The following is a 57,671-nucleotide window of genomic DNA, read 5'->3' as shown; positions in this document are numbered from 1 at the left end:
GTCGACGCAGAGGTCGCCCACGGTGGCCTTCACCTTGAGCGGGCCCATCACGAAGCTGCCGCCCGGGACCCGGGCCATGCCGTCGGGGCAGCCCTCCGATGGCTTCGCCGCCTCGGCCGGTGCGGCGGTCGGCTCGGCGCCGGGCTGCCCGGCGCTCGCCGGCGCCGAAGCCACCGCCGGCTCGGACGGGGGCGGGGTCGCCGGGGCGAGCGCCGCCCCTGTCGAGGCGGGGCTCGCGGCCGTGGGCTGCGCAGCGGGCGCCTGACGTGCGGGCAGGCCGCCGGGAGCCGCGGGGGCGGCGCCGCACGCGGCGACGAGGACGCCGCTCGCAGCGGCAAGGAGGAACAGCGAGGGGATGGCGCGGAGCGTGGGGTGGGATCGCATGGTCTCTCAGGAGGCGGTCACGGTCGGCGCCGGCTCGTCTTCCAGCCATTGCTCCTGGATGACGATCGCCGGCAACAAGGTGAACGGCCCGTCGTAGCCCGGGCCGAAGGTCAGGATCTGGATCACCCGCCGATCGCCGCGGCGGATCGGGAACATCACCTCGCCCCCGCGCGGGAGCTCGCTGCCGGCGCGGGGCGGATCGATCCAGAAGGCCACGCCATCGGACTTCCCGCCGAGCAGCGAGATGGCCGAGACGGTGAGCTCCGGGCAGCGGATGCGCAGCCACTCCCTGGCCCTGTACGCGCGGCAGCCCGCGGCCGCGGGGCCGGCGTGGGAGAGGCGGACGCGAGGCGCCGCCTTCCACTCGGCGGCCGTGGGCTGCTTGGACGGCTCGGGCGGGAAGGGCGCGGCGTCGAGGGGCAGCTCGTCGCCGGCATCGGTCGCACCGGCATCGGTCGCGGTGGCGTTCTTCGCGCCGGCGTCGGTCGTGGCGCTCGCCGCGGCCTTCGCGGCGCCTTCCGCGGCCGTGGGCGCGCCGGCGTCGGTCGCGGCGCCTGCCGCGGCCTTTGCCGCGCCGCCGGGCTGCGCGCCGGGCGCCCCGGACGCGGCCGCCAGGACTGAGGCCACGCCAGCGCCCATCAGGGCGAGCAGCACGGAGCGCGGCCTCATAACGTCTCCAGGAACGCCACGAGCGACGCCCTGTCCTCGGGCGACAGGTGGCTGGTCTTGCCCATCCAGTCGGCGTTCTGCTCGATGAGCTCCGCCAGCGTGCCGGCGCGCCCGTCGTGAAGGTAGGGCGGCCGGCCTCCCACGAAGCGCAGCGACGGCGTCTTGTACTCGGGGCGCGGATCCTCGTCGTAGCCCGGCGGCGGCGGTCGCTTCGGCATCGGGTACGCCGTGCGATCGGTGTAATCGCTCATGGGCACGTGGCAGCGGGAGCACTTCGCCTCGTCGCTGTGGAAGATCTCCCGGCCGCGCTTCACGCGCTCGTCCGGCGCCCCCTCGGCGCGCGGCGGCGCCACGAGGCCCCGGCGGAGGAACATCGCGAGATAGGTCGCCCGCGCCGCGAGCCCGGCCGGCGTGTGGTCGATCGGCAGCCCGCCCCAGCGGTGCAGCCCCATGCCCGTCTGGAGCCTGCTGACGAGGTCCTCGCTCTCGCCGTGCCAGCCGTACGGCCCGGCCGCGCCCACGTTGCCGGCGAGCATCGGGGTGCGCCGCGGAAACCCTCGCTTCTTGGCGACCTCGGGGATGTTCTCCGGCCGCCCGACGAAGTTCGCGTGCTCGCCGTCGGCCGTGCTGAAGGTGGCCTCGCGCCAGACGTACCCGTCGTCGCGCCCGTCGGGGTGGCATCCCGCGCAGCCGAGGTTGCCGCTCACCGTGGCGTCGAGCGCGTCGTAGAAGAGCCGGCGGCCCTTCGCGACCTCCGGGCCGAGCGGATCCTCGGCGAGGTGCACGAGCGCCGACGGCCCTTCCGCCACGCCCGCCGCGGCGGACGCCGGCGCGGGGCCGGCCGCGCCCGTCGGGCCCGCCGCTCCAACGGGCGCCACGTCCGGGCCCGCTGCCGCGTCGTGCAGCCGGAGCGCCGCCATGTCGCCGGTCGAGCGGCAGAAGACCCACGCCGTCGCCTCGTCCGCGGAGAGCGCGAGGCCGGTCGGCGCGCCGCACGTGCCGGCCACGCGGAGGTGCGGATCGTAGCGGCCGCCGACCGGGTAGCTCTTCACGATCGCGAGCGTCGGATCCACAGCGGTCGCGTCCACCTCGAGCACGAGGTCGTCGCCCTCGCCCGCGACGAGCAGCGTGCGCGCGCGCTTGCGGTACGCCATGGCGCGCGGCTGGGTGACGGGCGTGACGCCCGCGCCCGGCAGGGTGATCACGCTCTCCGGGGTGATCACCTGCTCCGCGAACGCCGACCGGAGCACCGGCAGGTTGCCGTGGTGCGGCGGGGCGAGCGGCTCGTCCCGGCCGGTGATCAGCACGTCCACCGTCGCGGCGCCGAACCACGCGGCGTGGCCCATGGCGCCGAGCGCGTGCCGCGCCGCGAACAGGCGCCGCCCGTCCTCGGAGAGCGAGAGCGCATACCCCAGCGACGCGGCGAGGCGCTCGCCCGACGGGGCGCGCAGCGGCGAAGCGGGCAGGGCGACGCGCCGGACCTTCGGCGCCCCGCCGAGATCGTCGATCCTCGTGAGATCGGCGCCGACGAGGTGGCTCACGTACGCGGCGCTGCCGTCTGGCAGCACCGCCACGCCCCGCGGCTCGCGCGCCACGTCGACGGTCCACCGCGTCTGCCTGGTCTCGAGGTCGACGGCCGAGACCTTGTGGGTCCACGCCGAGGTCACGATCGCTGTCTTCTCGTCGGGCGTGACCGCGATGCCCCACGCGTCGGCGGGCAGCGGCACGCGGCCCACCTCCACGAGGCCGGCTGCGGGATCCGCCTGGAAGATCAGCAGCAGCCCCGGATCGCGGACGGTGGCGAGGACGCGCGCTTCGTGCTCGCCGCGCCCGCCGAGCGCGAGCACCTGCGCGGGCCTGCCTGGTGTGGGGACGCCTGCGCCGGGCCGGGCGGGGTCGAGCGGCAGCGGCACGACGCGGACCACGCCGTGGTCCTCGTCGGCCACATAGAGCGCGTCCTCGCGCGCGGCGCGGGACAGGGCGCCGCCCTCGCGGACCGGCGCGCGCAGCGGCGCGGCAGTGGACGGAGGCTGGGGAGCGGCCGGAGCGCCCGCGCCGCTGGCCGAGGCGCTCGCGCTGCCGGCCGGGCCAGGCCCGGCGTCCGTGCCGGGGGTGGACCCGCGGGAGCAGGCGCTCGCGGCAAGCGCGAGGAGCGCGGCGAGGTGGCGTGTCGCAGGGAGGGTCGGCAAGGGATCGCCGGATGTTCGCGCGCCCTCGCGCCCCGGGTCAACGGCCGCGCTGCGGGAGGGCGCGACGGCGCTGCTTCCTCATCCCTCTCCACCTCCGGTTCCAGTTCCGGTTCCGGTTCCGGTCATGGCGTCGTTCGCGGACATCCGGGTGACGCTCGCCGCGCCGAGATCATGCCGTGGCTCCGGCATCGGCGCGCGGCTCGGCGTCGCGCCACACGAGCGCGCGCCACGCGCCCCGCTCGAAGATCTCCGGTCGACGCCCGGCGAGGAGCGGCGCATAACGCGCCACGATCTCCGGAACATCGGTGGACACGAGCCCCGAGAGGATCAACGTCCCGCGGGGAGCCAGGCGAGCCACGATCCGAGGGGCGAGCGCCGTGAGGACGTCGCGGAGGATGTTGGCCACGACGATGTCGAACGTCCCGTCCGGCCACGTCGCCGAGAAGCTCACGCGCGCTTCCACCGCGCTCCGCCGTGCGTTGTCCGCCGCGATCGCGTTCGCGGCGACGTCGATGTCGACCCCGATCGCCTCGCCGCCGAGCTTCGCGGCGCCGATCGAGAGGATCCCGGTCCCGCTCCCCACGTCGAAGAGGCGGAAGCCGCTGCGCGGCGCGAACGACGCGAGCGCCTGGAGGCACATCCGCGTGCTCTCGTGCCGGCCGTCGCCGAACGCGTGGCTCGGGCCGAGGACGATGGTGCGCTCGTCGACCTCCGCGTCCCGCGGATCGGTGATCACGCGAAAGCGAGGCGGCACTTCGATGATGGTCGAACGGTCGCTCATGCGTCGCCGGAGTCTGCCACCGCGGGGCTCGAACATCACCCGGATCGGAGAGGGCAGGGGGCTGAGCGGCAGGCGGGCGTCGGGCAGCGTGAGGTCGTCGAGCCCGCCGCCGTCTCTTTTCGGCTCCAGTCACCCGGCGGCTACTTCGGATCGAGAAAATCGCACGCGGTGAGGTTGCGCCCGTTGGTCCAGCGGAAGCTGTCCATCCATCCGTCGAGCACGCTGCGCGCATAGGGATCGCCGTACGCCTGAACGAACACGATCGACCCCGTACCGGCGCAGATCGGGACGAGCACGAGCCGGAGCTCCATCGATGTGCCGGCGACCCGCCACGCCCGCTCGACGCCGGCGCCGAGCGCCGTCGCCACCGGGCCGCCGCCGAGCGCCTCGACCCGCATCGAGAGCTCGGCGACATCGCGGACGAACGACGCCTGCACTTCGCCGAAGGTCTTCTCGTTCTCGGCGTCGCTGGTGATGCGCGTGGACACCGACATGCCGCCGCGCACGAGCGCGTCGGGCCGCTCGACCACGAACTCGACGTCGCCGCCCACGTGGCCGAGCATGCCCTGCGGCACGCGGCCGACGACGTCGAGCCAGCCGTTGCGGTACACGTCGCCTTCGAGTCGGCCCGGCGTCGGCTCGGGGAGGCGGACGCGCGGCGGGATCGGTCGATCGGTGAGCGGCGTCGGCTTCGGCTCCGGCCCGGCGAGCGTGAAGAGGTGCGACGCGAGCGCAGCTCCGACGCCCTCGGGGAGGCCGCGCACGAACGCGACGAGCTTGCCCTGACGGCGGACGGCGATGTTGGCGCCGATCGTGTAGTCGCCTCGCTCGACCCCGAGCGCGTTCTCGTGCCAGCAGGCCGCGCTCTGGCCGAGCGCCGCCTCGAGCTCCTCCGCGTCCTTCTCGGTGTCCCACGCGCTGATCCACGCCGTCGCGAGGCGCCGATCCGGCCCGGCGAACACGCCGAAGCGATCGCCCGCCCAGCCGGCGGCCGCGCGCTCGGCGACCTCCGCGGCGACGCAGCGCTCGAGGAGGATGCGCGTGTCGAGCTCGCCGAGCGTGTCGGCGGCAGACAGCGCGTAGCCCGGCGGCGGCCGGGGATCGGCGAACGGCCGCGGGGGCTCGCCTGCCAGGTACTTCTCGGGGTGCAGCACCTGCTCGGTGCTGCGCGGGAGGCGCGTGTACATCCTGTCGACGAGCGGGAAGCCGCCGGCGCGGTACACGTCGGTGACCAGCAGCATCCCGTCGCGGTACGGGAACTCGAGGCGCTTCTTCGTCAGATCGAGCGCCTTGTCAAGCTTGGTGCTCGCCTCGCCGCGCGTGACGCTCGCGAGCGGGATGCGCCTCGTCACCTCGACGATCCGCCGCAGCGTGCGCCCCACCGGCGCACCGGCCTCGGCGCCGAGCCATGCCCCCATCGCGACCATGGCGTCGCCCTCGATGAGCGCGAGCTGCGCGATGGCCTCGTCCGAGCTCTTCGGCTCGGGCATGTCGGGGAAATGCTGCGCCTGGAGCGCGTGCTGCACCTCGTGCGCGAGCACGGCGCGCTGCTCGAGCAGGTCGTCTTCGGACGCGAGCGCCACGTCGGGGATGAAGACCTTGTCGGCCGCGCGGCTGTAGAAACCGACGACCTGCTCCTTCAGCACCTCGTCGACGGTGGAGAGCCCGCCGCGCTGCCCGGGCTGCGGCAGGAAGTTGAAGCCGAGCAGGAACGCGGCCTCCGAGCTGAGCGACCCCTCCGATGAAGGCTCCTCGTCTCGGCTGTCCAGCAGGCGCTCCACGAACCGCGCATGGTCGAGCCGCTCGACGGCGACCGGCCTCTGCGGCGACAGCTGCCGCGCGGCGCTCACGGCGCGCACGACCTCCTCGATGGCGCGATCGCCGAGCGTGAACGCCCTCCGTGGCGCCGACGCCGCGGGCTCTCCGGGGCTGCGCGGCGGGCCGGCGGGCGCCGCGCCGTGGCTGCAGCCCGCGGCGAGCCAGAGCGCGAGCAGCCCGTAGCGTCCGCGCCGGCGCATCAGAACTCGCCCAGCCAGTAGCGCGGCTTGACCTGCGCGGTCTTGCCAGCCGGCTTCTCACCGCGCTGCTCGACCGTGACCGACGTGCCCGACGTCGCGACCAGCACGATGCCGCCGACGAGCGCCGCGCCGCCGCCGATGAGCGAGACGAGGCCCGCGGTCATGAAACTCCCGCCCACGTCGCTCGAGGAGTCGTCGGCCCCCGAGCTCAGGCCGCTCAAGAGCATCAGGGTGCCGCCCGTGACCACGGCGGTGGCGCCCAGCACGTTCAGCCAGGCCCCGGCGGTGCGGCGCCCGTAGCTGCCGGGCTCCACGCGAAGGGTGACGTCGCCCGTCATCTGCGCGAACGTGAACGGATCCGGCGGCGGCACATCCTCCGGCGAGAGCGAGAACCGGCGCCCGTCGCTGCCGTCGATCACCTTGTCGCACGGCGAGGCGCAGACGTGCCGGATCTCCTGGATGGCGAAGCCGTAGCCTCGAACAGCGCCGTAGGTCGTGGCGCCTTCCGTGACCACCCGCACGGGCTGCGGGCTCTCGACATGCAGCCTCACCACGCCGGGCGCGCCGAGTGCGGGCTCGGGGGCCGGGATCGCCTTCGGAGGTGGTGCGGCGCCATAGCCCGGCCCCGCAGGCCCGGGCTGCGGGGCGCTCTTCGGCGCGAACTTCCCGCGCTCCACGTCCGACACCTGGGCCCACGGGACGACGCGCACCTCCTTCGCGCCCAGCTCGATGATCTTCACGCTCTCCCCGGGCTCGGAGGAGACGACGGTGCCCCGGATCGTGCCGCCGTTCTTGAGCGTGACCTCGTCCTCCCCGTCGTCGGCGCGGGCGCTCCCGCCGAGCAGGAGGGAAACAGCGGTCAACGTCGCGAGGATGGGAAAGCGATGGCGCATGAAGGCTCCTGTGGCGTAGGTCACGCAAAGGTCGCCGAATCCATGATTGAACGTCAAGGGCGAAGCCGCGTCATGAATCGTGCTCAACGCGGATGTCGCTCGCGAGCGCCGTCGGCGCGCTGAACCGGCGGGCCGCGATCACCAGCGCGTCCAGCGGGAGATCCGCTGCACGCGCGTATAACCGCTCCCGTCGTCGGAGAGCCCGTACGACGTCGCGTCCGGCGTGCTGACGTGCGGGCCCCAGCCCTCGTCCTCGATCGGATCATCGTCGTCCGCGCCGAGGTTGTAGACGAAGCAGTGCCCGTAGTGCTGCGTGACGCCCGCATAGGCGCCCGCGCAATTGCCGTCGTCCTTGGTGTCCGCGTCGAAATCCGGTGACGACCATCCGGTGGCGAATTGCCACGAGAAGAGGTGATCATCGCCGCCGACGCGTATCGGCGTGAGGAGGTGCATATCCCCGGTATCGATGCCCTCGGCGGTCGCGCGCATCACCTCGGCGACGGTCCCTGCGATGTCCTCGATCTCGTCGCGGTATTCCCGGCCGGCGATGTACAGCGACGGCTGGTAATGGTTGTCGTCGAGCGACGGCGTCCCCTTGGCGGCGAGCCGATCGGCGTACAGGATCTTCCAGAACGGGAGCGTCGCGCCGTCCTTTGATCCGACGCTGTTGTAGACGAGCGCCCAGCGATCGCCGTCCACCGGCTCACCGCAGTAGACCTCGATCTGCTCCTGTGGGCCGGGCCCGTCGGGATCGAGCGCGTAGACGCCGCTCGGGGCGCTCTCGGGGACGGCGCCGCACCGGTCGTAGACGCACCCTGCGCTCGCCTCCTCGGCGCAGTCTTGCCCGCCGGCGCCCCCGCCACCCCCACCACCGGCGCCCCCGCCCGCCTCCAGGTGATAGGGCCTATCGAGCCCGGCGAGGGCCGTACACCCGCACGCCAGAAGGCATGCCGCCGCTCCCGCCCACGTCGCGGACCCGCTCGTCATCCTCGCTCTCATGACCTGATGCCTGCCGCGTCGCACCCGCCGGAGCGGCGTGGCGCTCCTCCTGCGCCGCGCGGACGCTACAGCCTCACCCCGGGCCTGGCAAGCAACCGGTCCGTTCGCGACGCCCTCCGACCGCGCGCACGAGCGCGCCGCTGTCCCGCAGGCATTGAAATGGAAGACGAAGGCGACGTGACGAACGCAACCAACGTGAAGAACGTGAAGAACGTGACGAGCGTGACGAACGCAACAACGCGAAGTGAATGAAGAAAATATCCTACAGAAACTTCATAGAAACACGCGCCCATGCATCGTCGTTGGCAAATCATGGGCCCGTGGTTGGCTGAGGCCATCCAGGCAAAGGATCTTTGGAATGAAGAGACGAGAATCTTCGCGTGAGGCCCCGAGCGCCGCGCCCCCGGGCCGCCGGCGTTTCCTCGGCGGAGCGCTCGCGCTCGGGGGAGCCGCCCTCCTCCCTGCTTGCGAATCGCGGTCCGAAGCGTCGGCGAAGCCCGAGGCGAACGCCGCGCCTCTCGTACCGGACGCCGCCAGGCCGGAGGTGTCCGACCTGCGCTTCGGCATCATCGCGCTGACCGATTGCTCTCCTCTCGTGATCGCCCACGAGAAGGGGTTCTTCAAGAAGTACGGCATCAACGCGACCATCGTGAAGGGCGCGAGCTGGGCGGCGATCCGCGACTCGCTCACGAACGGGGATCTCCAGGCGACGCACATGCTCTTCGGGATGCCGCTCGCCTCGACGATGGGGCTCCTCGGATCGCCGAAGAAGCCCATGGTCATCCCGTGGCTGCTCAACCGCAACGGCCAGGCGATCACGATGAAGAGCGACCTCCGGGGAAAGGTGGCCGGGGATCCCAAGGCGCTCAAGCCGTTCATCGAGGAGGCGAAGGAGAAGGGGGCGCCCATGACCTTCGCGATGACGTTCCCGCCTGGAACGCACGCCATGTGGACCCGCTATTACCTGGGCGCGGGCGGCGTCCACCCGGACAAGGACGTCGCGCTCGTGACCATCCCGCCCGCCCAGATGGTCGCCAACATGAAGGTGGGCAAGATGGACGGCTTCTGCGTCGGCGAGCCGTGGGGCGCCAGGGCGATCTCCGACCAGATCGGCTACACGGCCGTCACCACGCAGGAGCTCTGGAGGGACCACCCCGAGAAGGTGTGCGCGTTCACCGCGGAGTTCGCCGACAAGAACCCGAAGACGGTGAAGGCGGTGATCAAGGCGCTCCACGAGGCGAGCGTCTGGCTGGACAAGCTCGACAACCGCCCCGAGCAGGCGGACATCGTGTCGAGGCCCACGTACATCAACTGCCCGCCGGAGCTCATCCTCGGCCGGCTGCAGGGGCACTACGACTACGGCGACGGGCGCAAGAAAGAGGACAAGGACTACATGATCTTCAGCGAGCGGGGCTGCAACTACCCGCAGCCCAAGTACGCTCTCTGGTGGCTCAGCCAGTTCCGCCGGTGGGGCATGGTCGAGGGGAAGCCGGACTACGAGGGCGTCGTCAAGCAGGTCATGCGCCCCGATCTCTACGAGGAGGCGATGAAGGAGCTCGGGGTCGCCCACGGCGGCCGGAGCGACGCGCCGGAGACGCTGTTCGACGGCGTGACGTTCGATCCGAAGGACCCGGAGAAGTACGCGAGGTCGTTCCCGGTCCATGCCCTGAAGGGATGAACCCGCATCGCCATCGCCGCGCCGGCGGGAGGCGCGGCGGCGGAAGCGGAAGCGGCAGAGGAGTGTTGCATGAGCGAGGCGAAGGCGATCTCTCCGAGGATTCGAGTCGACCACATGATCCTGCCCCTCTTCGGGGTGGCCTGCGTGATCGGGCTATGGGCCGCCGCGAGCAGCCTGTGGACCCAGGCGCTGCCCTCTCCGCTCAAGACATGGGAGGTGAGCAGGCCTTATATCTTCGAGCCGTTCGAGAAGCGGGGAGAGCTCGATCAGGGCATCCTCCGCTTCACCTGGTACTCGCTCCAGCGGGTCGCCAAGGGCTACACGCTGGCGATCCTCCTCGGGACGCCGATCGGGTTCTTCCTGGGCGCGTCGAGGCTGTTCAGGTCGAGCTTCGATCCCATCATCCAGATCCTCCGCCCGGTCTCGCCGCTCGCGTGGCTCCCGCTCGGCCTCGTGCTCTTCCAGAAGCCCGACCCCGCCGGCGTCTTCACCATCGCGATGTGCTCGATGTGGCCGACGGTCCTGAACACCGCGCTCGGGGTGCGATCGATCCCGCAGGACTACATGAACGTCGCCCGGGTGCTCCGGCTGTCGCGCATGAAGACGCTGTTCAAGGTGCAGCTCCCCGCGGCGCTGCCCTACATGTTCACGGGCTTCCGGCTCAGCCTCGGAATCGCCTGGCTGGTCATCGTCGCCGTGGAGATGCTGACCGGCTCGCCCGGGGTCGGCGGCTTCCTCTGGCAGGAGTACAACAGCCTCATCTACGAGCACATCATCCTGTGCATCATCACCATCGGGGTCGTCGGCTTCCTCCTGGACGCCCTGATGAGCCTCGTCGAGCGCCGGCTCAAGCTGGCGGGAGCGTGACGTCCATGCCGCTGGTCGAGCTCTGCAACGTCGGGAAGAGCTATGGCGGCGGGGACACCCGCACCGAGGTGCTCAGGGACATCCACCTGGAGATCGAGAAGGGCGAGTTCGTCGCCGTGGTCGGCTATTCGGGCGCTGGCAAGACGACGCTCATGTCCCTCATCGCCGGGCTCCTCAGGCCGGACACCGGGGAGGTCAAGCTGAACGGGAAGGCGATCGAGGGGCCGGGCCCCGACCGCGGCGTCATCTTCCAGAACTATTCACTCCTGCCCTGGCTCACCGTCTACGAGAACGTCTACCTGGCCGTCGACCAGATCTTCGGCGCGTGGTCCACAGAGAAGAAGCGGGAACATACCGAGCGCTACATCGCCATGGTGAAGCTCACCGAGGCCCGCGAGAAGAAGCCGGCGCAGCTCTCCGGCGGCATGCGCCAGCGGGTCTCGGTGGCGCGGGCGCTCGCCATGGATCCGGAGGTCCTCCTGATGGACGAGCCGTTCGGCGCGCTGGACGCGCTCACGCGCGCGACGCTCCAGGACGAGCTCGCGCGGATCTGGCGCGCCACCCGGAAGACCGTGCTCCTCATCACCAATGACGTCGACGAGGGCATCCTCCTCGCCGACCGGATCCTGCCGCTCAGCAAGGGCCCTCGCGCCACGCTGGGGCCCGGGATCACCGTCGATCTCGAGCGCCCTCGGGATCGCAAGGCCCTCAACCACGACCCGCGCTTCAAGGAGATCCGCGGCGCGGTGATCGGCTACCTGCTCGGCCCGGGCGCCGGGCCCAGGGCGGGCGAGAGCGCGCCCGGTGAAGCGCAGAGCGTGGAGGCGGTCGCATGAAGAAGTACCTCGAGATCTGGAATATCACGAAGACCTTTCCCACGCCGAAGGGCCCCTCGGTCGTCCTCCGGAACTTCGACCTGAACCTGAGGAAGGGAGAGTTCCTGTCCCTCATCGGCCACTCCGGGTGCGGGAAGTCCACCGTGCTGTCGATGGTCGCGGGCCTCTCCGAGATCACGAGCGGCGGTATCGTCCTCGCGGGCAGGCAGATCCAGGGTCCTGGCCCGGACCGCGGGGTCGTGTTCCAGTCGCCCTGCCTCCTGCACTGGATGACGGCGCTCGAGAACGTCCTGCTCGGGGTCGAGCAGGTCCACCGGCAGAAGAGCAAGAAGGACTGCATCGAGATCGCGACCCACTACCTCGAGCTCGTGGGGCTCGAGGAGTCCATGCACAAGAAGCCGCGCGAGCTGTCGTCGGGGATGCAGCAGCGGGTCGGGCTGGCGCGCGCCTTCGCCCTGTCGCCCAAGATGCTCCTCCTCGACGAGCCCTTCGGCATGCTCGACTCGCTCACCCGGTTCGAGCTCCAGGAGGTGCTCATGAACCTGTGGGCGGAGGACCACAAGACCGCGCTGATGGTCACGCACGACGTCGACGAGGCCCTGTTCCTGTCGGACCGCATCGCAATGATGACGAACGGACCGGGGGCGCGGGTCGGCGAGATCCTGGAGGTCCCGTTCCCGCACCCGCGGGACCGTCAGGAGGTGCTGGAGGACCCGATGTACTATCCCCTCCGAGAGCGGCTGATCACCTTCCTCGAGGGCCAGGCCTACAAGGAGAAGCCCGCCGCAGAGGGCGCCCGAGAGTCCGCCCCGGAAGGCGCCGTGAAGACGGGGCGGTTCTGGAACGCGCTCTGGAAGGGGACGAGAACATCGGCGTAGAGCGGGCAGCCGTCGCCGGGCTGCTCCCACGAACGAGCCTCTCCCAATCAGCCTGCATATCCTCTCCTCTCGAGGCCTGTACAGGTCGCTCCCTCGTACGAGGGCTCTCGGCGACTAACCTCACCAAAGCGTGGATTGCGGTCGCGCTGACCGTTCGGGGCAGAGCTCATCACGGCCAGGCGAGCGCGAGCTCTCCGCTGCGCGCACCTGTGCGCGCAGTGCTCACGAGGCTCACCACCTCCGACAAAAATGGAGGGAGACGGTCACGCCCTAGAACAAAAGCCATACGGACAAGCTGGAGTTGCGCCAATGTATCCTTTCTCCGACTGCGTCGGTTGCGGCAAGCGATCAAGCGAGGAAAGTCTATGCGCGTATCTCGAATCTTCGCGGCTGTCGGCATGGTATGGCTCTCCAGCGCCTGCGGCTCGTCCGATGGCACCGGCTCGGGAGGCGAAGGTGGCATCGCCACATCGTCAGGGCCCTCCAGCGGCGCGGCCGGGGGCAGCTCCTCCGCCAGTGGCTCCGGAGGGGCCAACGCTGGCGGCGGCGGGATGACCGGAACGGGCGGCGCCGGCGCGACGGGCGGCTCTGGAGAAGGCGGCGCGGGCACAGGCGTTGGCGGTGCGGGCGCCGGCGGTGCGGGCGCCGGCGGTGCGGGCGCCGGCGGTGCGGGCGGCGCGGGTGGTGCGCTCGCCAGCGGTGCGGGCGCTGGCGGTACGGGCGTCGGCGGCACGGACGGCGTCGGCGGCGCGGGCGGCTCTGACACGGGGGTCGAGGTGCCGACCTGCGAGCCTTACGGGTCCACGTGCGCGCGCTCCGGAGATTGCTGTTCCGGCATCTGCGACAGCGCGACGAGCACCTGCGCCTCGCCGCTCAGCGTCTGCCTCGGGACCGGCGCCGCTTGCGAGGAGTCCTCGGAGTGCTGTACCCTCAACTGCGCTTCGGGCAGGTGCAGCGCGACCGCCTGCCTCCCCGATGGATCCGACTGCACGGCAGGCGGCGCTGCGTGCTGCAGCGGCATGTGCGTCGGCGGGACGTGCAGCGACGTCAACGGCGCCACCGCATGCCAGACGGGCGGCAACCCGTGCACCGAGGACAGCCAATGTTGCTCCAAGCTCTGCGGGCGAGACAACCGCTGCGTCCTCTACTCCTCGTTCTGTGTGCAGCGCAATGACGTCTGCAAGGGCGACAGCGACTGCTGTACCGGCGTGTGCGTGAAGCGGAACGCATCCGACCCCGCGGGCTACTGCGGCGCCGAGCCGTCGACGGCGAGCCGCTGCAGCAGCGGCGGCATCGACGGCGCGGTCTGCGACAGCTGCGGCTTCTGCTGCAGCCGCGTCTGTGCGCCGTACGGCCCCACCGGGATCGCCGTCTGCCAGCCGCCGAGCGGCTGCCGCGTGAACGGCGCCCTGTGCCGGCGCAACGAGGACTGCTGCGGCGGCGATCCCACGGCCGATCTGCCGGGCGCGGGCAACGTCGTCTGCGACAAGTCGGGGGATCCGGACGGGGAGATCGGCCGCTGCCGCAACCCGAACGGCTGCACGCCCCAGGGCGGCGTCTGTCACTTCAAGGACAGCTATTGCGCGGATACGTCCACCAGCGCTCCCAACAACTGCTGCAGCTACCTGGGCCACGCCAGCAACTGCCGCCTCGACGCCCTCGGCGTGCCTCGGTGCAACGCGCTCACGGCCTGCCGCCAGGCAGGCGAGGACTGCGCCTCCGCCGACGACTGCTGCGACGGCGCTCCCTGCGTGCGGAATAGCGAAACTGGCAAGCTCCAGTGTTACGACACGCCCGGAGGGACGACGCCCCGCTGTGTCACGGCGGGCGGACCCTGCACGAACAACGGCGACTGCTGCGTCGGAACGACGTGCGAGTACGAGCCGGGCTCCGTTTCCGGCACGTGCACGACGGACTCCCCGTCAGGCGCGACCGGGAGCTCGGGCGCGACCGGGAGCTCGGGCGCGACCGGCGGAGCGGGCGGCGCTGGCGGCGGCGGTGGCTCGGACGGGGCGGGCGGCACCCCGCCGCGATGCGCCGAGTACGGGCAGCTCTGCGGCGCGACGTCCGACTGCTGCAACGCCGGAACCGTGCAGTGTTACAACGGCATCTGCCGCATTCCTCCGGGCTGACGCCGCGTGCGGGCGCGTTGACTCGTGTCGATTCACTCGTGTCGAGGAGAATGGATATGACCGGCAAGAACCGCGGGATCTACGCCCGCTCCTTGTTTCTGACATCGCTCTGGTGCCTGGGCTGGGCGCTCGCGTCGGGATGTTCGGAACCGGATGGCGGAAAGGGCGCGGGCGGCGATGGCTCCGGCAGCGGCAGCTCCGGAAACGGCGGCGCCGGTGGAACGGACTCCGGTGGAACGGGCGGGGAGCCCTCCCTCGGAGGCGGCTTCATCGCGTCCGGGCCGGGCGCCAGCTCGGGCGGGGGGGAGGGCGGCGGCGACTGCGGCGGCCAGCAGGTCGAAGCTCAGCCGCGGCAGGCTCACCTCGTGATCGTGCTCGATCGCTCCGACAGCATGACCAAAGCGTGGGAAGCGAGCGACCGCTGGACGATGATGAAGGGCGCCCTCGGCACCGCGCTCGACGTGATCCAGGACAGGATGTCCGTCGGGCTTCAGCTCTTTCCCTCCGACGACCACTGCGGCATGGAGGCGGGGGAGGACCTGAGCGTGGCAGTGGCCCCTGGCGAGACATCGGTCCCCGCCATCAAGACCCTCCTGGATGGCACCGACCCCGGCGGCGCGACGCCGACGGCGGACGCCCTCGCGCGCGCCCTCCGGTACCTCACCGTGGGAGCCGGCGGCGCCCTCGAAGGCGACAAGTACGTCCTCCTGGCGACCGACGGCGGCCCCAACTGCAACCAGGATCCGGCCATGACCTGCGAGGCCGCGACCTGCACAACGAACATGGATGGGGACTGCCCTTCGGGCGTGCCAAACTGCTGCGTCGCGGGCTTGACGGACGTGTGCCTGGACGACGCGCGCACGGTGCAGCGGGTGAAGGACCTGCGCGCGGCCGGTATCAAGACCTTCGTCGTCGGCATCCCCGGCGCGACGGCCTATGCTGCCGTGCTGGACCAGCTCGCCGTCGAGGGCGACACGGCCACGTCGGAGACCTCGCCCCGTTATTTCGAGGTGGTCGACGCGGCGAGCCTCGGCGATACGCTGACCAGCATCACGAGGGATCTCGTGAGGACCTGCGAGCTCTCGCTGGAGACCGAGCCGCCGGACCGCGCGAAGGTGAACGTCTTCATCGACGACGAGGTGCTGCCGAGGCCGGGCGATGACGGCTGGGATTACGACGATTCAACCACCCCGCCCACCATCGTGATCAAGGGGGCCACGTGCGAGCACGTGAAGTCCATGGGAGCGGAGAGCGTCCGTGTCGAGTTCGGCTGTCCCACCGTCGAGGTGCCGCAGTGACCTGCGCCCGTGACGCGCCCTCCCGGCGCGCCGCGTGATCGACCCCCTCCAGCCCTCCGAGAGCCAGCCCACATCGCATGGAGCGCCGCGCCAGCGCCGCACTGCCGCGCTCGGCGACGGGGCGCGAACGCCAGACTCCGTCCAAGTTGGATATCTAGCGCACAAATGCTGAAAAATATTACCGTGGACGAATCACTGTTCCGATTTCGGTGGTGACTCGGGGGCAGCGATCTAGACATAATCCGCCCATGGTGCGCTTGTGCGAGAACACCGTCCGTCCTGCCTGCTCGATGCGAGCAGCAGCGCCGGCGGGCCCGCCCAGCGCCCCGGCGAGGTGAGATGCTCTCCGCGACGTGTTCCGTGAGCCAGCCGATCTATGTCGACTCGAGCATCGAGGTGTTCGAAGGAACCTGGGGTGACGAGCGCAAGCCTGCTGTCTTCAAGGTCCTGAAGAGCGAGTTCCCGAGCGCGCGTGAGCTCGCGGCGCTCCGGCACGAGTACAACGTGCTCTGCGCGCTCGACGTCGAGGGCGTCGTCAAGGCCTACGGGCTCGAGAAGCACAGGAACGGCCTCGCGCTCGTGCTCGAGAGGCCGAGCAGGACGACGCTCCACGACCTCCTGCGCGCCGGCCGGCTGGAGCTCAAGGCGGCGTTGACGATCGCCCGCTCGGCGGCCCGGGTCCTCGACGAGTTCCACCGCCGCAAGGTGATTCACAAGGACATCAAGCCGCACAACCTCCTCGTCGACCCGGACACGCTCGAGGTCCACTTCGTCGGCTTCGGCATCGCGACGCTCCTCCCGCACGAGACGCAGCAGGCGATAAGCCCCGAGGCGCTCGAGGGGACGCTCGCGTACATGTCGCCGGAGCAGACCGGCCGGATGAACCGCGTGATCGACCGCCGCACCGACCTCTACTCGTTCGGCGTGACCCTCTATCAGATGCTCACCGGCGTCCTGCCGTTCACCGGCAGCGACCCGCTGGATCTCATCCATGGCCACATCGCGCGGACGCCGGTGCCGCCGCCCGAGCAGGTCCCGGGCGTGCCCGACGCGGTGTCCCGGATCGTGATGAAGCTCCTCGAGAAGAACGCGGAGGACCGGTACCAGAGCGCCTTCGGGCTCTTCGCCGACCTCGACGCGTGCCTCCGCCAGCTCTCGACGTCCGGCGCCGTGGCGCCCTTCGCGCTCGGCCTGCGCGACATCCCGGATACGCTGCGCATCCCGCAGAAGCTCTACGGCCGCGCCGAGGAGGAGCGCGCGCTGCTCGCCGCCTTCGAGCGCGCCGCCGGGGGGGAGGGCGAGCTCCTGCTCGTGTCGGGGTACGCGGGCATGGGCAAGTCGGCCCTGGTGAACGAGATGCACAGGGCCATCGCCCAGCGAGGCGGCTACTTCACCGCGGGCAAGTTCGAGCAGCTGAACCGCGGGGCGCCGTACGCCTCGCTCGCGCGCGCCTTCCGGGAGCTCCTCCGGCACATCCTCACCGAGCGACCGGAGCAGCTCGCGCGCTGGAGCGCGGCGCTCGCCCGCGCGCTCGGGAGCAGCGGCCAGCTCCTCGTCGACCTCATCCCGGAGCTCGAGTGGATCGTCGGCCAGCAGCCCCCGGTCCAGCAGCTCCCGCCGGCGGAGGCGCAGGGCCGCTTTCACGCGATCTTCAAGGCGTTCGTCCGCGTCTTCGCGACCGCCGAGCACCCCCTCGTCCTCTTCCTGGACGATCTGCAATGGGCCGATCCGGCCTCGCTCAAGCTGCTCCAGGTCCTGGCCGCCGATCCGGAGCGCGGCCACCTGCTCCTCCTCGGCGCCTTCCGCGACAACGAGGTCTACGCGGCTCACCCGCTCCGCGTCGCGCTCGGCGAGATCGAGAAGGCAGGCGCGCCGCTCCGCGAGCTCAAGCTGAGCCCGCTCGCCCTCGCCGACGTGATCGCGCTGCTCTCGGACGCGCTCTCCGCGGCCCGCGCCGACGTCGAGCCGCTCGCCCGCGTCGTGTTCGATCGGACCCAGAGCAACCCGTTCTTCGTGCGGCAGTTCCTGGGCTCGCTCCACACGGAGGGCCTGCTCCGCTTCGAGAAGGGCGCCTGGACATGGGATCTCGACGGCATCCGGCGGCGCACGGTCACCGACAACGTCGTCGACTTCATGGCGCGCAAGATCGGGGAGCTCGAGCCCGAGCTCGTGCGCGTCCTCCGCCTCGCGGCCTGCATCGGGCACGAGTTCGACCTGCGCACGCTCGCGGTCATCAGCGAGCGGCCCGCGCACGAGACCGTGGCCGCGCTGTGGAAGATCCTGCAAGAGGGCCTGATCGCGCCCGTGGACACCGACTACCGCCTCGCGCACGCGACCGACGACGAGGCGCAGACCGGCGTCGACTGGCGCGTCAACTACCGCTTCCTGCACGATCGCGTCCAGCAGGCGGCGTACTCGCTCATCAGCGAGGATCACAAGCGGGAGGTCCACCTCCGCATCGGGCGGCTCATGCTCGCCAGCTGCGAGGGCGCGGCTCGGGACGAGGCGCTCTTCGACATCGTCAACCACTTCAACATCGCGGCGCCCATCGTGACCTCGCCCGCGGAGCAGGCCACGGCCGCCGAGCTCAACCTCGCCGCCGGCAGGAGGGCCAAGGCCGCCACCGCCTACGAGGCGGCGGCCGGCTATCTCCGCGCGGGCATGGGGTTTCTGCCCCACGGCGGCTTCGACGACCATCATGAGCTCGCCCTCGCGCTCCACAGGGAGCGCGCCGAGGTCGAGTCGCTGTGCGGCGCCTTCGAGGAGGCCGAGCGGCTCTGCGCCGCGGCGCTCGCGCGCGCCCGGACGGCCATGGACAAGGTCTCCGTCCTCCTCGTCCAGGCGAACCAGTACCTGCTCCAGTGGCGCAATCACGAGGCGACCCTCGCCCAGAAGGCCGGCCTCCGGCTCCTCGGCTGTCCGATCCCCGAGGCCCGGGAGGAGGTCGCCGCGCTCCTCGAGCGGGAGCTCGAGGCGGTGCCCGTCCTCCTCGGCGCGCGCAGCATCGAGGAGCTCGCCCACGCCCCGAGGACGACGAACCCCGAGCACCCCGTGACGCTGGAGCTGCTCGTGAACCTGTTCTTCGGGGCCTACAACTCGAGCGACCAGACGCTCGCGAACCTCGCCATCGTGAAGATGGTGACGCTCTCGCTGCAACACGGAAACAGCGATATGTCCGCGTTCGGATACGTCGCGTACGGCATGGTGGTCGGCCCGCTGCTCGGCGAGTACGAGACGGCCTATCGGTTCGGCAAGATGGCCGTCGAGCTCGCAGACCAGCTCGACAACCTCGTGCTCCGGGCGAAGACCTACCACATCTTCTCCGCGGACGTGCACAGCTGGACGCAGCCGCTGCGGAGGGCAGATCCCTATTACGACCGGGTCTACGACCTCGGGCTCCAGGCCGGCGACTGGACGGCCATGGGGTACATGATCAGCCAGAGCGGCTCGGACCGGCTCACCTACGGGATGAACCTCGCGGAGCTCTCGCAGCTCACCGAGACGCACCTCGCGTTCCTGCGGCGCGCCCGCAGCCATGACATCATCGATATCCTCCTCGCGGGCGTGATCCAGCCCCTCCGGTGCCTGCAAGGGCTGACGAGGGGCCGGCTCAGCTTCGACGACGACGGGTTCGACGAGGCGGCCTACGCGGCGAAGCACGGCGGCTCGCCCTACCACATGGGGTGGCTGTACTACGCCAAGATCCGGAATGCCTACCTGTTCGGCGACAGGGCGAGCTTTGCCGATCTGATGCCGAAGCTCGCCGTGATCGAGGGCGCCTTGCCGACGCACGCCAAGGTGCCCGAGGCGACGTTCTACGCGGGCCTCATGCGGATCGCCGCGTGGGAGAGCGCCGAGGGCGCGGAGCGGCGAGAGCACGAGGAGCACCTGCTGCGGCTCCTCGGGCGGATGAAGCGCTGGGCCGACGCCGGGCCGGACAACGTGCTCCACAAGCACCTGCTGCTGCTCGCCGAGCAGGCCCGCGTCGAGGGGCGGAGGGCCGAGGCGATGGACCTCTACGAGCGGGGCATCGAGGCCGCGCGGCAGGCCGACTACATCAACAACCAGGCGCTCGGCAACGAGCTTTATGGCAGGTTCTGGCTCGCCCAGGGCAGGGTCGAGTTCGCGCACATCTTCCTGCGAAGGGCGGTTTACCTGTACGAGCGCTGGGGGGCGACCGAGAAGGCCAAGGCGCTGCGCGAGGAGCTCGCGCCGTCCGACCCCTCGGCCCTGGGCCAGCCTCTGCCGCTCTCGCCGACAGGCACCGCGCTCCAGGGCCTCGTCGCGGGGGAGAGCTTCGATCTCGCCACGGTCCTCAGCACCGCGCAGGCCATCTCGAGCGCGATCGTGCTCGACAAGGTGATCGAGCAGGTCCTGCGCAGCGTGATCAAGAGCGCCGGGGCGAGCCGGGGGTTCCTCATCCTCGCGCGCGGCGAGGTGCTGACGGTCGAGGCGATGATCGCGGTCGGCCCCGATACGGTGAGCCTGGGCCTCTCGATGCCCCTGGAGGCGCGCCTCGATCTGGCCCGCTCGGTCGTGCATTACGTGACGCGCTCGCGCGAGGCGCTCGTGATCGGCCGCGCGGAGGACGACCCGCGCCTCGCCGGCGATCCGCACGTGAGCGCGCGCCGGCCGAAATCGATCCTGGGCTTGCCGCTCCTGCACCAGGGCCGGCTGAGCGGGGTGCTGTACCTGGAGAACCACCTCGCGGAGCACGCGTTCACCGCCGATCGCATCGAGCTCTTGCGGCTCCTGTCCTCGCAGGCGGCCGTGGCGGTCGAGAACGCGCTGCTCTACGCGGACCTCACGGCCGTGAGCGCGGAGCTCCGGGAGGCCAACGAGCGGCTGGAGCAGGAGGTGAAGGAGCGGACGGAGGAGCTCTCTCTGGCCAACGTGCGCCTCTCCGCGCAGAGCGCCGAGCTCCGGGACGCCAACCTGCGCCTGTTGCACGAGCTCGGCGAGCGCGAGCGCGCCGAGGCGGCCCGGGCCGAGCTCCAAGAGGAGGTGATCCGATTCCAGCGGGCGAAGATCTCCGAGCTGTCGACCCCGCTCGTACCGATCACGAGCGACGTCATGGTCATGCCGCTCATCGGCACGCTGGACGAGGAGCGCGCGCACGACGTGCTCACGACCTTGCTCGACGGCGCGACGAGGAGCGGCACCCGCACCGTCATCATCGACGTCACGGGGATCAAGGGGGTCGATCAACGCGTCGCGAACGCCTTGCTCAACGCCGCGAACGCCCTCCGGCTGCTCGGGGTCCAGGCGGTGCTGACGGGCATCCGCGGCGAGGTCGCTCAGGCGCTCCTCCGGCTCGACATCGACATGTCGCGCATCGTGATCCGCGGGACGCTGCAGAGCGGGATCGCCTACGCCGTCGGCCGATCGGGCGGCATGAGCGCGCCGAGCACACGGCGCTAGGGGCGCGGGAGGCGCGGTAGGGATGTCCGCGTCGAATCGTGTAGACACGTCTGGAGCGGATCGCGCATCATGAGCTGGCCAGTTGGCTGGGGGTGCCTGCTCCGTCGTGCGCCGTGCGTCGGCACGAGGCGCCCAGATCCGCCGCGCGAGGCGGCTCTTGTCGGGTGGAGGGGAGAGCGCATGTTGAACAGCATCGGTCGGTTCATCGTCGGGGTCTGCGTGGCGGCGGGGCTCACCGCCCTGGGCTGCGACAACGGCGGCGCGCCGGCGGCGGGCGCGCCGGCAGCGGGGGGCAAACCCAAGCTCGCCTACATCACGAACGGCGTCGCCCCCTTCTGGACCATCGCCGAGAAGGGCGTCATCGACGGCGCGAAGGAGTACGACGCCGAGGTGAGCGTCGTGATGCCGAGCGACGTGAACGACCAGATGCATCGGGTCGAGGATCTCCTGATCCGCGGCGTCGACGGCATCGCGATCAGCCCGATCGACGCGGAGAACCAGGTCCCGCTGCTCAACAAGGCGGCCGCGAAGACAAAGCTCATCACGCAGGACTCGGACGCTCCGAAGAGCGAGCGCATCGTGTACATCGGCATCGACAACTACGTCGCTGGCCGGATGGCGGGGCAGCTCGTGAAGGAGGCGATCCCCGGCGGCGGCAAGGTGGCCATCCTGGTCGGGCGGCTCGAGGGGGACAACGCCCGCAAGCGCCGCCAGGGCGTGCTCGACGAGCTGCTCGATCGCCCGGACAGCAGCGCCGGGAGCGACCCGCTCAACCAGGAGATCAAGGGGGCGAAATACACCATCGTCGCGACCCTGACCGACCAGATCGACGCCGCCAAGGCGAAGAGCAACGCCGAAGACATGATGTCGGCGCACCCGGACCTCGTGGGCCTGATCGGCCTGAACGCGTACCACACGCCGGCCCTGCTCGAGGCGGTCAAGCAGGCGGGGAAGATGAGCTCGATCAAGGTCGTCGGCTTCGACGAGCAGGACGCGACGCTGCGCGCGATCCAGGACGGCGAGGTGGTCGGCACCGTGGTGCAGAATCCGTACATGTATGGCAAGGAGTCGGTGCGCGTGCTCGCGGCGCTCGTGCGAGGGGATAACTCCGTCGTGCCTCAGGACAAGTTCATCTCCCTGCCGGCCCGTCAGATCCGCAAGAGCAACCTGGACGAGTTCTGGGCTGATCTGAAGCAGAAGGCCGCCAAGCAACAGTGAACCCGGCGTCGGGCAGCGCGGCGCCGCGCGGCGCGCGCCCCGGGCCGGCGACGCTCGACGCGCCGACGCGAATGACAGCCTCCTCGCCCGAACTGGACGCGACGCCGCTGCTCGAGGCGCGCGGCCTGACCAAGCGCTTCCCCGGCGTGCTCGCGCTCAGCGGCGTGCACCTCGCGCTCGGCCGCGGCGAGGTGCTCGGCATCGTCGGCGAGAACGGCGCCGGCAAGAGCACCCTCATGAAGATCCTCGCCGGCGTCGAGGCGCCCGACGCCGGCGAGATGGTCTTCGACGGGCGGCCCGTCGCGCTCGGCTCCGTCAGGGAGGCGCTCTCCCGCGGGATCGCGCTCATCCACCAGGAGCTCAACCTGGCGGACAACCTCGATGTCGCGGCCAACATCTATCTCGGCCGGGAGCCGCGGCGGGGCGGCTTCATCGACGAGGGCAGGATGGAGCGGGAGGCGTGGGCGATCATGGCGCGGGTCGGCCTCGCGTGCTCGCCGCGCGCGGTCGTCGGCGGCCTGTCGCTCGGGCAGCGGCACCTCGTCGAGATCGCGAAGGCGCTCTCCGCGAACGCGCGGGTGCTCATCATGGATGAGCCCACGTCGTGCCTGTGCCCGCACGAGGCCGAGGCGCTCTTCCAGGTGGTGAGGGAGCTCCGCGCGGGCGGGATCAGCGTCGTGTACATCTCTCACCGCCTCGGCGAGGTGAGGGCGCTCTGCGATCGCGTGCTCGTGCTGCGCGACGGCGAGAACGCGGGCGAGCTCTCGCGCGGCGAGGAGATGAGCCACGATCGCATCGTGAGATTGATGGTGGGCCGCGATCTCTCGCAGTTCTATCCGCACGTCCCGAACCCGCCCGGCGAGCCGGTGCTCGAGGTCTCCGGCCTCCGGACGCCGAGGCACCCCGAGCGCGCGGTCTCCTTCACGGTGCGCGCCGGGGAGATCGTCGGCGTGGCGGGGCTCCTCGGCGCGGGGCGCACGTCGCTGCTCCGGACGCTGTTCGGCGTCACGCCGGCGGCCGGGGGCGCCGTCCGCGTGGCCGGGCGGGCGATCACGCCGCGCGCCCCGCGAGACGCCATCGCCGCCGGGATGGGCCTGGTCCCGGAGGACCGCCAGCAACAGGGCATCATCCTGGAGATGGCGATCCGGGCGAACGTGAGCCTGCCGAGCCTCGGCAGGGCGCAACGCTACGGCGTCCTCGACCGCGCGGGCGAGCGCCGGATGTCGGCGCAGATGATCCGGGAGCTCGGCGTGCGGACGCCGAGCGACGTGCAGCCGGTGCAGCACCTGTCGGGCGGCAATCAGCAGAAGGTCGTCATCGCAAAGTGGCTGTCGATGTCGCCGCGCGTGCTCCTCCTGGACGAGCCGACCCGCGGCATTGACGTCGGCGCCAAGCACGAGATATACCAGCTGATGGAGCGATTGGCAGCGAGCGGCATGGCCACCCTGTTCGTCTCCAGCGACATGGAAGAGGTGATGGGCATGTCCGATCGTGCGCTGGTGATGCACGAGGGGCGCATCGCCGGCGAGCTCGGCCGCGCCGAGCTGAGCGAGGAGGCGATCATGCAGCTCGCGACCGGCAGCGACGCCGCGGCGTGACGCGGCGTGACGCGGCGTGACGCGGTGTGACCACTAGCCATCGAGGCCAGAGAGCATGTCTGTGACGACGACACAGGATCTCCGGGCGCGCGGCGCCGCGCCGGCCGCGCCGCTCGCGCACGGCACGCGGCGGAAGGTGCTCGGCGTCTTCTGGCTTCTCCTCGCGGTGTCGCTCGGCACCGCGCTCCTGAACGGGAGGTTCCTCCTCGCGGAGAACCTCGAGAACCTGATCCGGAGGACGGCGCTGTTCGGCATCCTCAGCATCGGGGCGGGCTTCGTGATCATCACGGGCGGCATCGACCTGTCGATCGGCTCGGTCGTGGCGCTCGCCGGGTGCATGCTGCCGTGGCTCCTCTCGGTGCACCACTGGCCGCCCTCGCTGGCGGTGCCCGTGCTGCTCGGCATCTCCCTCTGCATCGGGCTCGCGCACGGGCTGCTCATCACGAAGCTCCGGCTCCAGCCGTTCGTCGTGACGCTCTGCGGACTCTTGCTCTACCGGGGCACCGCGCGCGGGATCTCCGGCGATCAGACGCAGGGGTTCGGCGTCGGGTTCGAGTCGCTGCGCTACCTGTCGGTCGGCAGCCCGCTCTCGATCCCCGTGCCGTTCCTGTCGTGGATTTCCGAGGGGCGCTTCAGCCCCTACGCGGTGCACCCGTTCACCGGCGTGAAGACGCGGCTCGATCTGATCACGTGGCTCGACATCCCGATGCCGTTCCTCTTGTTCCTCGCGATCGCGGTGGCGGCGTCGATCTTCCTGAACCGCACCGTCTATGGCCGCTATCTGATGGCGCTGGGCCGCAACGAGCAGGCGGCCCGCTACAGCGGGGTCGATACCGACAGGATGACGATCCTCGCGTATGTCCTCTGCTCGGTGCTCGCCTGCTTCGGGGGCATGCTGTTCGCTCTCGAGGTCAACTCGGCGCAGCCGGTCGATTTCGGCAATTTCTACGAGCTCTACGCGATCGCCGCGGCCGTGCTGGGCGGCTTCAGCCTGCGCGGCGGCGAGGGCGCGGTGCTGGGCGTCATCCTGGGCACCGCGCTCATGCAGGTGCTGCGCAACGCCATCAACATGCTGGGCGTCCCGACCCAGATCGAGTTCGCTGTCATCGGCGCCGTCATCCTGACCGGCGTCATCGCGGACGAGCTGGTCAGGCGCTACGCGGCGGCGCGGCGCAAGGTGGTTGGCTCGTGAGGTCGTGAGCTCGCGGCGGCGAGGTCGACGCCGCGCTCCGTCGAGCCCGCGATGGGCGCGGCGTCGTTTGCGTCGATCGCCGACCCGCGGATGATGGCCTCGGTGCTCGTGGATCCGCGCCGACACGGCGCGTGAAGCGCAGCGTCGCTGTCCTCGCCAGGAGCTCGGCATAGCGGCGCGCGCAAGCGCGCGAAGATCGCGTGCTACGCTACAGCATTGCTGGCGTCCCACGCGGAGCCGGAGCGAAGTGAGCGCAGGGGGCCCGGGCCGCGATCCGCTAGCACCACGTAAAAACATCAACCAAGTCGCTGACTTACGGTAGCCGTGGAGCGGTCTTCACGCGACGGCCACCCGATGGAAAGGGAGTGGCGTGATGCTGGAGCGCATTTCTTGTGGCACTACAATTCTTTGCCTGACGCTCGGGCTCGCGGGCTGCGCGCTCGAACCAGATGCAGAGGAGGCGACGGCCGGGGAGTCCGCTGTCCCGTTCGGCACTGCCGGCAGGGCCCCGCCAAAGGGGGAGGCCCTGAAGGCCATCGGCGCTGGCATTGCCGCCAAGGGAGGCGGGGTACCCTCTGTGTGGGGACCTGCTGAGAAGTCGTTCCTCGGCACCTCGACGACCGCGGCCTCGAGGGTCTACTTCACCGGTCATCGTGGCATCGTGTCCGAGGTGTTCTATCCGGTGCTCGACACCGTGAACACCGTCGATCTGCAGTTCCTGGTGGGGGACACGGCAAAGACGTTCGTCGACGAGGAGAAGCAGCAGAGCTTCTCCGTGACCCAGCCGGACAAGCGGTCCATGCGCTGGCAGGCGACGACCACGAACAGCGCCCACAACTGGCGGATCACCAAGACGATCTTCTCCGATCCGGGGCGCAACGCGCTGATCCAGCGCGTCCAGTTCGACGCCCTGGGCGGCAGGAACGTCACCCAGTTCGACCTCTACCTGCTCCACAACCCGGCGATGGACAACTCCGGGGCCGGCGACACGTCGAGGACCGTGGCGGCAGGGGGGCGCACGCTGCTCGTCGCCTCGGAGAACAGCCGCGCCTCGGCGCTCGCCGCGTCGCGCCCGTGGAAGGTGGTGAGCGGCGCGCCGATGGTGTCGAGCGGCTTCGTCGGCGAGTCGGACGGCTGGACAGACATCCTCGGCGGGAACGTCGACAGGACCATGACCTGGCGAAACGACCTGGCGAGCGGCGGCAACGTGGCGCAGATGGGCTGGATCGACCTCGGCGCGAGCGCCGTCACCAGCGTGTCGTTCGACGTCGTGCTCGGCTTCGGCGCGACCGAGACCGAGGCGGCCTCCACCGCGAACGCGACGCTCGGCAGCAGCCTGAGCACCCTGCAAACCACCTACGACAACGGGTGGAAGACCTACGCCGCCGGGCTCAGCAGCCAGAGCGCCACCGCCGACGACCAGTATTACCTCGCGGCGATGTCGCTCAAGGCGATCCAGGACAAGTCGAACGGCGCCATGATCGCGGGCATGGGAACGCCCTGGGGCGAGACCAACGGCGATGGGAACAACGGCGGCTACCACCTGGTCTGGGCGCGCGATCTGTTCAAGTTCGCCAGCGCGCTGGTGACGGCCGGCGACACCGCGACCGGGGCCTCGGTGGTCAACTACCTGTTCAACACCCTGCAGCAGTCGAGCGACTGCGGCGTCGCCGAGTACGACGCGCCGAGCTGCCCGCAGGGCTACAGCCGCGTCGGCCGCTTCCCGCAGAACGCCTGGGTCAGCGGCTGGCAGTACTGGCAAGGCACGCAGATGGATGAGCAGGCGATGCCGATCATCCTCGCCTGGCGGCTCGGACCTTCCGTCTACAACCCGCTGTGGAAGAAGATCAAGAGGACCGCCGACTACATCGTCAACACGGGCCCATGGACGCAGCAGGAGCGCTGGGAGGAGAACGCCGGGTACTCGCCGTCGACCATCGCGGCGGAGATCGCGGGCCTCGTCTGCGCCGCCACGATCGCCCGCGCGAACGGCGACACCACCAGCGCGGCGCGCTACATGGCCGCCGCCGACACCTGGCAGCAGAGCGTCGACCGCTGGACGTTCACGACCACGGGGTACCATGGTGACGGCCGGTATTACATCCGCATCAACCCCTCCGCGCGGGGCAACACCGGCAGCGGACCGCAGGTGTACAACCCGGTGTCCGGGCCGGACGCGGCGGCCACCTTCACGATCGGCAATGGCGGCGGCACGCACGACCAGCGTTACATCGTCGACGGCGGCTTCCTCGAGCTCGTGCGGATGGGGGTGAAGCGGCCCGACGATCCCTCGATCGTCGCGACGCTGCCCGAGTACGACGCCATCCTGAAGCGGACCATCGCCGGCAAGGGCGACGCCTGGTTCCGCTACAACTACGATGGATATGGCGAGAAGAACGAAGGCGGCAACTTCGACGGCAACGGCGGCCGGGGCCGGCTGTGGCCCATCTTCACGGCCGAGCGCGGCATGTTCAAGATCGCCAGCACGGGTGTCGGCGCCGACGGCAGCCCCTTCCTGACCGCGGTGAAGGCGTTCTCGACGCCTCAGGGCTTCATCCCCGAGCAGGTGTGGAGCGAGACGACGGACGTCACCGGCTGGTCCGTCCAGAAGCCGGGCAACGTCTCGGCGGGCACCGCGACGCGGTCCATGAGCCCCCTGAACTGGGCCATGGGCGAGTACATCAGCCTGGTGGCGTCGATCCGGGCGGGCAGGATCGTCGATATCCCCTCGGTGGTCTGCGGCCGCTACAACGCGTGTGTGGTGCCGCCCGCGTCCGGCGAGGCCGGCGTCGCGGTCAACGTCACCGCGACCACGGTGGTCGGCCAGCAGATGTACGTCACTGGCAACACCGCGGCGCTCGGCAACTGGAACACCGATCTCGGCATCCCGGTCGATCCGCGCAGTTACCCCGTGTGGACGAACCGCGTCAACGTGCCGGCCAGCAGCGCGCTCCAGTACAAGTACTATCGCAAGAACGCCGACGGCAGCGTGACCTGGGAGAACCTCCCGGGCGGCGGCAATCGCACGATGAGCACGCCCGCGTCCGGCGGCACGCTCACGCTCAACGACACCGTGAGCTGGTAACTCGGGCACGGCGCGCGCGGCGAGCCTACGCCGCGGAGCGCTCCGGCTCGCAGGAGCACCCAGCCTTCATCGGCAGCGTGAAGAACACCCGCGTTCCCCGGCCGAGCTCGCTTTCCACGCGGATCGTGCCGCCGTGGCGCTCGACGAGGTTCTTGCAGATCGACAGGCCGAGCCCCGTGCTCTTCTCGCCGCCTGTCGATCGGGTGCTCGTCCTCCGGAACTTGTCGAACAGGCCGCTGATCTCGTCCGGGCGGATGCCCAGGCCCTGATCCTCGATCATCACCTCGACCGCCTGGCCGATCCTCCACGCGCGCACCGTAACCGTCGTGCCCGGATGAGAGAACTTGAACGCGTTGCTGAGCAGGTTGCTCAGGACCTGCTCGATCCGTGCGACGTCGCAGCAGACGAGCGGGAGCTCCGCGGGCACGTCGACGTCCACCGCGATCCCCTTCCGGCCGGCGCCGTGCTCGTTCAGGGAGACCGCCGCCAGGACGATGCTTCTCAGGTCGGCCTCCTGCAGGCGCAGCGCGCCGTGCCCGTGCTCCAGCGTCGTGATGTCGAGCAGGTTCTCGATCAGCTGCAGCGCGAACTCGGCGTTGTCCTGGATCTTCAGGGCGTAGCGCCGCGTGTCCTCGGGCTCCGCGCCGACGCCGGCCAGCTGCATCTTCGTGAACCACTGGATCGCCGCGAGCGGATTGCGCAGATCGTGCGCGGCGATGCCCATGAGCTCATGGGTCTTCTGGGTCGCCTCGGCGAGCTGCTGGTTCTCGAGCTGGAGCGCGTCGGCGCTCGTCTTGAGGCTCGAGAGGAGCCGCTGGAAGCTGCTGATGCGCTCGTGCTGGGCGAACGCGTCGCTCACGACGTCGGCGAGCGCCGGCGGATCCCATGGCTTGGAGATGAACCTGTACACGCCGCCCTCGTTGATGGCCTGGATGGCGGCGCTCGTGTCCGCATAGGCGGTCATGAGGAGTCGGACGGTCTCCGGGTATTCGGCCTTGACCCTCGCGTAGAACTCCGTGCCCGTCGTGCCCGGCATCCGCTGGTCGCTGAGGACGACAGGGATGGTCCGCTCGCGCAAGATCGCGTGACCCTGCTCGGCGCTCTCCGCGATGAGGACATCGTAGTCGCGCCGGAGCTCGCGGCGGAGCGCCTTCAAGGTCTCGCGCTCGTCGTCGACGATGAGCAGCGCGCGCCGCTCGCCGGAGGCGCGCGTCATCGGTCGAGCTCCTTCGGCAGCGTGATCGTGAAGGTGCTGCCCGCCCCGGGGGTCGATCGGACGGCGATCGTGCCGCCGTGCTGATCGACGATGATCTTGTGCGAGATGGTGAGGCCCAGCCCCGTGCCCTGGCCGACAGGCTTGGTCGTGAAGAACGGATCGAAGATCCGGCCGAGGACGTCAGGGGTCATCCCGGCGCCGTTGTCCTCGAACTCCAGGACGATCCCGCGCTCTTCGTCGCGCTCGCGGATCACGATGCGACCGTTCCCCCGGCCTCGGCACTCGACCGCCTGGGCCGCGTTGATGAGGAGGTTCAGGAACACCTGGCTGAGCTCCGCCGGCTTGCAAAGCAGCTTAGGCAGCTCGGCCCACTCGACCGTCACCTGGACGCCGCCGTCCTTCAGCGCTGGGCCCGCGATCGCGAGGGTGCTCTCCAGGCACTCCTTCAGATCGCAGCGCTCCTCCTCTGCCCGGTCGATCCGCGTGAAGATCCTGAGGTCCTCGACGATCTTCTGCACGCGCGCGAGGCCGCCCAGCGTGCCTTTCACGAGATCCCCCGTATCCTCGCGCAGAAAATCGGGATCGAGCTCTGCGCGGAGCGCCTGGGCGAGGCCCTTCACGTCGTCCGAGCCCGCGCCCACGGCGGCCCGCTCGAGCGCCTCGTACGCGGCGAACAGCCGATCGAGCGACTCTCCCAGGGTGTGCACGTTGCTCCGGACGAAGGCGAGCGGGTTGTTGATCTCGTGGGCCACGCCGGCGGCGAGCTTGCCGAGCGCGTTCATCTTCTCCGAGTGGACGAGCATCGACTGCGTGGCGCGCAGCTGCTCGAGCGACCGCTCGAGCTCCTTCTGCTCGGCGACGAGCCGCCGCTGGAGGCTCGTGATCCGCGAGTTGAGCGCGGACACGTCGGCGACGACGCGCTCGAGCTCGATGACGTCGAACTCGGCGAGGAGCAGCAGGTCGTGGCCGAGCCGCCAGACCTCTCCCCGGAGGCTGTGCGCGATCGACCGGAGGTCCCCGAAGTGCAGCATGCCGCTGTAGATCGGCTCGTCGGCGCCGCGTTCGGCCGCGGCGAGCTGCGCGAAGCTCGGGCTGACGAGGCGAGCCTCGGCGCGACCCGGCTCGCCCGCCCCCCCGAGCAGCCGGCGCATGCCGTGGTTGGCGAGCCTCGGCGCGCCGTCCGGCGTGAACACGCCGACCGCGAGCGCGGTTGAGGCCATGAGGAAAGCGGCGGCGAGCTCTCCGACCGGACCGCTGAGCTCGTGTCCTGACGGCGGGGCCACGAGCGGCGCTCCCTCGTTTTCTCCTGCGCTTTGCGCCCTGCGCGGTTCCATCGGAATCATCGGAATCCGAGCCTCTCCCTCGCTCGGGGCGGAGGCGATCTGTCTTTGGCAGGCCGGCGCGGAGCTCGCTATGCGAAACGCACCCCCGCTGGGCCGGCGCGTGAGGCGCGGAGCGGGGTCATGCGCTCCGCGCCGCGAGGAGCTGCTCCGCCGTGCGGACGGCCCGCTCCGCGTTCGGCGCCGAGCCGTCGGCCCCGAGCTGCCTCCAGAGGTCGTCGACGACGCGGAACGGGTGGCCGCCGACCAGGACGACGACGCCCCTGCACCGGTCGTCGCCGCGCGCCGCGGTGATCACCTGGCGGACGCTCGAGAGCTGATCGCTGAGCGCGGCCGAGACCGCGAGGACGTCGGCCTTCCGCTGCACGACCTCCTGGATCACGTGCTCGGCCGGCGTGCTGGCCCCGAGATAGAACGTGTCCCACCCCGCCATTTCGAAGAAATCGGCGACGAAGCGCGCGCCGATCTCGTGGAGGTTCCCGTCCACGGCGGTGGCCACGAGGCGACGGCCGGCGCGATCGCCGCTGACGACGAGCGGATAGAGCTGGCCCAGGATCATCTGCGTGACCGCCGTGCAGTAGTGCTCCCCGGCGATGCTGATCTGGCCGAGCTGCCAGCGCCGGCCCAGCTCGTACTGGCACGGCTGCAGCACGTGAGCATAGATGTCCTTGATCGGCGCGCCCGCGTCGAGCGCCTCCCGGATGGCCCGCACCGCTCGCCTCCGGTCCCGCTCGAGCAGCGCATCGAGGTAGCTGCACGCGACGGCCCCGAGCGGCGCCTCCGGGCGGACGAAGCTTGGATTCTCGGCGTGCATCGAGGTGAGCCGCTCGAGCGCGGCCGCCAGGTACCGCCGCGGCGCCTCGGCGAGGCGCTCCGGCAGGGTGAGCGCCAGGACGTCGTCGAGCGCGCGGAGGTAGCCCACGAGCTTGGCGGGGTCGAGGCCGTGCTGCACCAGCAGCGTTTGCGCCCACTCCGCATAGGCGCTGAAGAGCTCCGGCGACTCCTGGTCGACCGCCGCGGCGAGCTGCGCGACGTGGCGCCTGGCGTCGTCGAGGCAGAGGGCGCGCTTCGCGCCGGCGGCGAGCGCGTCCGCCGGGCGCCGCACGAAGCTGAGCGCGACGCTCATCGGCGCGATGCGCGCCGCCGAGCGCTCGATGGCCTCCGCCGCCGAGCCGGCCTCGCCGGCGGCGCACGGGGGTTCGGGGATGGCTGCCAGCGCGGCCGGCGTCACGAGGGGCGAGGCGCAGAGGCGCTCCCGGCCCGCGGCCAGCGCGTCCTGCGCCACCGAAGCGAGCGCCGGATCGAGCTGCTCGCCGATGCTCTCGCTCAGGGCGTCGAGCGCGGCGCCGAGCGCGCGCCGGGGCACCCCGATCGCCTCGAGGAACACCGCGGTGAACGCGCAGTACTCGCAGAGCTGCTGGGCGCCCGCCGCGCGGAGCGCCGCCGCGAGGGCGTCGATGTGCGCCGCGAGGTCCACGTGGCAGCGCGAGAGCGCCTCGCGCTCGCCGCGCGCTCCGAAGGCGCGCGGCGCGACGGACGCGGCCTCGAGGCGGGCGAGCGCGGCGTCCCTCAACGATTCACGCCGAGCCACGAGCTCATCGGCCGCCCTGTCACGCTCTGTGGTCACCATGCCGGCGTATGTGGTGACGCGCCGTCGTCGCCGCACGCGCGATATCGCACGGGCTCGCCCGACGAGGCACCGGCGGGCGGCCGCCGCCGGTGCCTCGTCGCGCGCCGCGGGCCGAAGGGCCCGCCAGGCTTGAGCCGGCGTCGTGCTTCAAGCTACCGTCTCTCCCGCGTCGCAGGGGAGCGTCGTCGCCCGGCGCGGGAGCTGAAGAACGATGTCAATCTCGTTGGTGCGGAACGCTTACGGCAAATCGAGGGTGCGGCTCGTGAAGGTCCGCCGCGCGGGCGCGCGGCACGAGCTCACCGACGCCCAGGTCGATATACAGCTGGAGGGCGAGTTCGACGACGCTTACACGAAGGGTGACAACAGCAAGGTGCTGCCCACGGACACGATGAAGAACACCGTGTACGCGCTCGCCAAGGGCCACCCGGTCGAGCCGATCGAGGACTTTGGCGCCCTGCTCGCCGAGCACTTCCTCGGTAAGCCGCACACCCGGCGCGCTACGGTCGTCATCGCAGAGAACGTCTGGTCTCGCGTCGAGGCGGGCGGCGCGCCGCACCCTCACGCGTTCCTCCGCGCGGCAGGGGAGCGGCGGACCGCGGAGATCTCCGCGGCTCCTGGCGGGGTCGAGATCACGTCCGGCATCGCGGATCTCCTCGTCCTCAAGACCTCCGGCTCGGCGTTCTCGGGCTTCCCGCGCGACGAGTACACGACGCTCAAGGAGACCGGGGACCGCATCCTCTCGACGCTCATGGTGGCCCGCTGGCGCACGGCCGGCCGCGACCCGGCGCCCACGGCGACGTGGGAGCGCGCCCGCCGCGCCCTGATCGAGACCTTCGCGGAGCGACATAGCCTCTCGGTGCAGCACACCATTCACGACCTGGGGGAGGCGGTGCTCGCCGCCTGTCCTGCCATCGACGAGGTGAGCCTCTCGCTCCCCAACAAGCACTGCCTGCTCGTCGATCTCACGCCCTTCGGGCTCGCCAACGACAACGAGATATTCGTCCCGGTCGACGAGCCGCACGGGCTCATCGAGGCCACGATGAAGCGAGGGACCTGACCGTCGGGCGTGGCCGTTTTTCTCGACATGCCGATGACGTGCCCGGTACAGTGCGGCGCATGGACCAGGTGGCGGGCCCGGACGAGCTTGAGGTCGCGACGAGCTACATGAACGCGGTCCTCAACGGGCCGTTCATCGCCGTCGAGTGCACGGGCGACGCCGATGACCTCGAGATCGCCGCGTGGAGCGCCGGGGCGGAGCGGCTGCTGGGTTATACCGCCGAAGAGGTGATTGGCCGCCGCCTCGCGGACACCGCGCTGGGCGGCGCCGACGTCGACCTCTGGCGACGCGTCTGCGACGGGCGGGGCGGCGCGCCGCTCTCCGCCGAGCACCGGCGGAAGGACGGGCGCGTCGTCGCGTGCGCGTGGGTGCACGAGCCGATGCGCGGCGCCGACGGCCAGGTGATGCGCAGGCTCTTCATCGGGCAGGACGTGACCGACCGCGGCCGTCTGGCGGAAGCGTCGCGGGACGACTCCATCATCCTGCGCTCCATCCTCGATCACGTCCCGATCGCCGCGTGCAAGTATGATCGCGACGGGGTCTTCACCCATCATGACGGCAAGGGGCTCGAGAACTCGGGCGTGAAGCCTGGGGCGCTCATCGGCAAGAACGTGTTCGACCTCTACGGGTCCAGCCCCGAGGCCGCGGACGGGATGCGGCGCGTGCTGGCGGGAGAGATCGTGGAGAATCAGGTCGAGACCCACGGCGTCGCCTGGCGGTCCTGGCTGCTCCCCGTCTTCGACGAGCGCGGAGCGCCGGACGGCGCGGTCTCCGTGACGTTCGACATCACGGAAATGAAGCGCAAGGAGGTCGAGCTCCAGGCGAGGCTCGACATGATCCAGGCCCAGCAGCAGGTGATTCGCGCGCTGTCGACGCCCATCATCGAGGTCTGGGATCGCGTGCTGACGCTCCCGATGGTCGGTGTCGTCGACAGCTTGAGGACCTCCGAGGTGATGGATAGCCTCCTCGACGCGATCTCGAGCAAGGGGGCGCGCTTCGCGATACTCGATCTGACCGGGGTCGACGCCGTCGACACGAAGACGGCGAGCTACCTCATCGAGATGGTCCGCGCGATACGGCTCCTCGGCGCCGAGGGCGTGATCACGGGTATCCGCTCGAACGTGGCGCAGACGATGATCGCGCTGGGGCTCGATCTCTCGGGGATCATCACGATGGGCAACCTCCGCGCCGGCCTCAAGCTCTGCATCCAGCGGATGAACGGCGCCGACGCCGCCGCGGCCAACGGATCGAGGCGGGCCGAGGCACGCTGATCGGAGGCTTCGGGCTCACGATCGCGCTCGGCGCCGGACGGGTCACGAGCCCTGAAGCAGAGGAGTCGGCGCGGCCATGTCGGCGCGCTCGGAGCGGACTATGGCGCCGGCGGCGGCGAGCCGTCGAGATCTGCCATCTTCCCCTCTCGCTCCAGCCGCCATATGTCCTCGTCCGTGACGAACTCCTGCGCCAGGAGCTCTCGCGCCCGCTTGATCTTGGCGAGGAGGACGGGCTCCGTGACCGGTGTGCTCGACTCCTTGGTCGGCGCGGGCGGCGGCTTCATCAGCGAGAACGTCCCGCGCGCCGCGTGCCCCTCCGCCGTCTCCCCATCGAGGATGTACGTGATGGTGAAGACATCCGGTTCACGCACCGTGTCGAGCCTCACCTCCACATCGACCCCTTGCCCGGGGGGGATCTCGACCAGGCCGAGCGAGGCCTTCTCGAGCGGTGAGGCGCTCGACGCCCCCGCGTAGTGCCGCACCGCCGTGACCGTATCGATCCGGACCGGCGCGTCGCGGTGATGCCAGAGGCGGAAGGTCTGCCGGACCACGCCGTCTCCGTCCTGCCGGGGAAAGCGGGGCGTCGGGGTCGCCGCGATGGTCACGATCCCCCGCTCGGCGAGGTCCTGAAACATCGTGTTCGGGATCTGGAGCAGGGCACGGCCGGTGAGCTTCTCGCCCGCTTCGCTCTGGACCTCCACCCGGATGAGAAACTCAGAGACGAGCGCGGTTTGCGGACGGCGCTCGTAGCTGTGGGTCACGAACGGCGCCTTCGTCTTCTCCGAGCCGCCGTCGTCGAACACCCAGGCATAACTCGCGGGCTTGAACGGCCTCGCGTCGGGCTTGTCCTTGAGCCCGACGCCGACGATCTGCGCCGTGAGCTCGAATTCACCGGGGGTGCTCGGCAGGAGCCTGTGGGTGATGACGACGATCCGCTCCGGCTTGCAGGCGTTGACCTTGTATCTCGGGACCTCGATCCGAGTCACAACGTTGTTCCGCCCGAACACGGAGATGGTGGGCATCTCGTACGATCCGTCCATCTCGGGCCAGACGCGCAGCGGCACCCGCGATCCGGTGTGCGTGCCAATGACGCTGTGGAGGTATTCATCTGTCCCGTTCGTGGTATGGGATCGCACGGTGATGAGGTTCTCCTCGCCGGCGCACACTTCCGGCTTCTCGACCTCGATCTCGTCGATGATGGGCGCCGGGTCCTCCGCGGGCGCCCTCGTGCTCGCCGCGGCGGCGCTCGCGGCGCGTCTGGCGCTCGGCGGGGCCTCCTGCGCGCTCGCCTTCGGCGCTGCCGGCGCGGGCTCGGGCGCCCTGGAAGGGTGGACCGACCAGACCAGGACCCAGCAGAGCGCGGCGGCGAGCACCACCCCACCGGCCCATTGCGCCTTTGACCGATGCTCGCCGATCCTGGTCGTCATGGCCGGAGCTCCTCACGTCATTGTGCTCGAACGTCCGTCAGTACCAGCACCCGTAGACGTTGCCTCCGGAGTTCCACTGGACGTTGTGGTTCGTATCGGCGGACCAGACGGTCGCGCCGGCCTGCGTCCCCCAGGGGTGCCCGCTCCAGCCGCCGATGCGGTCGGGGCTGATGGACACGGCGACGGTCTTCGGATCGTCTCGGACCCCTCTCCACACGCTGCTGCTGCCGGTGTCGCACGCGTGCGAGGCCATGCAGTTCGCGACCTGATTGGCGGCCTTGTCGCAGACGTCCGTGAAGCAGGCGAGCGAGGTGCCGAGCGAACCCCAGAACCCCAGGCTGTTCTCGCAGCTGTCCATCACCCCGTCGTGAAGGGCGTTGGCCGCGCTGGCGAGCTTGGCGTGGCTGTACGTGTACGGCGGGATGGCGCCCTGGCCGTCGAGGTAGTGCGCGTAGGCCAAAAATGAAGAGCAAACCATACCGTTGTTCCACGCCGGCCCGCCGGTGGGCGTGCCCTCGGTGCTGCGGTACTGGAAGAACGAGTAGTGCACCCGGTCGCCGCGAACGCTCAGCCGAGGGATCTCGACCCCTTCGTCGATGATCGAGCGCTCGGCGTAGTAGGGCACCTCCCACCAGATGGTTTCGCCGATCGACGCGGCCCGCTTGGGATCGCCGACCTGATAGGTCAGCGCGACCGGGCCGCTCCCGCCGCTCCCGTAGAGGAAGCGGTAGATCCCGCCCTGGTTGACCTGCGCGAGCCCGGGATACCCATCGAGCAGATCGTTCGTCACGATGGGCGTGCTGCACACCTCGGGCCAGGAGTTTTCACGCGGCTGCTTCATGGTGGCATGCGTCACCCACCGGCCGGGACCATGCGACAGCATGGAGTGCGTACGGAACTCGCCGACGGCGTTAAGGACGTCTCCGATCGGCCCCGAGCCTGCGCTGAACACGGCCGCGCCGTTCGGCGCGTTCCAGCCGGCGCTGGAGTACCCGCACGCCTGCTCGGCGGCGGCAGCGGCGGAGGCGAGGCACGACGATACGACGACGAGCGGCAGGACGAACGCTGACTTCACGGGCACACCTCCGATCGAGAGCATGGCCGGCGGGACACGAGGCATTGACGCGCGCGCTCGGAGCGCGACGGACGAACGTCGCGAGCGGCCCGAGCTGGAGGGAGCGCTCGCTCGAAAGGGGGAAGGATCACACTCCGAAAGAGGCGCACGCGGGCGCCCCTTCACGGAAGAGAGTGTGGTCTGGAGAAACGGGGGGCAAGCGGAAAATGAAGGCGGGATTGCCTTCTTCCATCCACCGCGCTCGATCGCGTCCCGTGCTCGGGTCTAGCTGACGCACAGGACGGACTGGCGAGACCGGGGAGCGCCTCGGCAGCTCGCCCCGCGAGCGATCATCGATTGACAGGAGGGGGCGAGCCGCCTCCTGGAGCTCCGAGCACCTCGACCGCGCCTTCCGCCGACAGCAAGATCTGCGGGTTGGCCTGCGCCGGCGAGATCACGTTGAGCACGCCCCTCGCGCGCACGCGCAGGCCTGGTTTGATGAACTTGTTGCGCGCGTCCACCGGCGCGCCGGGGTGCGCCGCCCAGCCCCGCGCGAGCTTGTCCCGGATCGCCTTGAAGAGCTCGGGATCGCCGAAATTGACCAGCGTATACTCGCGCTCCACCCGATCCCTGTCGACGACGCGCAGCGCCCAGATATCGAATTTGATCTGTGGGCTCCTCGGGAAAAGCACGAGATCGCCCTCCAGCTCGATCGGCTGGCCATGGACCGCTTGCATGCGCTCCAGCACCTCGATGGGCTTGTCGACGTTCGGATCGAGCCGCAGGTGGATCGGGCGATCGGGGCGCCCGGCGATCACGTAATGCAGCCGGATCTTGTCATTGCGCCACAGGTCTCGGACGTGCTCCGGGCGGGTCACGAAGACCGGCACCACCTTGTCCGCGAGCTCGACCACGAGTACCTGGCCGTCGGCGTCGACGCCGTGCACACGGCCCACGAGCTCGCGCGCCCCGAGGAGCGCGGCGTCGATGGTCGTGTCGTGCGCATAGGACGGGGCGTCCACGCCGGAGGAAAACCGCGTGATCACCTCGATGCGGCGCGCGCGGACATGGCGCTGAGCGCCCTTTTTCTCGAGGCTGCCGAAGACGCGCAGCCGGTCGTGCCGCTGGAGCCCGGCGAGCTCCCGCGCGACCTCGGCCGACCCCGGGATCATCGGAAAGTCAGCGTAACGAAAGAAGTCGTTCGGGAGCCGGTAGGTGAATACGAAGAGTCCGGCCTCGGGCGCCGCGCCGTGCATCCATCCGTCGAGCCCGCCGCCCGCGAGCGCCGCGGCGATACCGGCATCATCGTCCGGGTCAATCACGGCCGACGGATCGCGAGGGGCCGGCGCCGCACGATGGATCGGAGTCGCGCGCGCGGGCAGCGCGGCAGGAGCCTGTGCCGACGAAAGATTGCAACCGGACGGAACGACCAGGAGCGCGAGAAGCCAGCCGAACACCGCGACCACACGCTGACCCATGCACCAGCATAGCAGCATCGGAGTCGGACCTGCACGGCGGCCGGGGAGCGCGTGAGTGGCGCTATCGCCTGCTCCGGTCGAATCGTGCCAGCGGAGCGAGCCGCACGAACGTTGCGGGCTCATGCGGACGCCCTGGAGCGGCCCCTCGCGGCGGAGGTGGAGATCAGGCTCTCCCGGATGGTGCGATGGCGCGGGTCAGTCGTCCAGCGCGGGTGGAACACAACGTGAAGTGTGAACGGCTCGACCTCGAAAGGGAGCTGTCGGGTCGTGAGCGGGAGCCCCGAGGCGCGGACGATGCGCGCGGGCAGGGTAGCGACGAGATCGGTCTCGGCTGCCAGCGAGAGCGCGAGCAGCAGCGACGGCACGCGCGCCCGCACGTCCCGCGATCGTTCGAGCCGCGCGATCGCCCGCTGCACCGGCGAGAGCCCCGGCAGCGAGTTGCCGACGACGACGTGCCCGCACGCGAGGTATCGCTCGAACGTCGCGCGCCCCCGCGCGAGCGGGTGCCCGCGCCGCGTCACGATCACGTGCTCGTCGTCGACGATGGGGCGGAACACGAACTGCTCCAGCCCGTCGATGTCCACCCTCGGGACGAGCGCCAGATCGACCTCCCCGCGCTCGAGAGCGCCGATCGTCTCCAGCGAGGGCTGGACGATGCGCAGCGTCGTCATCGGCGGCGCCTTGGCCTGCTGCGCGAGCCACGGCCTCAGCACGACCAGGGTGCCGTAATCGGACGTCGCCACGCGCAGCGGAAACGGCTCGTCCTCGCGCTTCTGGCGGACCATGGGATCGAAGACCGCGCGCAGCGCCGACAGGGCGCGCTCCACGTCGGGCTGGAGCGCGAGCGCCATGGGCGTCGGCTCGAGGGCGCGGCCGGTGGACACGAACAAGGGATCGTTGAAGACCTCTCGGAGCCGCGCGAGCGAGCGGCTCATGTTCGGCTGCGTCGTGCCGAGGCGCCGCGCCGCCTGGGTCACGCTCCGCGTCTCGAGCAGGTGGTGGAGCGCGCGCAGCCCGTTGAAATCGACGTCCTCGATCCGCATCGCGGGATCATATCCTGCACGACATATCAGGCATCACGCCGGAGCATGACCCGCGTGCGGCCGCGCGCCGTACAACCGAGGCATGCGTGATGTTCCGCTCGATAAAGCTCCTTCGATGACGCCGCCCGAGCCGCCGACCGTGCCTCGCCGGCCCTCCACGTCCCTCCGCCCGTGGCTTCGCCGGATCGGCGCCGGGCTCGGCGCCGTCGTCGCGATCGGGGCGGCGCTCGTGATCTGGGCCGGCCTTGGCAGCCCGTCGAAGCTCCCACGCGTGGAGCTCGCCGTGCCCCCGCAGCGCGCCTCCGCGTGGGAGGACGTGTTCGCGCGCGGCCAGCGGGTGCGCCTGTGTACCCTCGAGACGGGCGAGGTCAGCGGAGCGCGTTCGATGTTGCTCCGCAGCGACCACGTCGAGTTCGATCGCGCCCGAGAGCACGAACCGCTGCCGATCTACGCGCACCTCGTCCGCCATCCCACGCGCGGCGACGTGCTGATAGACGCCGGCCTCTCCGCCCCGTTCGAGCGGGATCCGTTCGGCGACGTCCGCGCGCCGGTGAGCTGGCTGCACCGGGCGATGGGCACGCGGTTCACGCTGCCTGCGGGGCGCTCGCTCGGCGCTCAGCTCGCGCGCCTCGGCTCGCGCCCGCGTCAGGTCTACCTGACGCACGTTCACGGCGATCACACGGCCGGCCTCGGCGAGCTCCCGCGCGACGTGGAGATCGTGACCGGCGAGGGCGAGGCCGACGATCTCGCGGGGCACCTGGGCTACGGGCACTTCGCCGAAGGAGCGACGCTCTCGGAGCTCTCGTTCGCGCGCGGCGCCCCCATGCCGCCGTTCGACATGGCCATCGACGTGTGGGGCGACGGCGCGCTCTGGGCGCTCCCGACGCCCGGCCACTCGCGCGGTCACCTCTCGTTCGTGGTCAACGCCGAGTCCGGCCCGGTGCTGCTCGTCGGCGATGCGTCGCATTACGCCTGGGCATTCGAGCGCGGCATCGGCCCGCGCGGGCCCTCGGCGAGCGACGAAGCCGCGGGACAGCAGAGCCTGGATCGCCTGCGCGAGCTCGTCCGCGCCCACCCGAGCCTGCGTGTCGTCTACGGGCACGAAGCGCCCCAGGTGATCTGCGAGATCTCCACCACCCCGTGACGCGACGACGCCCGCGGCGGGCGTGAAGTCGCTGGTCAATTGGAGGGTTTTCGGCAGCTCGTGATCAATCCGCGTCGGAGCGGGAATTCTTCCAATAACTGTTCGTGCGCGCGGCGTGGGTGGCGTGGAGAGACGCGACGGATTCGCGCTCTCGCCTCGCTTTTAAGGCCGGAGTGCGCCCGGTCCTGCTGGTCTGACGCGGCGCGTGCCGCGTCAAGTGGCTGTCAATCGACATCGATAATATGGCGGGAGTGGAGTCTTCGGGCAGTATCAGACTTCGCCGGCGGATGGTCCGTTGTTGACCGCTGTCCGGCGATTGAACGCCGGCTGAACGCCGGCGTCTCGCGCTGTGGATTGGTGGGAGCAACGCTTGACGTCTGGCGAGGCTTCACCGTAGGTTGTGACCGACGGTAGGAGGTCACGGTATGGCTGACTTAGGATATCGTCGCAGGCGAGCCGGTCATGCGCTCATAGCGACGCTCGCGCTGACGGCCGCGGCCGGGTGCGGTATCGGGCAGATCGGAGCGGCGGACTCCAGCTCCAGCTCCGGGTCCGGCCCCGGGGGGGACGGTTCGACGTCCGGACAAGGAGGAGATCCCCCGGTGTGCGGCGCCGAGCGGATCCTCGCACCCCAGCGGCGTTTGACGCGATTCGAATACAACAACACGGTCCGAGATCTCCTCGGAACGTCCCTCACCCCTGCCGATCAATTCCCTCCGGATGAGATCGCCGGAGGCTTCAACAACAACGCGACGGTGCTGACCGTGTCCGCGCTGCACGCGGAGAAGTACCTTCTGGCTGCCGAGGCGCTCGCTGCCGAGGCCGTCGCGGGCGATCTGTCGAAGCTGGTGCCGTGTGATCCGGCCGCGGTCGAGGGGCAGGTCGCCCAGGAGGAGGCGTGCGCGCGGCAATTCGTCCAGGACTTCGGCCGTCGCGCGTACCGTCGACCGCTCGAGACGTCGGAAGTCGATCGGCTGATGCGCGCCTACGCCGCGGGACGCACGGACGGGTCGTTCCGTGAGGGCATCGAGGTCGTCATCCGGGCCGCGCTGCAATCGCCGAAATTCCTGTTCCGCCTGGAGCTGCGTCACGATTCGGATGCCTCCTCGGCGCGGGTGCGCCTCGACCCGTACGAGATGGCGTCGCGCCTTTCGTACCTCATCTGGGCGTCGGGCCCCGACGACGAGCTGCTCGACGCCGCCGAGGCGGGCCTGCTCGATACCCGCGAGCAGCTCGCCGAGCGAACCCGCCAGATGCTGGAGCACCCGCGGGCGCGCCGGGCCATCACGGAGTTCTACAAGCAATGGCTCAACCTCGGGAAGCTCGGGACCATCGTCAAGGAGGAGAGCAAGTTCCCCGGGTACAACGACGAGCTCGTCGCGGGGATGAGCGCGGAGACTCCCGCGTTCGTCGAGCACGTGCTGTGGTCCGGCGACCACAAGCTGTCGAGCCTGCTCACGCTGCCCGTCGGCTTTGCCACCGAGCCCGTCGCCGAGCTGTACGGCGTGACGGTCCCGCCCGGCTCGACCACACCCCAGCTCGTGGATCTCCCGCCGGACCAGCGCGCAGGGGTGCTCACGCAGCCCGCGTTCTTGGCCGTCCACGCGCACCCCGATCAGACGTCTCCGGTGCTGCGCGGCAAGGCCATCCGCGCGAAGTTCATGTGCCAGGACCCGCCGCCTCCTCCTGACGATGTCGACCTCACGCCGCCCACGGGCGAGGAGGGCGTCACCGCGCGTGAACGGTTCAACCAGCACGCCTCCAATGACAGGTGCGCCGGCTGCCATCAGCTGATGGATCCGATCGGCTTCGCGTTCGAGAACTTCGACGCCGTGGGCGCGTACCGCACCGAGGAGGGCGGGCAGGTCATCGACGTCTCCGGGCAGATGGTCCTTTCCGACGACATGGACGGCCCGTTCGTCGGCGTCCGCCAGCTGGCGGAGAAGCTCGCCGGCAGCGCGCAGGTCCGCGAGTGCCTCGCGACGCAATGGTTCCGCTACACGGCCGGGCGCTTCGAGAACATCGACGACGAGTGCTCGCTCGACGGGCTGCGCGCAGGGTTCCACGGCTCGGAGGGCGATCTCGTGGAGCTCATCGTGGCGACGACGCAGACCGACGCGTTCATGTACCGCAGCGCGATCGCAGAGGAGGAGTGACATGAGACAGCGAATGATCTCTCGACGGCGGATGCTCCAGGGCGCGCTGGCGGCGACCGCGACGATCCCGCTGCTGAACTCCGAGCTGGCCCGCGGGCAAGAGACCACCGCGCCCAAGCGCTTCGTGGTGTTCTATACGCCGAACGGCACCAGCGAGTCGAAATGGATGCCCACGGGCACCGAGACCAACTACACGCTGAGCCCGCTGCTCCAGCCGCTCTCGCCGTTCAAGGCGAAGATCATGCCGCTGCGCGGGATCAACATGAACGTCGTGGTGAACTCCAACATCGGCTCCGAGCACGCTCGGGGCATCGGGGGCCTGCTGACGGGGCGGGCGCTGCTCAAGGGCAACTTCAAGAGCTTCATGTCCACCAACGCCGGCTGGTCGTCGGGGATCTCGCTCGATCAGCACCTGGCGAAGAAGCTGAATCCCCCGACGCTGTTCAAGTCCCTGGAGCTCGGCGTCCAGGTCCGTGACGCGGAGGTGCGCGGTCGGCTCTCCTACGCCGGGCCGGACCAGCCCGTTCCCCCCCGCGAGGACCCCTACGACACGTTCCAGCAGCTCTTCGGGGCCTCGGTGCCTGGCCAGGGCCAGGACCCGGGCGGCTCCACCGCGCTGGATCGGCTCCGCGCGCAGCGGCGGACCGTGTTCGATATCCTCCGCGAGGACATCGCGGACGTGCGGCCTCGCATCGGCAAGGAAGATCGCCTCAAGCTCGACGCGCACATGCAGTCGATCCAGGACATCGAGGCGCGCCTGGCCGGTGGCGGCTCTTCGAACGGCGGTGGCACCCCGACCACGGGCAGCTGCCAGGCCCCGGCGCTGGGCGACCGCATCGACCTCTCGAAGGACGACAACATGCCCGTCATCGGCAAGCTCCAGATGGATATGATGGCCGCGGCGCTCGCGTGCGACCTCACCCGGATCGCCACGATCCAGTGGTCGTACGCCGAGAGCGAGCACCTCTACCCGTTCCTCGGTCTCACCGAGAATCACCACGCCATCTCCCACCAGTGGCCGACGAACGCGAAGTACGAGAAGATCCACACGTGGTTCGCGGAGCAGCTTGCCTACCTGCTCGGGAAGCTCGACTCGTACGCGGAAGGGGATCGCACGCTCCTCGACAATACCGTCGTCCTGTGGGTCACCGAGATCGGCGAGTCGATGCAGCACGCGCTCACGAACATCCCGTTCTTGCTCGCCGGCAGCGGGGGCGGGGTCTTCCGCACGGGCCGCTTCGTTGACTATCTGGCGAACGGCGGCTCGGCCCGCCAGCACAACGATCTGCTCCTCACGATAGCGAACGCGATGGGGACCGACGACAAGACCTTCGGCGACCCGAATTACAGCACCGGCGCGCTTCCCAGCCTGACGTAGCCAGCTCGCCGAGGCACACTCGGGCTCCTTCAAGGCCCTGGGAGCCCACAGGCGTTAACGAGGCTCGTTCGGTCACGCTCAGGGCACGAAGCCCGCCGCCTTCCGCCCCACCACCGGTCACCAACGTAAACGTTCGGATGTAGGAGAACGCGGCGCGAAAGTTGGTTAAAGCCTGTGCCCCAGGGAGCCCTAGGTCGCGCAGAACTCGAGGCCCGCGCCCCGCGTAGGTCTTGCATTTTTGCTGCGATGGGTTGCGTTCTTGGGCGTTGTCTTGCGTGATTGCAAGACTCATCCTGGCGCCCATGAACAACGCATCGCTCGTCTCCAGCCCGTCGTCTCGCCTCCACGTCGTGCTCGGCGCCGGCCAGATCGGCCCGCGGGTCGCGGATCTCTTGCTGGCGCAGGGCCATCGTGTGCGCCTGGTGCAGCGCACCCGCCGCGCTCCGGAGCGGCCGGGGCTCACGTCGGTGTGCGGCGACATCACCGACCTCGCCTTCGCCGAGGAGGCCACGCGCGGCGCGAGCGTGGTCTACGATTGCATGAACCCGCCCTACCATCTCTGGGCCACGCAGCTCCTGCCCATCGCGCGCGGCGCGGTGCATGGCGCGACAAGGGCGGGCGCGAAGCTCGTGGCCCTCGACTGCCTGTACATGTACGGCGTGCCCGACGGGGCCATGCGAGAGGACTCGCCGCGCCGCCCTTGCAGCAGGAAAGGCGCGCTGCGCGTCGAGCTCGAGGAGACGCGCCTCGCGGCTCAGCGCCGCGGCGACGTGCGCGTGGCCATCGGGCGCGCCAGCGACTTCTTCGGCGCCAACGTGCCGCTGTCGGCCTGGGGCGATCGCTTCTACGCGCGCGCGCTCGCCGGAAAAGCCGTGGAGTGCATGGGTGATCCCGAGATGCCTCACTCGTATACCTACGTGGAGGACGTGGCGCGGGGCCTCGTGACGCTGGGTGAGCGGGAAGAGGCCATGGGCCATGTCTGGCACCTGCCGACGGCGCCGGCCGAGAGCACGCGGGCGCTCGCGCAGCGCCTCGGGCGCGCTCTCGGCGTCGAGGTCGAGGTGGCCCGACTCCCGCGCATCCTGCTGCGCGCGGTGGGCCTGTTCTCGCTCTTCATGCGGGAGGTGGCCGAGATGGCGTACCAGTGGGACGTGCCCTATGTCATCGACGACGCGCGCTTTCGCGAGACCTTCGGCTGGTCGGCGACCCCCGTCGGGCGGCAGGTCGCCGACATCGCCGCCTGGGCCCGCGGCAGGTACAAGATCGCCGCCCCGCGCGGAGCGGCGGCGATCCCCGCCGCGCGGGCCTGATCGGGCCACGAGCGCGCGGCCGAGATCTCGCCGGGGCGCAGACTGACAGATCGCACGGGAGCGGATCAAATCACCCAGGCCGCTGCGCGCGAGAAGGACTTGACTCGTCCGGTTGATGGCCCGGAGATCTCGCTCTTTCTGGAGGGCGTCATGCGTCTCGGTTCCTTGTCTCCGGTGATGGGCCTGCTGGTCGTGGGGCTCGGCGCCGCGTCTTGCGCTTCCGGCTCGGAAGAGCTCCCTGGGGGCTCATCGGAGGGCGGCGGCGGGGCTCTGGGGGTCGGCGTTTCTGTCGGCTCGGCGTCCGGCGGCGGCGGGGCGCCCGGCGCATCTGTCGGCTCGTCGTCTGCCGGCGGCGGGGCGCCCGGCACCTCCAGCGCTTCGGGTGGCGGGGCGCCCGGCACCTCGGGCGCGGCCGTCGGCTCGTCGTCCGGCGGCGGCGGGGCGCCTGGCGAGGGAGGGGGACCGGAGCTCCCGCCGGCGGTCGGCCCCCTGGTGAACGGCATCCAGTGGGCCGACACCTCGGGCAAACCCATCCAGGCGCACGGGGGAGGGGTGATCCGGGTGGGCGACTATTACTACTGGTTCGGGGAGAACCGGAACCCGGACGGGACGTTCTATGCCGTCTCGTGCTATCGCTCGACCGATCTGCGGCGCTGGGAGTTCAGGAACCATGTCTTGGCGATGGACTCGGACAAGGACCTCGATCCGGCCAACATCGAGCGCCCGAAGGTCGTTTACAACGCGTCCACGGACAAATTCGTGATGTGGATGCACTGGGAGAACGGGGTGAACTACGGCGAGGCCCGCGCCGCGGTCGCGAGCTCGAGCACCGTGGACGGCGACTATACGTATCACGGCAGCTTCCGGCCGCTCACCGGCAGCGGGGTGACCGATCACGGCAAGCCAGGGTACATGTCCCGCGACTGCGGGCTCTTCGTCGATGACGACAGCAAGGCGTATTTCATCTCCGCCACGAACGAGAACTACGATCTCAACCTCTACGAGCTGACCCCCGACTACCTGTCCGTCGCCCGCCTCTCCGCCACGCTCTTCCCCGGCGGGCACCGGGAGGCGCCGGCGCTGTTCAAGCGGAACGGCACCTATTTCCTGCTGACCTCCGGCGCCACGGGCTGGTCGCCCAACCAGGCGAAATACGCGACCTCCCGCTCCATCGACAGGGGCTGGTCGGCGATGACCAACGTCGGCGACGGCACGACGTACAACTCCCAGTCGACCTACGTGCTCCCGGTCCAGGGCAGCTCCGGGACGGCCTACCTGTACATGGGAGACCGGTGGGCAGGGGCCTGGAGCGGACCGGTCAACAACTCGACGTATGTCTGGCAGCCGATCTCCTTCCCGTCGGACACCACCATGAGCATGCGCTGGAACAACACGCTGGCCATCGATGCGTCGGCCGGCACCGTCGCCGGGGCGACGAACAATTTCAAGCTCGTCAACAGGAAGAGCGGCAAGGTGATGGATGTCGTCGGCGCGTCCGGCGAGGACGGGGCGGACATCGTCCAGAGCGCGGACAGGGGAGGAGACAGCCAGAAGTGGAGCTTCAACTACAATGGATCGGGCTACTTCCGGCTGACCAACGTCAAGAGCGGCAAGGTGCTGGATGTGCCTGACGAGTCGACGAGCGACGGGGTCGCGCTGGTGCAGTGGGAGAACCATGACGGCGACAACCAGGCATGGCTGTTCATCGATCTGGGCGGCGGTGATTTCCAGATCAGGAACAAGAAGAGCGGCAAGCTGATCGGGGTCTACCAGGGCTCCACCGCCGACGCCGCCGCGATCGAGCAGCGGGCGGGCGGCAGCGGCGAGGAGCAGCGATGGCAGATTGTGGTTGCCGAGTGATGGGTGGATGAACGGCGGCGCGGCTTCCTGCCGGGGCCGCGACGAGGCCGGCGCCGACGAGCGCGGCGGCCCGATCGAGGTCGATCGGGCCGGGGGGAGGCTCGCGGCGCCGCTACGACCGCAGGCGCCGACGCCGGGCGATCACGAGGCCCGCGGCCGCCGCCGCGAGCGCGGCGGCGCTGCCCGCAGAGCCCGCCGATCCAGAGGCGCTGCACCCGGCCGCGACCGGTGCGAAGCCGCCGTCCGTGTCCGCGTCGGCCGACGCCGGCAGCGCGTCCGGCTCGTGCAGATCCCGAGCCCACATCGGCTCATCGAGCACCTCGTCCACGGCGAACGAGGTGGACAGCACCTCGCGCTCGCCGCCCAGGCCCTCTTCCGGCGCGAACGCCGCGCTCCGCGGCGCGGCGAGCTGCGCGACGGCGCCCTGCGCGCTCGAGATCTGGAAGATCGTGTTGCCGATGGTGACATACCAGCTCCCGTCGAGCCAGCGGCCGTGTCCGAGCGCCGTGCCGATGCTCTCGGGCGCACCCCAAGCCCGGCCGAGGTAGCGCTTGCCGCCGTTCAGGAAGAGGACCTCGCCGGTGTCGCTGATGCCGTCGTGGCCGACCCGGAGCTTCACCTGATCGAACTGGCTCGACGCCGTGAAATCGCTGATCTGATGCTGCTCGCCGTCTGGGGTCCGCAGCCAGACCTGGTTGACGGCGCCGTCGCTCTTCAGGAAGGCGGCGTGGCCTGCGTGAACCAGCAGCCCGGCCGAGGTGCCGGTGATCGAGTCGCCAAGGAACACCTCCTCTCCATCCGCCGTGTACAGGTAGCTCGAGCTCGTCATGCCGTCCCACCACCGGCCGGCGACGTTCGTTCCGTCGGTGATCGGCCGCTGCAGGTTGCCCTCATGATCGCCGAGGCGCAGCCTGCTCGGCCCGACGATGGAGGCATCCTCGTAGGTGCCGAAATAGATGCCGCCGGAAGGCGTGATGTCGGCCTGGAACGGCGACCTGCTCCCGTCGATGTGCCAGAGGGTCCTGTTCGTCCCCGCCGACAGCGAGGTAGCGACGGCCCAGTCGTCGCTGTTCGTCGTCCACACGATGGTGTCGCCGTTCACCGCGTCGAGGCGCGCCGCGCTCGTGATGGTGCGCCGGGCGCCGTTGACCCAGGCGAGGATGTGGCCCGTCGTCGACTGGTGCACGGACCCGGACGGCGTGAGCGCCCCGTAGACCTCGCTGATCGGCAGTTCTCCTTGCGGGATGGTCGCGACCCACGTCACCTGCTGCGTGGCGCGCTCGAAGATCCCGAGGCGCTGGTACTGATCGCGGAAGAGGATCCGCGCGGCGTCGAAATCGAGGATGGTGCCGGGTGCGCGCTGGACGGCGGTGAGCCTCGGGTTCCGCTCGACGTAGATAGGGCCGATGGTCTTCGTGATGGTGGGGCCCACGCCGTCGCTGGCCTCGAGCGTGAGCGTGTACGCTCTGCCCGACGGGATCTGGTAGCCATACCAGGCCTGCTCTTCCTTGAGGTAGAGGTGCCCCGGCACGGGCTGCGGGTTGTGCGCCGAAAGGGTGACCTGTCCTTCGGCGCTGTGGAACGTCGCCCGGAGGCTCTGGCACGTGTACGGCGGCGTCGGGACGCACTTCGCGGCGAAGCGCCAGCCCTCTGTGAGGGTGTCGTGCGCGAGCGCGTTCCATCCGACCGTCGGCGGCGCATACCGGTGCACGGTGCCCTGCGTGCTCGCCACCTCGCCAAACGTGTTGTACGCGTGGACCGTCACGACGTGAGGCCCGTAGGCGAGCTCGCCCGCGAGCTCGCCGAGGTCGAACGCTCCCTGGAAATGCCCCCCTTCCGTCGGCGTGAGCTCGATGGTGAGTCCTTCGAGCTCCGCCTCGACATAGTAGATGTCCTCGGGGGACGACGCCGTTGCGTGCACCGGGATCGTGCTGCCCTCGATGATCGCGTTGGTCGGCTCGATGAGCCCGACGGTGACGGCGGCATCTGCGGCCTGGGCCGAGAGGGATAGGGCAAAAGCAACGGTTATGCCAATGTGCTGGCGATAAGCTCTCATGGATCCTCCGTATTTTGAACGCTTCGGTGCATCCGCGGCACCGAACATTCACTCACCGGGTAGTCGCCCTGCGAGCGGGCGTGAAGCGGAGCGACGCGCTGGCTGCTCGGGATACCAGCGCGATGAGCGCGCTGCTCGTCGGCTTCTTGCTTTACCGCGTTGGACTGAAAGGTGTCAGGAACGCGCCGCTCCTGCTGTGTCCGCCAGCGCGAGCCCGCGCGTGCCGGTCTACGGCCGACCGAACGCGCGGAGCCGGAGGGAGTTGCCGAGCACCGACACGCTCGACAGCGACATCGCCGCGCTGGCGAGGATCGGCGAGAGGAGCCATCCGGTCAGCGGGTACAGCAGCCCCGCCGCGATCGGGATGCCGATCACGTTGTAGATGAACGCCCAGAACAGGTTCTGCCGGATCGTCCTCAGGGTGGCGCGGGCGAGCCCGAGCGCCACCGGCAGGCTCGCGATCCCGCCGCGGATCAAGGCCACGTCCGCTGACGCCACCGCGATGTCGGTGCCGCTGCCCAGCGCGATCCCGACGTCCGCGCCGGCGAGCGCGGGCGCGTCGTTGATTCCGTCGCCGACCATGGCCACCCTGCGGCCGGCGGCCCGCTGCTCGCGGACGATCCTCGCCTTGTCCTCGGGCCTCACCTCGGCGAACACGGCGCGGATGCCGAGCTCATCGGCGACGGCGCGGGCGGCGCCCGCCCGATCGCCGGTCACCATCGCCACCTCGATGCCGAACTCAGCCATGGCTGCGATGGCGCGGCGCGCCTCCTCCGTGGGCCGGTCGGCGACCGCGACGAGCCCCGCGAGCCGCCCGTCGACGGCCACGAACGACGGCGTGCGGCCCAGCCCGGCCAGGCGATCTGCCTCGGCCTCCAGCGCGGCCGTGTCGATGCCCGCCCGCTGCAGCCACGCCGCGGTCCCGACGCGCACGGGGCGCCCCGAGACGCGCGCCTCGATGCCGTGGCCGATCTCCGCGCGGAACGCCGAGGCCGGCGCCGCGCCGACCCCGCGGCCGCGGGCGCCCTCGACGATCGCCCGCGCCACCGGGTGCTCGCTCTCGCGCTCGGCGCCCGCCACGAGGCCGAGGAGCGCCGCCTCGCCGTGGCCCGCGAGGTCCACGACGTCCGTGAGCTCGGGCCGGCCCGAGGTCAGGGTCCCGGTCTTGTCGAGCAGCACCGTGTCGACGCGGCTCGCCGCCTCGAGCGCCGCGCCGCCCTTGACGAGGACGCCGAGCTCCGCGCCGCGCCCTGTCCCGACGGCCACGGCGGCCGGCGTGGCCAACCCGAGCGCGCACGGGCAGGCGATCACGAGCACGGCGACGAACCGCTCGACCGCCGTGGCGAGCCCCGCAGCGGTGGGGTCGATCGCGAGCCACGCGGCGAAGGCGAGCGACGCGACGCCGAGCACGACGGGCACGAAGACGCCGCTCACCACGTCGGCGAGGCGCGCGATCGGCGCGCGCGACCCCTGCGCCTGCTCGACGGCCTCGACGATGCGCGCGAGCGCGGTGTCCGCGCCGGTCTTCGTGACGCGGAAGGTGAGGGCGCCGCTCTGGTTGAGCGTCCCGCCGAGCACGGCTGAGCCTGCCGTCTTGTCGACGGGCATGCTCTCGCCGGTGAGCAGCGCCTCGTCGACCGCGGACGCGCCGTCGACCACCTCGCCGTCGGTCGCGATGCGCTCGCCGGGCCGCACCCGCACGAGGTCGCCCGGCTCGAGCGAGGCGGCGGGCACCTCGTCCTCGGCGTCGCCGCGGACGCGCCGGGCGGTCTTCGGCTGGAGCGCCACGAGCCCGCGCACCGCGTCGGCGAGCCGCTTCCGCGCGCGCGTCTCGAGGAGCTTGCCGAGCAGCACGAAGGCGACGATCGCGGCCGCGGCCTCGAAGTAGACGGGCGGCGCGTGGCCGTGCTCGGCGTGCGGGAAGAGGCCGGGGGCCGCGACCGCGGCGGTCGAGTAGAGCCAGGCGGCGCCGGTCCCGAGGCTCACGAGCGTGTTCATGTCCGCGGCGCGGTGCCGGAGCGCGCTCCAGGCCAGGCGAAAGAACCGGCGCCCCGGCCCGAAGACCACGATCGTCGCGAGCGCGAGCGAGAGCCAGCGCGCGGGGGCGCCTTCGAGCGCCGGGATCGCGCCGTGGGACATGGCCACGGCGAGCAGCGGCGCGGTGAGCAGCGCGGCGATCGCGACGTCGCGCCGGAGCGTCCGCTGCTCCTTCTCCTCGGCCGCGTCCATGGCGGCGGCGCGCTCGGCCGCGCTCGATTGCTGGCGCGGCGGTGGGGCGTCCGCCGTCGCTGCCAGGCGCTCGGGCGCCGTGGAGGCCGCGCGGACGCCGGCGATCGGCGGGGTTGCGGGGGCGCCGTTGGTCTGCGGGTCTGCGGCAAGGCCGGTGATCGGCGCGGCTTCAGCGACGCTGGCCGCCGGGGGGACCTCGGGCACCTCGTATCCCGCCTCCACGATGGCGCTGGCGAGCGCGGCCGGCGTGGTCGCCTGCGCGTCGTAGGTGATCGTCGCGCGCCGGGTCACGAGGTTGACGGCCGCATCCTGGACGCCGGGCGCGGCGCGCAGCGCCTTCTCGACGCGGCGCACGCACGCCGCGCAGGTCATGCCCTGCACCGGAAGCTCCGTCCGGGCGCCCTGCGCGGCGGGCGCGGCCTTCGCGCTGGTCGGCTGCACGGGCTGGGGAATCGTCGCCATGGCTTCTCCTTACACGAGCTCGTGGCTCGTCTCCTGTCGCCTGCGCAGACGCGCCGTCGCTCCGGTGATTACGGTCTACCTCCGCAGGCCCGGGTGGCTCCAGCGCCGGGCGGTTCGGAGCGGCGCCGGCGCCCCGCCGAGCGGACGCGCGCCGCGGTAGGTGGTACGACCGCGGGCGCGCCATGGAGCAGATCCTTCCGATCCTCGGGGTGAGCGTGGTCGTGTTCGTGTCCACGAACATCGATGACATGCTTCTTCTCTCGGCCTTCTTCGCGGATCCAGGCTTTACCCCCGCTCAGGTGGTGGCCGGCCAGTTCGTCGGCATCGCGGCGCTCGTGATCGCGAGCGTCGCGTGTGCGCTGCTCGCGGTCCGCGTGCCGGACGGATGGATTGGCCTGCTCGGCCTGGCTCCCCTCGCGCTCGGCCTGCGAGGCCTCTGGGCTCTGTGGCGAGGCTCCAGGGCCAGGGATGCAGGCGTGGCGGACGGAGCGGACGAAGCAGACGCAGCAGACAGCGCGCGCGAGCCCCATGGCAGCGCGTCGCGCTTCAAGGTGATCGCCGTCGCGAGCGTGACCCTCGCGAACGGCGGGGACAACCTCGGCGTTTACATCCCGCTGTTCTCCAGCTCCCCTGCGCACATCCCGCTTCATGCTGCCGTGTTCGCGGTCATGACCGGCGCCTGGTGCGCGCTCGGACACCGCCTTGTCAACCACCCGATCCTGGGCACGCGCATCCGGCGTTCCGGCCGTGCGGCGCTGCCGTTCGTCTTGATCGGCCTCGGGCTCTGGATACTGTCCGACGCCCTCGTGCTTGTCCGTGCGGGGTAGCGCCCGGGGGCGCCGTGAGCTCACCTTGGTGAGAGCGTCGCGCCAGTTCCACCCGCGAGGAGTCTGGCCAGGGATCCGGAGAGAGATTTCAACGCAAAGACGCAAAGACGCAAAGACGCAAAAAGAACAAACTTTGTGCAGGTTTGCGCCTTTGCGCTCTTGGCGTCTTTGAGTTGAAATCTCTCTTCGCTCGCGAGACAGATCCCTGGGAGGACTGCTCCGCGGGGTTGAACCGTTGCGATTCGTCGGGACGATGATGACAATCGCAAACGAGCCTTGCACACAGCTCCACGCAGCGATCACCTATCTCGGGCGTCGCGTGCTGGCCGGCTCATGGGCCCGCGGCGGCGCGCGCGAGCCGCGTCACCAGCGGCCACGCACCACGACGCCGCCGCCGGCCTGGCCCGCCGTCAGCTCCCAGCTCACCTCGGGCGTCGGCTGGCGGCGCGGGGATGGCTCCAGCAGGAAGACCAGCGCCGACGCGCCGGCGAGCGCCACACCGGCGCCGAAGCCGACCGTGCTCACCAACCCAAGCTGCTTCGCGCGGTTGCCCGCCTCGAGCCCGTCGGGTTGGCATCGCGCCCGGTCGGGGCTCACGTCCCTGCAGTTGTCGGCCGCGACGCGGCTCGCGTCGAGCGCCATCCACCCGGTCACCGATCCGACGAACAGCCCGGCCACACCGAGCCCGCCCGCCACATAGGTGACCACCCGCAGGCCGCTGGGCCCCTGATCCGGTGCCGGCGCTGGCGCCGGCGGTTTGGCCGGCGGCGGCTTGGTGGGCGGCGGCTTGGCGGCCGCCGGGGGCTTCACCTCGAGCACGATCGCCTTCGACTCCGACCGGTCGATCGTGAATCGCGTCTCGGTCGCGGGCCACCCCGGCGCCTGCGTCGTCACGACGTGCTCGCCGGGATCGACGGGGAGCGCGACGCCGAGCGAGGGTTGCTCCAGCGTCATGCCGTCGCACTGCACGCGCGTCCCCGCCGGCGCGCCCGGCCGCAGCGACAGCGTGAGCTGCGGCACGAGCGGCGCGAGCGCGCTGCGCTGCCCGAGCGCGATCTTCTGTCGCGCCGATTGCTTGACCCGCTCGGCCTCACTCATGCGATCGACCATCGCGAGATAGTCGTTGTAGCGCGCGACCGCTGTCGCGATACGCCCCCATTTGGCCTCGCACTCGGCGAGCGTGAATAGCCGCCCTGGGCGAGGATCGAGACGCTGGCTTTCGGCGAGGGCAGGGCAGCCGGTCTCGTACCGGCCTGCCAGCATGTCGGCGCGCCCGCGGTCGAAATGCGACTCCGCGACGGCGAGCGCCTGCGCGCTGGCCGGCGCCGCGACGGCGACGCCCAGCACGCCAAGGCAGATGGACCGGAACCAGGAGAAGCGCATGAGTGAGCCGCCAAATACCATCGTTCCCGCTCGCTCCTGGCAAAGAAGTGTCCGCCCTGCCATCGTGCTCAGTCCGGCTTGTACAGCACCTCAGGGCTCGGCTCTGCGGCCGACGGGGCTGGCGCGAGCCTGCGCCGTGAGCCGCCGAGCGCCGGCGGCGGCGACGCGCTCGCCGCCCCCGTCGCGGGGGCGAGCGCGCGGCTGCCCTTGCCCAGCGGCACGGAGGCCGCGGGAGCGGGCGTCGCGACGTCCGGCGCCGTGGCTGTCGCCGAGGCCTCGGGGAGAGGCGGCGTCGGATGGACTTCAGGGGGCGCGGAGGCGGGCGAGCGCGCGTCCCCCGCGGTCTGCGCGGGCTCCGCGCTCCGGCCGGCAGGGCGCGCGCCGCGGCTCAGCGAGGCGAAGGCGCCAACGCCGCCGCCGAGGAGGACGAGCACCGCGACGGTGATCGCGGCTCGGCTCCGTTGCCTCGTGGGGGGCAGCGCGGTCATCACGGCCTCGGTCGGGAACTGGACGTCGCTCGGCGGCGACAATGAGCGGGAGCTCAGGGGGCCATGTCCGCTCGGCGTCTCCGCGGAGAGCAGGCGCGATGATCGCACCGGCGCGGCGGGCAGGTCGAAGACCTCGGCGAGCGCCTCGACTGCGGCCGAAGCGGTGGCGAAGCGCGCCTCGGGGGCGCGGGCCGTCACCTTGGTGAACCACGCGTCGAAGGCCGGAGGCAGCTTCACCCCCTCGGCGTCCGCGCGCGCGGACGCGGACTCCTGCGGGCCGTGCACGGCGAGCGCCGCGAAAGCGAGCGCATTGTCGTACTTCCGCCTGTCGTTCAGCCAGTACGCCTTGCCGACGAGGAGCGTGTACGCGATCATGCCGAGGGCGAAGATGTCCGCAGCCCGCGAGACCGACTCGCCGCTGAATTGCTCGGGCGCCATGTAGAGCGGCGTGCCGAGGACCGCGGTCGCCGCCGAGTCCGTCGCCGTTTCGACGACGAGCTTGGCAATGCCGAAGTCGAGCACCTTGATCCGGGGCGCCCCGTCGTCGGTCTCGGCCAGGAAGAGGTTGGCAGGCTTGAGGTCGCGGTGGACGACCCCGGCGGCGTGTGTCTTGTCGAGGGCGACGGCGGTCTGGCGAAGGAAGGCGACGGCCTCTTCCGGCGGCAGACGCCCGGCGTGGCGGAGGCGCGCGTCGAGCAGCGTGCCGCGGAGCAGCTCCATCACGAGGAACGGCTTGCCGGTCTCAGCATCGATCCCGGCGTCAAACACCTCCACGATGTGGTCGCTCTGGATGCGCGCGGCGACGCGCGCCTCCAGCTTGAACCGGGCCTGGAAATCGGGGTTGTCGGCGAGGTGCGAGTGCATCACTTTGAGCGCCCGCCGGCGCTCCGTCTCGATGTGCAGAACCTCGTAGACCGCGCCCATCGCGCCGCTGGCGATTCCGCGCACCACGCGGTACCTGCCAGCAAACAGCATCCCGTCGTCCAGACTCAGCGACATGGGTTCCACCAGCAGGCGAACTTATACACCAGCGTACGCGACGCCTGCACTCGGGAACTGACGGATCGAAGCGCCTTTTACAGTGTTTCAGTAAAAATCTAGGGTGCGCCCCGTCGGTCTGCGCCATCGCGCGGCGGAATGGCCGGTGGTCGCTCGCTGACTGATCGGTGACAACCGTGTAACTTGATGGGGGCATCATTCCATTTCGGCGGCCAACCTCCTATCCTCCGCGACCGAAACCTCGCGAAATTTCCCATGAAAATGAAGACGATGCTGGCTTTCGTTCGGTGCGCCGGCGGATGTGCCATGGCGCTGCTCGGGCTCGGATGTGCGCAGATCTTCGGCTTCGACAAGATCTACGAGCCCGAGGACCAGAGCTCCGGAGGCGGTGGCGCAGCGGGCTCAGCGGCCGGGAGCGGCGGCGGCGCGGGGAATCCATGCGAGATCCTCGCGGTGCTGCCCGGGGAGACCCTCGACCTGTCGATGATCGACGACATGGAAGACGGGGATACCCGGATCTCCGAAGGGAACGGGGCGAACCCTTGGGCAGGGTTCTGGTTCGAGGACAACGACGAGTCACCGGAAGGAACGCAGGAGCCTGCGGACCCGGCGGACCTCGTGAGCACCCTTGACTCTCCGCGCGGCGCCAGCACCAAGGCCGTGCACACGAGCGCCGATGATGGCTTCCTCCTCTGGGGAGCCGGCGTCGGCTTCCATCTGGACGACGAGGCCTACTACGACGCATCCGAGTACCGTGGCCTCACGTTCTGGGCCCGCGCCGAGGAGGGCTCCACCAGGAAAATGAAGGTGCTTTTCATCGATCAGCAGACCTATCACATGGGGGGCATCTGCAACGACGCAGAGGGGGAATGCAACAATCACTTCCACAAGCCGGTCATGCTGGAGAGCGACTGGAAGCACTTCAAGATTCCGGTGGAGTGCCTCAAGCAGGAGCCCTACGGTAAGCAGTTGCTCGCGCCCGCCCTGGAGCGGCTCTGGGCCATCGAGTTCTTCTTCGACAAGGAGCTGTCGTTCGAACTCTGGATCGACGACGTCGCCTTCTACCGATAGGCGCAGATCTCCTTCAATCAAGGGGAGCGCGCGCTGTCCGCGATCGGCGGGCGGAATCGCCGCGCGCTCCACGCGATCCCGCTTCAGTCCGTGACGAGAGGTCCCACGCCGTTGGCGAACTGCCACCCCTTGCTCTCGTCCATGTGGATCTCCCAGTCGAACACGCCGCGGAGCGCCGGGTGGTTGCTCTCGACTTGATTCCACGTGGGGATCGCCTCGTCGATCGACATGTAGTATTGCCGGTCCGAGAGCCCGAACCCCACGACGACGTGCGTCGGACCGAGCAGCGAGACCCACTCGTTCACGCTGTTCACGATGTAAGACTGCTCGGCGAGATCGGGGCCATCGTAGTACTGCGGGGCCGCGTAGTCCAAGGCGCCGGCGTCCACCATCTGCTGGCAAAACGTCTTGTCGCGGCTGTTCCAGGGGGCCGGAGGCGCGGTGATGATGAAGCCGGGGATGCGCCGCTTCAGCTCCTGGCTGATCCAGATCATCTCGGAGGTGTCGGGGGCCTGATTGGCCTCGAAGGTGTTCCAGTCGAGGCCGTCGAACCCACCCAGGCGGTCGTAGATCCCGATCACGCTATTGACGAACGTCTCCGACTTCGCGCGCGTCGGGAAGCTCATTCCATTGTTTTCTCCGCCGACGGAGAGGAT

The 57,671-nt window shown here is 70.4% G+C and carries 39 protein-coding genes (2 of these 39 running past the window's edge); 20 read left to right on the top strand and 19 right to left on the bottom strand.

From position 1 onward, the window contains the following. The 7 genes from WMF19_RS23160 to WMF19_RS23130 form a co-directional block, all read right to left on the bottom strand. Positions 1–384, bottom strand: partial view of a formylglycine-generating enzyme family protein gene (locus tag WMF19_RS23160; RefSeq protein ID WP_437901059.1) — the 5' portion only. Its footprint begins 561 nt before the window's first position; 384 of the gene's 945 nt are visible here — the first part of the coding sequence; the start codon lies at positions 382–384; its stop codon lies beyond the left edge, outside the window. Between the two features lie 6 nt (positions 385–390). Beyond that, on the bottom strand, positions 391–1,053 hold the full coding sequence (locus tag WMF19_RS23155) for a hypothetical protein (RefSeq protein WP_437901058.1): 663 nt from the start codon (positions 1,051–1,053) through the stop codon (positions 391–393). Then, a complete protein-coding gene (locus tag WMF19_RS23150; protein ID WP_437901057.1) occupies positions 1,050–3,242 on the bottom strand; it encodes a hypothetical protein in 2,193 nt (730 codons plus the stop codon). The genes WMF19_RS23155 and WMF19_RS23150 overlap by 4 nt, the downstream gene beginning before the upstream one ends. A gap of 169 nt (positions 3,243–3,411) precedes the next feature. Further along, the gene (locus WMF19_RS23145) at positions 3,412–4,023 is read right to left on the bottom strand and encodes a 50S ribosomal protein L11 methyltransferase (protein ID WP_437901056.1); all 612 of its coding nucleotides are present in this window, start codon (positions 4,021–4,023) and stop codon (positions 3,412–3,414) included. 140 nt (positions 4,024–4,163) lie between these two features. After that, complete coding sequence (locus WMF19_RS23140; RefSeq protein WP_437901055.1) at positions 4,164–6,041, bottom strand: hypothetical protein; 1,878 nt, start codon at positions 6,039–6,041, stop codon at positions 4,164–4,166. Further along, positions 6,041–6,934, bottom strand: a complete 894-nt coding sequence (locus WMF19_RS23135; RefSeq protein WP_437901054.1) for a hypothetical protein — start codon at positions 6,932–6,934, stop codon at positions 6,041–6,043. Before WMF19_RS23135 ends, WMF19_RS23140 begins: the two co-directional genes overlap by 1 nt. 138 nt (positions 6,935–7,072) lie before the next feature. Next, the gene (locus tag WMF19_RS23130; protein WP_437901053.1) at positions 7,073–7,921 is read right to left on the bottom strand and encodes a fibrinogen-like YCDxxxxGGGW domain-containing protein; all 849 of its coding nucleotides are present in this window, start codon (positions 7,919–7,921) and stop codon (positions 7,073–7,075) included. A 370-nt stretch (positions 7,922–8,291) separates the two neighbouring features. Between WMF19_RS23130 and WMF19_RS23125 the strand changes: the two genes are divergently transcribed. The 11 genes from WMF19_RS23125 to WMF19_RS23075 all read left to right on the top strand — a co-directional run bounded on the left by WMF19_RS23125 (position 8,292) and on the right by WMF19_RS23075 (position 28,136). Further along, complete coding sequence (locus WMF19_RS23125; protein WP_437901052.1) at positions 8,292–9,611, top strand: CmpA/NrtA family ABC transporter substrate-binding protein; 1,320 nt, start codon at positions 8,292–8,294, stop codon at positions 9,609–9,611. Positions 9,612–9,680: 69 nt separating this feature from the next. After that, positions 9,681–10,478, top strand: coding sequence for a nitrate ABC transporter permease (gene ntrB, locus WMF19_RS23120; protein ID WP_437554691.1), 798 nt, complete (start codon positions 9,681–9,683; stop codon positions 10,476–10,478). A 5-nt stretch (positions 10,479–10,483) separates the two neighbouring features. Next, positions 10,484–11,314, top strand: coding sequence for an ABC transporter ATP-binding protein (locus WMF19_RS23115; RefSeq protein WP_437901662.1), 831 nt, complete (start codon positions 10,484–10,486; stop codon positions 11,312–11,314). Further along, positions 11,311–12,192, top strand: a complete 882-nt coding sequence (locus WMF19_RS23110; protein ID WP_437901051.1) for an ABC transporter ATP-binding protein — start codon at positions 11,311–11,313, stop codon at positions 12,190–12,192. Before WMF19_RS23115 ends, WMF19_RS23110 begins: the two co-directional genes overlap by 4 nt. A gap of 365 nt (positions 12,193–12,557) precedes the next feature. After that, positions 12,558–14,324, top strand: a complete 1,767-nt coding sequence (locus WMF19_RS23105) for a hypothetical protein (protein WP_437901050.1) — start codon at positions 12,558–12,560, stop codon at positions 14,322–14,324. 56 nt (positions 14,325–14,380) lie between these two features. Next, positions 14,381–15,622: a vWA domain-containing protein gene (locus WMF19_RS23100; RefSeq protein ID WP_437901049.1), complete on the top strand. Its 1,242-nt coding sequence runs from the start codon at positions 14,381–14,383 to the stop codon at positions 15,620–15,622. Positions 15,623–15,982: 360 nt separating this feature from the next. Then, positions 15,983–21,043, top strand: a complete 5,061-nt coding sequence (locus WMF19_RS23095; RefSeq protein ID WP_437901048.1) for an AAA family ATPase — start codon at positions 15,983–15,985, stop codon at positions 21,041–21,043. Between the two features lie 180 nt (positions 21,044–21,223). Beyond that, complete coding sequence (locus WMF19_RS23090) at positions 21,224–22,261, top strand: sugar-binding protein (protein WP_437901047.1); 1,038 nt, start codon at positions 21,224–21,226, stop codon at positions 22,259–22,261. Between the two features lie 71 nt (positions 22,262–22,332). Next, positions 22,333–23,859 (top strand): sugar ABC transporter ATP-binding protein, encoded by a 1,527-nt coding sequence (locus WMF19_RS23085; RefSeq protein ID WP_437901046.1) that lies wholly within the window; start codon positions 22,333–22,335, stop codon positions 23,857–23,859. A gap of 55 nt (positions 23,860–23,914) precedes the next feature. Further along, complete coding sequence (locus tag WMF19_RS23080) at positions 23,915–25,051, top strand: ABC transporter permease (RefSeq protein WP_437901045.1); 1,137 nt, start codon at positions 23,915–23,917, stop codon at positions 25,049–25,051. Positions 25,052–25,463: 412 nt separating this feature from the next. Next, positions 25,464–28,136 (top strand): glycoside hydrolase family 15 protein, encoded by a 2,673-nt coding sequence (locus WMF19_RS23075; RefSeq protein WP_437901661.1) that lies wholly within the window; start codon positions 25,464–25,466, stop codon positions 28,134–28,136. A gap of 25 nt (positions 28,137–28,161) precedes the next feature. Here the strand turns inward: WMF19_RS23075 and WMF19_RS23070 are convergent, their stop codons facing one another. The 3 genes from WMF19_RS23070 to WMF19_RS23060 all read right to left on the bottom strand — a co-directional run bounded on the left by WMF19_RS23070 (position 28,162) and on the right by WMF19_RS23060 (position 32,283). After that, positions 28,162–29,352 carry an ATP-binding protein gene (locus WMF19_RS23070; protein WP_437901044.1) on the bottom strand — a complete coding sequence of 397 codons (1,191 nt, stop codon included), beginning with the start codon at positions 29,350–29,352 and terminating at the stop codon, positions 28,162–28,164. Beyond that, positions 29,349–30,572 (bottom strand): sensor histidine kinase, encoded by a 1,224-nt coding sequence (locus WMF19_RS23065; RefSeq protein WP_437901043.1) that lies wholly within the window; start codon positions 30,570–30,572, stop codon positions 29,349–29,351. Before WMF19_RS23065 ends, WMF19_RS23070 begins: the two co-directional genes overlap by 4 nt. 241 nt (positions 30,573–30,813) lie before the next feature. Beyond that, entirely contained in the window at positions 30,814–32,283 is a 1,470-nt protein-coding gene (locus tag WMF19_RS23060; protein ID WP_437901042.1) for a cobalamin B12-binding domain-containing protein, read from the bottom strand. A gap of 250 nt (positions 32,284–32,533) precedes the next feature. On the opposite strand from WMF19_RS23060, the gene pucL reads away from it, so the two are divergent. Together pucL and WMF19_RS23050 are read left to right on the top strand one after the other, a co-directional pair. Then, positions 32,534–33,379: a factor-independent urate hydroxylase gene (gene pucL, locus WMF19_RS23055; protein WP_437901041.1), complete on the top strand. Its 846-nt coding sequence runs from the start codon at positions 32,534–32,536 to the stop codon at positions 33,377–33,379. A gap of 59 nt (positions 33,380–33,438) precedes the next feature. After that, positions 33,439–34,650: a PAS domain-containing protein gene (locus WMF19_RS23050; RefSeq protein WP_437901040.1), complete on the top strand. Its 1,212-nt coding sequence runs from the start codon at positions 33,439–33,441 to the stop codon at positions 34,648–34,650. A gap of 98 nt (positions 34,651–34,748) precedes the next feature. Here WMF19_RS23050 and WMF19_RS23045 read toward each other — a convergent pair whose 3' ends face one another. From WMF19_RS23045 to WMF19_RS23030, 4 genes are all read right to left on the bottom strand, one after another. Next, positions 34,749–36,077 carry a hypothetical protein gene (locus tag WMF19_RS23045; protein WP_437901039.1) on the bottom strand — a complete coding sequence of 443 codons (1,329 nt, stop codon included), beginning with the start codon at positions 36,075–36,077 and terminating at the stop codon, positions 34,749–34,751. Positions 36,078–36,114: 37 nt separating this feature from the next. Then, positions 36,115–37,152: a hypothetical protein gene (locus WMF19_RS23040; RefSeq protein ID WP_272099979.1), complete on the bottom strand. Its 1,038-nt coding sequence runs from the start codon at positions 37,150–37,152 to the stop codon at positions 36,115–36,117. Positions 37,153–37,481: 329 nt separating this feature from the next. Then, the gene (locus WMF19_RS23035) at positions 37,482–38,453 is read right to left on the bottom strand and encodes a hypothetical protein (RefSeq protein ID WP_437901038.1); all 972 of its coding nucleotides are present in this window, start codon (positions 38,451–38,453) and stop codon (positions 37,482–37,484) included. A 275-nt stretch (positions 38,454–38,728) separates the two neighbouring features. Beyond that, positions 38,729–39,652: a LysR family transcriptional regulator gene (locus WMF19_RS23030; protein WP_437901037.1), complete on the bottom strand. Its 924-nt coding sequence runs from the start codon at positions 39,650–39,652 to the stop codon at positions 38,729–38,731. Between the two features lie 115 nt (positions 39,653–39,767). On the opposite strand from WMF19_RS23030, the gene WMF19_RS23025 reads away from it, so the two are divergent. From WMF19_RS23025 to WMF19_RS23005, 5 genes are all read left to right on the top strand, one after another. Further along, complete coding sequence (locus tag WMF19_RS23025; protein ID WP_272099973.1) at positions 39,768–40,796, top strand: MBL fold metallo-hydrolase; 1,029 nt, start codon at positions 39,768–39,770, stop codon at positions 40,794–40,796. A 641-nt stretch (positions 40,797–41,437) separates the two neighbouring features. Continuing rightward, positions 41,438–42,952: a DUF1592 domain-containing protein gene (locus tag WMF19_RS23020; protein WP_437901036.1), complete on the top strand. Its 1,515-nt coding sequence runs from the start codon at positions 41,438–41,440 to the stop codon at positions 42,950–42,952. A 1-nt stretch (position 42,953) separates the two neighbouring features. Continuing rightward, positions 42,954–44,330, top strand: coding sequence for a DUF1552 domain-containing protein (locus WMF19_RS23015; protein WP_272099969.1), 1,377 nt, complete (start codon positions 42,954–42,956; stop codon positions 44,328–44,330). A 302-nt stretch (positions 44,331–44,632) separates the two neighbouring features. Then, positions 44,633–45,640, top strand: a complete 1,008-nt coding sequence (locus WMF19_RS23010) for an NAD-dependent epimerase/dehydratase family protein (RefSeq protein ID WP_437901035.1) — start codon at positions 44,633–44,635, stop codon at positions 45,638–45,640. 150 nt (positions 45,641–45,790) lie between these two features. Next, positions 45,791–47,500 carry an RICIN domain-containing protein gene (locus WMF19_RS23005; protein WP_437901034.1) on the top strand — a complete coding sequence of 570 codons (1,710 nt, stop codon included), beginning with the start codon at positions 45,791–45,793 and terminating at the stop codon, positions 47,498–47,500. A gap of 112 nt (positions 47,501–47,612) precedes the next feature. Here the strand turns inward: WMF19_RS23005 and WMF19_RS23000 are convergent, their stop codons facing one another. Beyond that, positions 47,613–49,556 (bottom strand): hypothetical protein, encoded by a 1,944-nt coding sequence (locus WMF19_RS23000; RefSeq protein WP_437901033.1) that lies wholly within the window; start codon positions 49,554–49,556, stop codon positions 47,613–47,615. A gap of 228 nt (positions 49,557–49,784) precedes the next feature. After that, positions 49,785–52,247: a heavy metal translocating P-type ATPase gene (locus WMF19_RS22995; protein WP_437901032.1), complete on the bottom strand. Its 2,463-nt coding sequence runs from the start codon at positions 52,245–52,247 to the stop codon at positions 49,785–49,787. Between the two features lie 182 nt (positions 52,248–52,429). Between WMF19_RS22995 and WMF19_RS22990 the strand changes: the two genes are divergently transcribed. After that, a complete protein-coding gene (locus tag WMF19_RS22990; RefSeq protein ID WP_437901031.1) occupies positions 52,430–53,074 on the top strand; it encodes a cadmium resistance transporter in 645 nt (214 codons plus the stop codon). A 363-nt stretch (positions 53,075–53,437) separates the two neighbouring features. Here WMF19_RS22990 and WMF19_RS22985 read toward each other — a convergent pair whose 3' ends face one another. Together WMF19_RS22985 and WMF19_RS22980 are read right to left on the bottom strand one after the other, a co-directional pair. Next, the gene (locus WMF19_RS22985; protein WP_437901030.1) at positions 53,438–54,457 is read right to left on the bottom strand and encodes a hypothetical protein; all 1,020 of its coding nucleotides are present in this window, start codon (positions 54,455–54,457) and stop codon (positions 53,438–53,440) included. Between the two features lie 68 nt (positions 54,458–54,525). Beyond that, a complete protein-coding gene (locus WMF19_RS22980) occupies positions 54,526–55,944 on the bottom strand; it encodes a protein kinase domain-containing protein (protein WP_437901029.1) in 1,419 nt (472 codons plus the stop codon). Between the two features lie 270 nt (positions 55,945–56,214). Between WMF19_RS22980 and WMF19_RS22975 the strand changes: the two genes are divergently transcribed. Then, positions 56,215–57,015, top strand: a complete 801-nt coding sequence (locus WMF19_RS22975; protein WP_437901028.1) for a hypothetical protein — start codon at positions 56,215–56,217, stop codon at positions 57,013–57,015. An 83-nt stretch (positions 57,016–57,098) separates the two neighbouring features. Here the strand turns inward: WMF19_RS22975 and WMF19_RS22970 are convergent, their stop codons facing one another. After that, positions 57,099–57,671, bottom strand: partial view of a glycosyl hydrolase family 18 protein gene (locus tag WMF19_RS22970; RefSeq protein WP_437901027.1) — the final stretch only. It continues 720 nt past the right edge of the window; the window shows 573 of its 1,293 coding nt (coding positions 721–1,293); its start codon lies beyond the right edge, outside the window — the gene reads right to left on this strand; it ends in the stop codon at positions 57,099–57,101.

It is taken from the genome of Sorangium sp. So ce124 (genome assembly GCF_051525235.1).
Lineage (GTDB): Bacteria > Myxococcota_A > Polyangia > Polyangiales > Polyangiaceae > Sorangium > Sorangium atrum.
Note: the sequence above shows the minus strand (reverse complement) of the source record. Positions and strands in the feature narration are given on the sequence as shown.

Bases quoted from the DNA above. Each gene is read 5' to 3' on its own strand.
- WMF19_RS23155 (WP_437901058.1), bottom strand. From the start codon at position 1,053: ATGAGGCCGCGCTCCGTGCTGCTCGCCCTGATGGGCGCTGGCGTGGCC.
- WMF19_RS23145 (WP_437901056.1), bottom strand. From the start codon at position 4,023: ATGAGCGACCGTTCGACCATCATCGAAGTGCCGCCTCGCTTTCGCGTG.
- WMF19_RS23140 (WP_437901055.1), bottom strand. From the start codon at position 6,041: ATGCGCCGGCGCGGACGCTACGGGCTGCTCGCGCTCTGGCTCGCCGCG.
- WMF19_RS23135 (WP_437901054.1), bottom strand. From the start codon at position 6,934: ATGCGCCATCGCTTTCCCATCCTCGCGACGTTGACCGCTGTTTCCCTC.
- WMF19_RS23130 (WP_437901053.1), bottom strand. From the start codon at position 7,921: ATGACGAGCGGGTCCGCGACGTGGGCGGGAGCGGCGGCATGCCTTCTG.
- WMF19_RS23125 (WP_437901052.1), top strand. From the start codon at position 8,292: ATGAAGAGACGAGAATCTTCGCGTGAGGCCCCGAGCGCCGCGCCCCCG.
- ntrB (WP_437554691.1), top strand. From the start codon at position 9,681: ATGAGCGAGGCGAAGGCGATCTCTCCGAGGATTCGAGTCGACCACATG.
- WMF19_RS23115 (WP_437901662.1), top strand. From the start codon at position 10,484: ATGCCGCTGGTCGAGCTCTGCAACGTCGGGAAGAGCTATGGCGGCGGG.
- WMF19_RS23110 (WP_437901051.1), top strand. From the start codon at position 11,311: ATGAAGAAGTACCTCGAGATCTGGAATATCACGAAGACCTTTCCCACG.
- WMF19_RS23105 (WP_437901050.1), top strand. From the start codon at position 12,558: ATGCGCGTATCTCGAATCTTCGCGGCTGTCGGCATGGTATGGCTCTCC.
- WMF19_RS23100 (WP_437901049.1), top strand. From the start codon at position 14,381: ATGACCGGCAAGAACCGCGGGATCTACGCCCGCTCCTTGTTTCTGACA.
- WMF19_RS23090 (WP_437901047.1), top strand. From the start codon at position 21,224: ATGTTGAACAGCATCGGTCGGTTCATCGTCGGGGTCTGCGTGGCGGCG.
- WMF19_RS23085 (WP_437901046.1), top strand. From the start codon at position 22,333: ATGACAGCCTCCTCGCCCGAACTGGACGCGACGCCGCTGCTCGAGGCG.
- WMF19_RS23080 (WP_437901045.1), top strand. From the start codon at position 23,915: ATGTCTGTGACGACGACACAGGATCTCCGGGCGCGCGGCGCCGCGCCG.
- WMF19_RS23070 (WP_437901044.1), bottom strand. From the start codon at position 29,352: ATGACGCGCGCCTCCGGCGAGCGGCGCGCGCTGCTCATCGTCGACGAC.
- WMF19_RS23065 (WP_437901043.1), bottom strand. From the start codon at position 30,572: ATGGCCTCAACCGCGCTCGCGGTCGGCGTGTTCACGCCGGACGGCGCG.
- pucL (WP_437901041.1), top strand. From the start codon at position 32,534: ATGTCAATCTCGTTGGTGCGGAACGCTTACGGCAAATCGAGGGTGCGG.
- WMF19_RS23050 (WP_437901040.1), top strand. From the start codon at position 33,439: ATGGACCAGGTGGCGGGCCCGGACGAGCTTGAGGTCGCGACGAGCTAC.
- WMF19_RS23045 (WP_437901039.1), bottom strand. From the start codon at position 36,077: ATGACGACCAGGATCGGCGAGCATCGGTCAAAGGCGCAATGGGCCGGT.
- WMF19_RS23030 (WP_437901037.1), bottom strand. From the start codon at position 39,652: ATGCGGATCGAGGACGTCGATTTCAACGGGCTGCGCGCGCTCCACCAC.
- WMF19_RS23025 (WP_272099973.1), top strand. From the start codon at position 39,768: ATGACGCCGCCCGAGCCGCCGACCGTGCCTCGCCGGCCCTCCACGTCC.
- WMF19_RS23015 (WP_272099969.1), top strand. From the start codon at position 42,954: ATGAGACAGCGAATGATCTCTCGACGGCGGATGCTCCAGGGCGCGCTG.
- WMF19_RS23010 (WP_437901035.1), top strand. From the start codon at position 44,633: ATGAACAACGCATCGCTCGTCTCCAGCCCGTCGTCTCGCCTCCACGTC.
- WMF19_RS23005 (WP_437901034.1), top strand. From the start codon at position 45,791: ATGCGTCTCGGTTCCTTGTCTCCGGTGATGGGCCTGCTGGTCGTGGGG.
- WMF19_RS23000 (WP_437901033.1), bottom strand. From the start codon at position 49,556: ATGAGAGCTTATCGCCAGCACATTGGCATAACCGTTGCTTTTGCCCTA.
- WMF19_RS22995 (WP_437901032.1), bottom strand. From the start codon at position 52,247: ATGGCGACGATTCCCCAGCCCGTGCAGCCGACCAGCGCGAAGGCCGCG.
- WMF19_RS22990 (WP_437901031.1), top strand. From the start codon at position 52,430: ATGGAGCAGATCCTTCCGATCCTCGGGGTGAGCGTGGTCGTGTTCGTG.
- WMF19_RS22985 (WP_437901030.1), bottom strand. From the start codon at position 54,457: ATGCGCTTCTCCTGGTTCCGGTCCATCTGCCTTGGCGTGCTGGGCGTC.
- WMF19_RS22980 (WP_437901029.1), bottom strand. From the start codon at position 55,944: ATGTCGCTGAGTCTGGACGACGGGATGCTGTTTGCTGGCAGGTACCGC.
- WMF19_RS22975 (WP_437901028.1), top strand. From the start codon at position 56,215: ATGCTGGCTTTCGTTCGGTGCGCCGGCGGATGTGCCATGGCGCTGCTC.